Here is a 57,671-nt window from a genome sequence, read left to right as displayed (position 1 = left end):
ATAATTCAATTTTGGTTTGCACAAGCCAGGGCCTATTCAAAGGCGTTCCTGTTCCGAACAACAGCAATCAGTATAATTTTACCAACCTGTCGAAAAACTCGGCCTATCTCGATGCAAAAGGCGCCCTGCTCCCTTACGACAGGTCGGCCATATCGATGGTGACCCTTCAGTCAATCAGCAAGCATAGTTACCTGGCAGGATCATTCAAAGGTTTATTTATTTTCAATGAGAAAGACCTTTCATTTACCCAGGTTGACTTAGGCATACTCAATGTAGCAAAAATCAACTCTCTGGAATACGACCTCAAAGGAAGAATCTGGGTTGGAACTTCTGAGGGAATGGCCATTTTAAACATTGAAGGTGAAATCATCAGCAAAGTTGAAATTCTGAATGATGCCCCTGAATGGAGCATCCCAGGCACAAGCTGGATTGAGAAAGTTTTGTGTGATCATGACGGAAACATCTGGGCAGCAACCAGAGGAGCAGGCGTTGTCTTAATTGATCCTTCAGGCAATTTGTCCGATCATTTTGCCGACCAGTCGTTTGCTTCGCAGGTGGGCGACAACATCATCAACTCAATGCTGATCGACACCAATGGAATCCTCTGGTTGGGTACTGAGAGCCGCGGAGCTGTTACACTCGACCTCTTCAGAAAGAAATTTAATCACCTTGAGATCAACTCTGTGTCGGGTCAAAGCCTCACTACCAATATGGTAACCGCCATTACCGGAAAAAACAACACTGTTTGGGTTGGAACTGCATTCAACGGGCTCGATTATTTGCGCTTTAACCCCGATAATACCATAAGCACCCGTCATTTTAATCAGATTCCCTATGGCGACGGAATGGCATCGAACGAGATCATTTCCCTACTCCTCGACAAGGACGAGACACTCTGGATAGGAACTGCTTCGAACAATTTGGTTTCGTATCGCCCCGAAAGTGGTTTCCAAACCCTCTATACCGGCGGTTTTGCTTTTGCCCTGCATCAGGATCAGGAAGGTGCGATATGGCTGGGAACCTGGGGACAGGGACTAGGACTGCTCGATCAAAACAAAAGCACGATCTCCTTTTATTCCAATCAGCCCGACGATACCCGAACCCTGAGTGGTGACATTATTCTTTCAATTTACGATGATCAGCTTGAAAACCTTTGGGTTGGTACAAAAGGGCGCGGATTAAACGTGGTCCCCCTTGGAATGATCAAAAACGGATACAACAACTTTGTATCGTATGATAAGAATAACGGTCTGCTGCACAACGATGTTTACTGTATCTACGAAGATGCTGAGGGTGTAATGTGGATAGGCACAGGAGGTGGACTCAACCGACTTGATTTACATAGCGATTCAACGCAATGGTCTGAATTATATAAAGGAAGAGCTCGGTTTGAAGCCTTTACTGAAAAGGAAGGACTACCAGCCAATTTGATTTATGGCATACTTGAGGACGTGGAGGGCAACCTGTGGATAAGCACAACAAAGGGGCTTTCGAAGTTTAATAAAAAGAACCGCACTTTTAAAAACTACAACACAAACGACGGATTACAAAGTAATGAATTTCACTCCAATGCTTTTTATGCCAACCAAAACAAGAAAATGTTTTTTGGCGGAGTGAACGGCCTCACCTTCTTCGATCCATCTGAAATTACAGGAAATCAGAATCCTTCGAAGGTGGTAATATCGAGTCTGAAGGTCGCCAACATGGAAGTTTTTCCTCATCAGGAAGTTAAAGGAAAGATAATTCTTGATCAGGACATCTCCAGGGCTGATAAAATCACCCTTTCCCATCGACATAAGGATTTCAGCATCGAATTTTCCGATCTCCATTTCAACCACCTTGATGGAGTAAGTTATGCCTATCGCCTGCTTGGATACAACGACGAATGGCGTTATCTCGAAAACAACGAGCACATTGCCTCCTACACCAACCTGTGGGAAGGCGATTATATTTTTCAGGTAAAATCGACCAATAACGAGGGGATCTGGAATGAAACACCCACCGAACTTGAAATAGAAATGCTTCCTCCTTTCTGGAGAAGCAACTGGTTTTATGCTTTCTATGTATTGATTGTGATTATTGGTCTGTTGTTATTCCGACGTTATACACTGATTGGTGTGGCCGATAAGAACCGCCTGCTTATCGAACACATCGAACGCACCAACCTGATTGAAAATACGGAAGCAAAAATGCGTTTCTTCACCAATATCTCGCACGAAATCAGAACACCCCTTACCCTGATTAGCAACCCGCTGGAAGAAGTAATACGCAACGGAGTGATCGATGAAAAATCGCGCACAAGCCTTCAGCTCGTATCGCGCAATGTAAACCGATTACTTCACTTAACCAACCAGCTTTTGCAACTTCGAAAAATCGACAAGGGCGGAGTTGAACCCGTTTACAGTCAGGTCAATGCCGTTTCATTTTTGAAGGAAATCATCAGCTATTTCCTTCAAAAAGCCTTGAATAAAGAGATTACCCTGAGTTTTAATTGTGAAATTGATCCTGATGAAACAATGTGGATCGACTCGGAAATGATTACCACGGCCATTTACAATCTAATATCAAATGCTTATAAGTTCACTCCATCGAAAGGAAGCATTTCCATTACACTTTCGAAACAGGGGGAGACACTTACGAAAATTGAAAGATTAAAAAGAAAAAAAATAAAAAGCTCCAAACAATGGTTTTGTATCGAGATTTCAGATACTGGTCCGGGCATTGCACCCAACGAAATTCAGAATATCTACCACCGATTCTATCAAAGTAAAACAGCATCCAATAAAGAACAATCGGGATCGGGCATTGGTCTTTCCATCGTAAAAGAATACATCGACTTACATCAGGGACGAATTGAAGCACGAAGTAAGCTGGGCGAAGGAGCTACCTTTTCACTCTTCATTCCTGCCGGTCATAGTCATATAAAAGATAAAAAACTGGCTGAAAATCCGGTTCAGCCCTTGTCGAAGATCTTGTCGATGGAAAAAGAGCCCGAGCAAAATACTCAACCAGCCATTATCGCCGATTACCAGCAGGATCTCCCCAAACTATTGCTGGTTGAAGATGATAAAGATTTGTGCTCCTATCTGGCCGGAAGTTTATCAGATCGCTTCAACGTAATTACAGCCTACGATGGGATGAAAGGTATTGAGAAAGCTTTTGAACTGCTTCCCCAGATCATCATTTCCGATTTGATGATGCCCAACACCGATGGACTGGAACTGTGTGAAACATTGAAAAACAACGAAAAAACGAAACACATACCCATTATTCTGCTCACGGCCAAAGCCGCCGATGAAAACAAGATCGAAGGCTATCAGCGTGGTGCCGATTTGTATGTCAGCAAACCTTTCCAACTCGAAGTATTGCGTTCTCAAATCGATCAGCTGCTAAATAACAGAAAATTGCTTACTGAAATCTTTAGCAAACAAATTTTCCTGAAACCACGCGACATCGAAATCTCTTCGGCCGATGAGAAATTTCTGACGCGCATCAATCAGCTACTCGACGATCACTTGTCGGAATCCGATTTTGATGTTTCTTCCATGGTTGAAAAAATGAATCTCAGCCATTCAACCGTATTAAAGAAAGTAAAAAATCTTACCGGAATGTCGTTGGTCGAATTTGTAAAAATGCATCGTTTGAAACGTGCTGCCCAAATATTGGAGAAGAAGCACTTTCAGATTGCCGAAGTTGCATACATGGTAGGCTTTAGTGATCCAAAATACTTCAGTAAATGTTTCAGTAAGGCCTATGGAAAAACCCCCTCGGAATATGTACAGGAGCACAGGGGGGAATAAGTCTAAACCACTATTTATCGGGCATGAAATTCAGCTGTACAAAGGTGATTTCTACAAGCTGATCGTCGACGGGCAGCTTTAAGACATAACGACCGGGTTTTTCAAAGCGTGGGAAATAAACTTTTCCTTCGATTTTATATCCGGGCTTGAGCGTTGTCTTCCTGATAGTTGCCCTTTCCCATAGTTCACGCTGCTGTTCGAGCGGCGATGCATACGAAACTACCTCGTCATCAGCGGCTGCACCAATTATTATCGGAGCTGCCAGCATCAGGTCGGGATCGGGAGATCGATGGTAATGATGCTGATCATCATCGATTACTGCAACTGCAACCGAGGCAGCAACCAGTGCACCGGCGGCTACAGCCATTCCAACTGCAGCATTCTTCGAGTTTGCTTCGTCTTTCGATAACTGCTTGTCGATGTTTAGCAACATCATTTCAGGATCGATCGCTTTTATGCTTGTTGTCTGTTCATGAGCAAAAGTCACATCTTCGATATAAAAGCCCGAAGGATCGACAAGAAAATCGAGGTTGGAACCATTCACTACCGCCACATCAAAAACCTGATGTTCTTTGGTGGCTTTATCAAATGCCGCTTCCACAATAATACCGGCTACAGTATCTGCAGCATAAGCCTGTCCATAGTTCCAGTTTAAGTGTTCCGATTCAGGATTCATTCGGATAACGGCCATGGGGGTAGCACAGGCCGTCAGTAGCGAAAGTAAAATTACCGGAAGAATAACACGGATTACAGGTACCTTTGTTTTCATATTTATCTTTTTTAGCTGGTGAATTCATTCTACGTTGAATGCTTTAAAATTAATGATCTGGCCGGTCTCCGGATTAATCAATATCAATCAGCACTTCAAATAAGATACGATCGATATGTTCATAGAATACAATGCATAACAAATCTAATGCCACAACAAAAAACTGGAAGTGAATATTTCGCAGCGCTTTATTTTCACAATAGAATAAAAAAAGAAGTTGCACAGGTAGAAAAAAAACGCCCCGGCATCAAATGCAGAGGCGTTTTAGAATTTGGCAGGACTTTAGTCTTTCAGTAATTTCTTGTATTTAATCTTCTTTGGCGTAATATCGCCCAGACGTTTCTTTTTATTCTCTTCGTATTCGGTGAACGAGCCTTCGAAGAATTTCACCTGCGAATCGCCTTCAAAGGCCAAAATGTGCGTTGCAATGCGATCGAGGAACCAACGGTCGTGCGAGATTACCACAGCACATCCTGCAAAGTTTTCAAGTCCCTCTTCGAGTGCACGCAGGGTATTTACGTCGATGTCGTTGGTAGGTTCGTCGAGCAACAGGACATTGGCCCCCGATTTCAACGTAAGCGCCAGGTGCAGTCGGTTACGCTCCCCTCCCGACAGGATACCACATTTTTTCTCCTGATCGGCTCCTCCAAAGTTGAATTTTGAAACATAGGCCCTGGCGTTAATTAAACGTCCGCCAACCATTACTTCATCCTGTCCGCCCGAAATTACCTCATACACGGTTTTCTCGGGATCGATGGCGGTATGGGTCTGGTCGGCATAGCCCAGCTCCACGGTATCACCCACCGAGAAGGTTCCCTTATCGACCTGTTCCATTCCCATTATCATACGAAACAAGGTCGTTTTACCAGCTCCGTTGGGGCCAATAATCCCTACAATTCCGTTGGGTGGAAGTGTAAACTCAAGGTTTTCGAACAACAGTTTTTCACCGAAAGCTTTTGAGACCTGATGTGCTTCGATCACTTTATCGCCTAATCGAGGGCCATTGGGAATAAACAGTTCGAGCTTTTGCTCCCGTTCCTTTACATCCTCATTCATCAGCGATTCATAGGCATTCAAACGCGCCCGCGATTTGGCATGTCGGGCTTTGGGTGCCATACGTACCCACTCCAGTTCCCGTTCAAGTGTTTTGCGTCGTTTCGACATTCCTTTTTCCTCCTGTTCAAGGCGTTTTGTTTTCTGCTCGAGCCATGAAGAATAATTACCTTTCCAAGGGATGCCTTCACCACGATCGAGTTCGAGTATCCATCCCGCAACATTGTCGAGGAAATAGCGGTCGTGCGTAATGGCAATAACAGTCCCCTTGTATTGCTGAAGATGCATTTCGAGCCATTGTACCGATTCGGCATCGAGGTGGTTGGTCGGTTCGTCGAGCAACAATACATCGGGTTGCTGCAAGAGTAAACGACACAAGGCTACCCTCCTGCGCTCTCCACCCGATAACACAGCCACCTTTTCACTTCCATCGGGACATCTCAGTGCATCCATGGCTCTTTCGAGGGTGTTATCGATATTCCATGCATCGGTCTGATCGATTCGCTCCTGCAGTTCTGCCTGTCTGTTCATCAGTTTATCCATCTTTTCGGCATCTTCATACACTTCGGGCAGCTCGTACTTCTTATTGATTTCTTCGTATTCCCTGAGTAGATCCATAATTTCCTGAACCCCTTCCTGAACCGTTTCGAGCACTGTTTTATTATCATCGAGTGCCGGTTCCTGTTCAAGATAGCCCACGCTGTATCCTGGCGAAAAAACCACTTCACCATTGAATGATTTTTCAACTCCGGCGATAATCTTAAGCAAAGTCGATTTTCCCGATCCGTTTAAACCGATAATACCGATTTTTGCACCCAAAAAGAAAGAGAGCGAAATGTCCTTTATTACCTGTTTCTGTGGAGAGTAAGCCTTGCTTACTTTATACATCGAAAATATTATTTTTTGATCGTCACTCATATTTAATTGATTTTTAATCTATAGCATTTTACACTTTCGAGAAATACACTCGGTGCAAAATTATGATTATATTTTATTTTACTTGCACAAGGTATTTACATTTAATACAAATGATCGTACATTTGTTTCTGGGAAAATAGCAGATTATAATTTTTGGATCAATTACAAAGTATGTTAGCAAAAAGGAAAATCCTGGTCGTGGATGATAACGCGGGGAACAGATTACTACTTAAATTTAATCTGGACGGTTATTTCGACATCGACTTTGCGAGTAACGGATATTCGGCGCTTAATAAATTCAAGGAAAATCGTTACGATTTGATTTTGATGGACATTAATATGCCCGAGTTGGACGGATTTGAAACCACCAGGCGGATGCGTCAGCTGGAAGAAGAATCACACACCCCAATATTCGCTATTACATCTAATTTATTTAAGGAACAAAAAGTGCTGTGTATTGAGGCAGGGATGGATGATTTTATTGAGAAACCGATTCATGCCAAAGCACTTGTTGACCGAATAAATCATTTTATCGTTTATTAATCGATTTTGATTCATTTGAACACAAAAAAGGTTGACCCGAGGGCCAACCTTTTTTATGTTATAAAGTCGATACTATTCTTCTTTCTTCTCTTCAGTATCAGCTGTTGGTTCAGTTGCTTCAGTTTTTACTTCTTCGGCAACTTCACTTTTAACTTCCTCTGCAGCTTTCACTTCTTCTTTAAGCTCTTCGGCTACGGCTGCTGCTGGTTTAGCTGCAACTGCGTTTTCGGTGGCTTTCTTTTTACCACCCCGACGACGGCGTGACGAAGCTTTTTTGCTGTCCTTGGTACCCAGCATATTTTCGTTGTAATCGACCAATTCCATCATACACATTTCGGCATTATCACCTAAACGGTTTCCGGTTTTCAGGATACGGGTGTAGCCTCCGGGACGATCCATAATTTTAGGTGAAACTTCGCGGAAAAGTTCCGATACTGCCTCTTTGTTTTGCAGGTAACTAAAAACAACCCTGCGGCTGTGTGTTGTATCCTGCTTCGATTTGGTGATTAAAGGTTCAACATACATACGAAGCGCCTTGGCTTTTGCTACGGTTGTTGTAATCCTTTTATGCAGAATCAGCGAACTGGCCATGTTCGAAAGCATGGCCTTACGATGAGCGCTTTTTCTGCCCAGGTGATTAAATTTCTTGTTATGTCTCATCGTTATTCTATTCCTTGTCTAGTTTATACTTACTGATATCCATCCCAAAATTGAGATTCATTCCTGACAATAGATCATCCAGCTCGGTGAGCGACTTTTTACCAAAGTTACGGAACTTAAGAAGGTCGTTACGGTTGTACTGAACCAGGTCGCCCAGTGTTTCCACATCGGCAGCTTTCAAACAGTTCAGTGCACGTACCGATAAATCCATGTCCACCAGTTTGGTCTTCAGCATCTGACGCATGTGCAGAATTTCCTCATCGAACTCCTCGTTTGCAAACTTCTCGTCCGAATCGAGTGTTATTTTCTCATCGGAGAAGAGCATGAAGTGATAAATCAGGATTTTGGCTGCTTCTTTTAAAGCATCTTTAGGATGAATAGAACCGTCGGTGGTAATCTCGATGATTAACTTCTCGTAGTCGGTTTTTTGTTCAACACGGAAGTTTTCGACGGCATATTTTACATTCTTGATTGGAGTGTAAATCGAATCGATAGGAATGACCCCAAATTCCTCCTCTACAGGTTTGTTTTCTGCAGCAGGAACATAACCACGGCCTTTACCGATGGTAATCTCCATCTGGAACTTAACAGCAGGTTCCATATCGCAAATTACCAACTCAGGGTTAAGCACACTAAAACCGGTCATGAATTTATTGAGGTCGCCGGCAGTGAATTTTTCCTGACCGGTGATGGTTACCGATACTTTTTCGTTCTCAAAATCTTCCACTTCCTTTTTCAGCCTGATTTGCTTCAGGTTGAGGATGATTTCGGTCACATCTTCGATAACCCCTTTAATAGTGGCAAATTCATGCTCAACACCCTCGATTTTGATAGTTGTTATTGCATAACCTTCCAAAGATGATAATAAGATCCGGCGCAATGCATTACCAATGGTAATACCGTAACCAGGTTCGAGTGGGCGAAATTCGAATTTTCCGAATTTTTCGTCCGATTCGAGCATTATCACTTTGTCGGGTTTTTGAAAAGCTAATATTGCCATAGTTTTTTATATATAGTGATTATTTCGAATACAACTCAACAATCAGTTGTTCTTTAATGTTCTCAGGAATTTCTTCTCTCTCTGGTACATTGAGGAATTTGCCTGAAAGCATTGCATCGTCCCACTCGAGCCACGCACTTTTTACGTAACGTTTCGAGGCAAGCGATTCGGTAACCACTTCGAGTGATTTAGATTTCTCACGCACACCAACAACATCGCCGGGGCGTAAGGTATACGAAGGAATGTTACATACCAATCCGTTAACAGTAATGTGACGGTGCGACACCAACTGGCGTGCGGCGGCACGGGTAGGTGCTACTCCTAAACGAAAAACCACATTATCCAAACGTGACTCGAGCAGTTTGAGCAGCACTTCGCCGGTAATCCCTTTTGAACGGGATGCCTTTTCGAAGAGCTTACGGAACTGACGTTCGAGAACACCGTAGGTATATTTGGCTTTTTGCTTTTCTTTCAACTGTACGCCGTATTCTGATACTTTACGACGACGACGTGCCTGTCCGTGGAATCCCGGTGGGTAATTCTTTTTCTCCAACACCTTATCGGGGCCATAGATGGGCTCGCCAAATTTCCTGGCTATTTTTGACTTTGGTCCAATATATCTTGCCATTGTTTACCTTTTAAATGTCAATAAATTATACACGTCTTCTTTTTGCAGGCCTGCATCCATTGTGTGGCAGCGGGGTAACGTCGACAATCTCGGTTACCTGAATACCCATACTGGAGATGGCTCTGATTGCTGATTCGCGACCATTACCCGGGCCTTTGACATATACTTTTACTTTACGTAAACCTAAGTCGTAAGCAGTTTTTGCGCATTCTTCAGCTGCAGTTTGGGCAGCATAAGGGGTATTCTTTTTCGATCCCCTGAATCCTTTTTTACCAGCCGACGACCACGAGATCACCTCGCCGTTATCGTTTGCCAACGAAACAATAATGTTGTTGAACGATGAATGGATGTGAGCTTGACCGGTAGCTTCGACCTTAACGACTCTTTTCTTTGAAGTTCCTGACTTTTTTGCCATAATCTTTCAGCTAATTATTTAGTCGCTTTCTTTTTGTTTGCAACAGTTTTACGTTTTCCTTTACGTGTACGTGCATTATTCTTGGTGCTTTGTCCACGAACAGGTAAGCCAATACGATGACGAATGCCACGGTAGCAACCGATGTCCATCAATCGTTTAATGTTGAGTTGTGTTTCTGAACGTAGTTCACCTTCAACTTTGTATTGGTTTGTAATGATGGTACGGATAGCAGCAAAATTGTCATCATTCCAATCCTGCACTTTCGCATTCACATCAACTCCTGCTTCTTCAAGAATTTTTTTAGCACTACTACGTCCAATTCCATAGATATAGGTCAACGCGACTTCACCGCGTTTGTTATTTGGAATATCTACACCAACTATACGAGCCATAGAGTTTTCAATTAAATAATTTACAAATTAACCCTGACGTTGTTTGAACTTAGGATTTTTCTTATTAATCACATACAAACGTCCTTTTCGACGAACGATTTTACAGTCAGAGCTACGCTTTTTTATTGATACACGTACTTTCATCTTTTTAAATAATTACTTTAATAAGTATTCGACGAATTGCCTCACAACTTCAGAAATGCCCTTTTCAGCGCTTTCTAACAAGACTGATCGTCCGATTATTATTCTTTAAGGTTTCCCTTATTTGACTAAAAACTTTTTTAAAAAGTGCCACAAAAGTAAACAAATTATTGATATAACACCAAAGTTTTCAGTCAATCAAATAATTACTTGTATCTGAATGTTATTCTACCTTTTGTAAGATCGTAAGGTGACATTTCAACTTTGACCTTATCGCCGGGTAAAATTTTTATGTAATGCATCCGCATTTTTCCGGAGATATGTGCGGTGATTACATGTCCATTTTCAAGTTCTACACGAAACATTGCATTTGATAATGCTTCGATGATGGTTCCATCTTGTTCAATTGAAGGCTGTTTTGCCATACATTGTCTGTTTTAAATTTTCCGTTTTGAACGGTTCGTAACACAAATTTAAGCAAGATGCAGATTAAAGTACCAATAACTCAATAAGGCTTTTGTACACTTCACACACCTGAAGGGTCAAGTAGCCGTTTATATTGTTCCAAACAAACCAGATAATGGATGATGCAGTGTTGATAAAATGACTACATCATCCATCAGCCGCTCCGGTTGTCTGTTTTACCTTTTGCAAGCGCATTGGGTAAAATTGGTGATTCAGTATTATTCAGAACGTAACAGGGATGGCTGGTCCACCCACTGAATCTGCTTTAATCAGCGTTGCATTAAATTGCAGATGCTCCACCTGCGCGACCCTTAATACGGCCCGATTTCATCAAACCATCGTAGTGACGCATTAACAGGTGACTTTCGATCTGCTGCAGTGTATCGAGGATTACGCCCACCAGGATAAGCAGTGAGGTTCCTCCAAAGAACTGAGCAAACGATGCATTTACACCAACCAGCATTGCAAAGGCGGGGAGAATGGTTACAATACCGAGGAAGATTGAACCCGGAAGGGTTATTCTTGACATCACGGTATCGAGAAATTCGGCTGTTCGTTTTCCGGGTTTAACACCTGGAATAAAACCACCGTTTTTCTTCATGTCCTCGGCCATTTGAACCGGGTTTACTGTAACTGCAGTATAAAAATAGGTAAAGGCAATTACCATTAAAAACATGGTAAAGTTATACCAGAAACCGGTATAATTTGAGAATGCTGCTGCGAAGCCGCTCATCGACTCACCGCCGAAACCGGCAATGGTCATTGGCACAAACATAATGGCCTGTGCAAAAATGATGGGCATTACGCCTGCTGCATTCACCTTAAGCGGGATGTACTGACGTACTCCGCCATATTGCTTATTACCTACAATTCGTTTTGCATATTGCACCGGGATACGTCGGGTGCCCTGTACCAATAAAATAACCAGCATAAACACTACAAAAAGGATTGCCAGCTCAACGAGCAACAATACCAAACCGCCACCGCTTTGTTCTTCGAGGCGTGAAATGAATTCCTGTAATGCTGCACCGGGTAAATTGGCGATAATACCAATCATAATAATGAGAGATATTCCGTTTCCAATACCGCGGTCGGTTATTTTTTCACCAAGCCATAATACGAACATCGACCCGGCCAGCATAATGATGGTTGAGCTAATGTCGAACAAACGTCCCTGCATTACGAATGCTTCGGGCGTTCCGGCCAGTGTCATGTGTAAGTTGGTAAGGAAGGCAGGTCCCTGGAAAATCAGAATCACCACGGTTAAATAGCGGGTATACTGATTCATGCGGGTACGGCCCGATTCTCCTTCTTTTTGCAGACGTTGAAAATAAGGTACAGCTATTGTGAGCAACTGAATTACAATAGAAGCCGAAATGTAAGGCATAATACCTAGTGCGAACACCGATGCATTTGAGAATGCGCCACCGGAGAACATATCAAGCAGTCCTAACAGTCCGTCCTGGGTTTGAGCTTTAAGCGCTCCTAACTGTGCGGGGTCAAGCCCTGGCAACACCACAAATGAACCCAGACGATAAATAAGAATAAAAAATAAGGTTACTCCTATTCTCGATCTTAGGTCTTCGATCTTATAAATGTTCTTTAAGGTTTCGATTAACTTCTTCATCAGTTAATTTGTTTTTTTCATCAGTTCCGGTTAAGGATTTAGATGATTTCGGTTGTACCTTCTAATTTTTCGATTGCTGCGATAGCACTTTTAGAAAAGGCATGTGCCTTAACATCGAGTTTGGTTTTCAATTCGCCAACACCTAAAATTTTCACTTTATCGTTTTTACCGGCCAGGCCATGTTCCTTCATAAAATCGAAGTCGATGGTGGTAACATTCAATTTGTCGGCCAGATCCTGAAGTGTTTTCAGATTGATCGCTTTGTATTCAACTCTATTAAAGTTTGTAAAACCAAACTTGGGAACTACACGCTGTATAGGCATTTGTCCGCCTTCGAAACCGATTTTTTTGGAATATCCCGATCTCGATTTCTGGCCTTTGTGCCCACGGGTAGCTGTGCCTCCATGGCCAGATCCCTGACCACGGGCAATCCTTTTCTTACTATGTGTAGCCCCTTTTGCGGGTTTCAACTTGCTGAGATCCATTATCTTTAAATTTATAGATGATTAGATTTCTTCAACCTTAACCAAATGTTTCATTTTATTAACCATACCCATAATTTGCGGGTTAGCTTCGTGTTCCACTGAACCGTTCAGCTTTCGTAAGCCAAGGGCTTCGAGTATCAGCTTTTGGCGCTTTGTGGAGCCAATGCTACTTTTTACCAGAGTAATCTTGATTTTAGCCATAATTATCCTTTAAATACTTTATCAAGTGAAACTCCACGGTGTTCAGCCACGGTATAAGCATCGCGCAACTCGAGCAAAGCATTAAAAGTAGCTTTTACAAGGTTGTGAGGGTTTGATGATCCTTTTGATTTGGCAAGGATATCATGTACTCCAACACTTTCGAGTACAGCACGCATTGCACCACCTGCTTTTACACCGGTACCATGAGATGCTGGTTTCAATAACACACGGGCACCGCCAAATTTGGCCAGTTGCTCATGGGGAATTGTTCCGTTAATTACAGGAATTTTTACCAGGTTTTTCTTTGCTGCTTCAACGCCTTTCGAAATGGCGGTGGTTACTTCGCTTGCTTTGCCAAGTCCCCAACCTACAATACCATCTTCGTTGCCTACCACTACGATGGCTGAGAAGCTAAAGGTACGTCCCCCTTTAGTTACTTTGGTAACACGGTTAATCGCCACTAACCGGTCTTTTAATTCCAAATCGCTGGTTCTTACTTTTTTAATATTTCCTGACATAATGCTTAGAATTTAAGGCCACCCTTACGGGCTGCTTCAGCAATAGATTTAACTCTTCCGTGATAAAGGTAACCGTTACGGTCGAACACTACATTTTCGATGTTCACTGCTTTCGCTTTTTCGGCGATGAGTTGCCCCACCAGTGCTGCCTGCTCGGTTTTATTTACCTTGGCTGAAGCAATTTCTTTGTCTAAAGAAGAGGCCGAAGCTAATGTATTACCTGACAGATCATCGATCAACTGAGCATAAATTTGCTTATTGCTACGGAAAACGCTCAGGCGTGGTTGTTCGGCTGTGCCGTTAATCACTTTGCGAATTCTCTTCTTGATTCTGTATCTTCTTGCTTGCTTTGTTAAAGCCATGATTTCAACTATTAAACGTTATTTTGCAGAAGCTGATTTACCAGCTTTACGTCTGATTTGTTCGCCATCGAACTTAATACCTTTTCCTTTGTAAGGTTCTGGTTTACGGAACGATCTGATTTTAGCGGCAACCTGTCCAAGCAATTGCTTGTCGAAACTTTTTAGGGTGACGGTTGGATTGCTTCTTTTATCAGTAACTGCTTCAACTTTAATCTCAGGAGGTAACAGTAAATAAATGTGGTGTGAATATCCTAAAACAAGGTCGAGTAACTGACCATTGTTTTCGGCACGGTAGCCAACACCTACGAGTTCGAGTTTAATTTCGAATCCTTTGGAAACACCTTCAACCATGTTGTTGATCAACGAACGGTACAAACCGTGCATTGCTTTGTGTTTTTTGCTGTCGGTAGGCCGTTTAACCAGAATCTGGTTTTCTTCAACAAGCACATCGATTTCAGGATCCACCTTCTGAGACAGTTCTCCAAGCGAACCTTTAACGGTTACAACGCTATCGTTAATATTAACGCTAACTCCGCCTGGAATCTCAATGGGTAATTTTCCTATCCTTGACATCGTTTTATTCCTCCTTGATTAATATACGTAACATAATACTTCACCGCCAACGGCTAAATCACGTGCTTCTTTGTCAGTGATTACGCCTTTCGATGTAGAAATGATTGCAACACCCAGTCCGTTGAGCACACGTGGAATTGTGGTAGAATCACAATAACGGCGCAGGCCGGGTTTACTAATTCGCTTGAGCGATTTGATTGCCGAAACACCAGTTTCAGGGTGATACTTAAGGGCAATTTTAATGTTACCCTGGTAGTTCACCTCGTCTTCGAATTTATAGTTTAAGATATAGCCTTTTTCCTTAAGGATTTTGGTCATCTCTTTTTTAAGATTCGAGGCAGGAATATCCACGACTTTGTGTCCTGCTTTGATGGCATTCCGCAATCTGGTCAAATAATCTGAGATTGGATCAGTCATTTTTTACAATTTTAAAATTACCAACTTGCTTTTTTAACTCCCGGAATGAGACCAGAGGCTGCCATTTCCCTGAAATTGATACGGCTGATGCCGAATTGCCTCATGTAGCCTTTTGGGCGGCCTGTAAGTTTACAACGGTTGTGTAGTCTTACCGGTGACGCATTTTTAGGCAACTTCTGCAAGCCAATGTAATCGCCTTTAGCTTTAAGTTCTGCCCGTTTTGCAGCATACTTATCGACCAGCTTGGCGCGTTTTACTTCACGGGCTTTCATTGATTCTTTAGCCATATCTGTTTACTTTTTTTCTTTTTTAAACGGCAAACCAAATTCACGCAACAAAGCGAAAGCTTCTTCATCGTTGTCGGCAGTAGTCACAAAAGTGATGTTCATACCTGAGATTTTGCTCACTTTGTCTAAAACAATCTCGGGGAAGATAATCTGCTCGGTGATTCCCAGCGTATAATTTCCACGTCCGTCGAGTTTATTTTCAATCCCGTTGAAGTCGCGGATACGGGGAAGTGAAACCACGATCAGTCGCTCGAGAAATTCATACATTCTCGAACTGCGAAGGGTTACACGAACACCGATTGGCATTTTCTTCCTGAGTTTAAAGTTCGATATATCCTTACGTGACAGGGTTTGAACGGCTTTTTGACCGGCAATATTGGTCATTTCTTCGGTAGCTACCTCGATTAATTTTTTATCGGCAGTAGCGTCTCCGAGTCCCTGATTAAGAACAATCTTTTCGAGCCTGGGCACCTGCATGATGCTTTTGTATCCAAACTCTTTCATGAGTGCGGGTACAACCTGCTCTTTGTATTTCTTTTGTAGTGCGGGTACGAATTCCATTACTTAATCTCCTCTCCTGATTTTTTAGAATAACGAACTAATTTTCCGTCGGCTCCTTCACGGCGACCTACACGGGTAGCTTCACCTGTTTTGGGATCGACCAACATAAGGTTGGAGACGTGGATGGGTGCTTCCTGCTCGATAATACCTCCCTGAGGATTCGCTGCATTTGGCTTGGTGTGTTTTTTCACCATGTTTACTCCTTCCACAATGGCACGGTCGGTTTTACGAATTACTTCTAAAACTTTCCCTTTCTGGCCACGCGAGTTGCCATTAACAACCACAACGTTATCGCCTTTTTTGATATGTAACTTTTTCTGCATTGCTTCTGATTTTCAATTATAACACTTCAGGAGCAAGAGAAACGATCTTCATGTATCCTTCGCGTAATTCACGTGGCACAGGGCCAAAGATACGTGTTCCACGAATTTCTCCTGCATTGTTTAACAGGACAACGGCGTTGTCGTCGAAGCGTATGTAAGAACCATCGGCACGACGTACCTCTTTTTTGGTACGTACTACCACTGCTTTTGAAACGGTGCCTTTTTTAACACCGCCTGATGGCAGAGCGCTTTTAACGGTCACAACAACTAAATCGCCAACTGTTGCATAGCGTTTCTTAGTACCTCCCAGTACACGAATCACCAGTGCTTCTTTGGCGCCACTGTTGTCTGCCACAGTACATCTACTTTCTTGCTGTATCATGGTTACTTAGCTCTTTCAATAATTTCTACCAGTCGCCATCCCTTATTTTTACTTAAAGGACGGGTCTCCATAATTTTAACAGTATCGCCTTCGTTGCATTCGTTCTTTTCGTCATGGGCATAAAATTTCGACGTTTTATTTACGAATTTTCCGTAAATAGGGTGTTTCATTTTACGCTTTTCGGCAACAACGATGGTTTTATCCATTTTGTTGCTAACTACAACACCGATACGTTCTTTCCTGAGGTTTCTTGTATTTTCCATCGTCATTGAATAAAATTACTTGTTCTCAGTTAACTGACGGTTGCGCATTTCGGTTTTTAACCGTGCAATGTTTCTACGGACCTCTTGTAACGTAATCGGGTTATCGAGAGGTGAAACGGCATGATTTAACTTCATGCGCGTGAGTTTTTCCTTCTCCGCATCGATGCGTTCGGCGATCTCTTTTGTTGTTAACTCTTTTATTTCAGAATTTTTCATCAGTTAATATTTTAATGAATCTGATGTTTACAATTATTCGCTAGCTGAAGCTTCAACAAAATCGCGACGGACTACAAATTTAGTAGTCACTGGCAGTTTTTGGGCCGCCAGGCGGAGAGCTTCTTTAGCCGTTTCAAAAGGTACGCCATCGGCTTCGATGATAATGCGACCCGGAGTAACCGGAGCCACAAATGCTTCTGGGGCACCTTTACCTTTACCCATCCTTACCTCTGCAGGTTTTTTGGTAATGGGCTTATCGGGGAAAATGCGGATCCAGATTTGTCCTTGACGCTTCATGTGCCTGGTAACAGCAACACGGGCGGCCTCGATTTGACGTCCAGTGATCCATGACGTTTCGAGTGACTTTATGCCGAAAGAGCCGAATGCAAGTTGATTACCCCTTTGGGCATTCCCCTTCATTTTTCCCTTTTGAACTCTTCTAAACTTTGTTTTCTTTGGTTGTAACATCCTTAATCACATTTAAGGTTTTTTACTTCTTCTTTCTGCGGCCTCCGCGCGGAGCTCCGCTGCCTCGTCCACTTGTGTTGTTGTTTTTAATACCCACATTTGGTGACAGGTCGCGTTTACCATAAACTTCACCTTTGCAGATCCAAACCTTAATACCCACTAAGCCGGTCTTGGTAAGAGCCTCGGCCAATGCGTAGTCTATATCTGCTCTGAGGGTATGCAGTGGAGTACGTCCGTCTTTGTACATTTCGGAGCGGGCCATTTCTGCCCCGTTAAGCCTTCCGGAAACCAGCACCTTGATTCCTTCAGCTCCCATGCGCATGGTTGATGCGATGGCCATTTTGGTTGCACGACGGTAAGCAATCTTGCCCTCCACCTGGCGGGCAATATTGTTCGCTACGATTTGGGCATCCATTTCGGGACGCTTAATTTCGAAGATGTTGATCTGTACTTCTTTCGAAGTAATTTTTTTCAGCTCTTCCTTGAGCTTATCAACTTCCTGTCCACCTTTTCCAATAATAATACCTGGTCGTGATGTGTGAACGGTAATGGTGATAAGCTTAAGGGTACGTTCAATAATGATTTTCGACACGCTGGCTTTCGCCAAACGGGCGTTCAAATATTTACGTAATTTGTAATCTTCAACAAGCTTATCGCCGTAGTCATTCCCACCGAACCAGTTGGAATCCCATCCTCGGATGATTCCTAAGCGATTTGCAATCGGATTAGTTTTCTGTCCCATGTATTACTATTTTATTCGGTTACAGGATTTTTGCTATCCAAATAAATTGTGACATGATTCGAACGCTTACGAATACGGTGAGCGCGCCCCTGAGGAGCTGGCTGGATTCGCTTAAGCATACGTCCCGAATCGACAAATATTTTAGATACTACTAAGTTATTATCTTCTAAACGCTGATCTTCGTTTTTGGCCTGCCAGTTGGCAATTGCTGAGAGCAAAAGCTTTTCAACTTTACGCGATGCCTCCTTCGAAGAAAATTTCAGAACATCAAGCGCGCGGTTCACTTCCATGCCACGGATCATGTCGGCCACCAGTCTCATCTTTCGGGGAGAGGTGGGGCAGTTCCGCAGAATGGCAAAGTACTGCTGCTTTTTTTCTTCTTTGCGCTGATTTGCTGTATTTCTTTTTCTTGCACCCATTGTTTCTACTTAATTAATGATTTTAACAATTCACGCATTATCGTTTGTTTCCTGCGTGTCCCCTGAATGTACGGGTTGGTGCAAATTCACCCAGCTTATGACCTACCATGTTTTCTGTGATATAAACCGGTATGAACTTGTTACCGTTGTGGACTGCAATTGTGTGTCCAACCATATCAGGAGAAATCATTGATGCACGGGACCAGGTTTTCACAACACTTTTTTTACCAGCATCATTCATACTGAGAATTTTATTCTCGAGCTTGTAACTGATAAATGGTCCTTTTTTCAATGAACGACTCATACTACTTACCTTTTACAAATTATTTCTTACGTTTTTCTAATATGTACTTGCTGGAAGCCTTTTTAGGATGACGTGTTTTGTATCCTTTAGCTAACAAGCCTTTGCGTGAGCGTGGATGTCCTCCAGATGAACGTCCTTCACCACCACCCATTGGGTGATCGACAGGGTTCATTGCTACACCACGTACACGTGGGCGACGTCCTAACCAACGTGAGCGACCGGCTTTACCGGAGCGTTCGATGTTGTGTTCGGTGTTTCCAACAGTACCTACAGTTGCTTTGCAGGTTGTGAGTACCATGCGTGATTCTCCTGAAGGTAACTTCAGAATCGCATACTTTCCATCGCGGGAAAGCAGCTGAGCATAAGTTCCGGCGCTTCGAGCCATAACACCACCCTGACCGGGCTTGAGCTCAATATTGTGAACCAATGTACCAAGAGGTATTCTGGCCAGTGGAAGGGCGTTTCCAATTTCAGGTGCTACTTCGGCACCCGACACTACAGTTTGTCCAGCCTGCAGACCGTTGGGAGAAAGGATATAGCGCTTCTCGCCATCGGCATAAACCAACAGTGCAATGCGTGAACTGCGGTTTGGATCGTACTGGATAGACTCAACTGTTGCTTCCACACCGTCTTTATCGCGCTTGAAGTCGATGATACGGTATTTCCGCTTGTGCCCCCCACCTATATACCTCATTGTCATGCGTCCGGAGTTATTACGACCTCCCGACTTCTTAATGGGCTCCAACAATGATTTTTCAGGTGTTGACTCTGTAATCGTATCAAAGGCGCCAATTATTTTGTGCCTTTGACCGGGTGTTACAGGTTTTAATTTACGTACTGCCATATTTTATTAAATATTGCTATAGAAATCTATTGTTTGACCTTCTTCCAAAGTGATAATCGCTTTTTTGAAGGCACTCGTTTTTCCTTTTTGTACACCGCTCTTGGTATAACGGTATTTGGTCTTACCACTGTAAACCATGGTGTTAACCGCGGCCACTTCTACATCGTAAAGTTGCTTAATGACTGCCTTGATCTGACTTTTACTGGCGCGGCGGTCTACAACAAAACCATAACGGTTCAGCTTTTCGGTCTGTCCCGTCATTTTTTCAGTTACCAATGGTCGTATTAAAATGTCCATTTTTCTTCAATTAATTGTTAAACACACCTTCGATTTTCTCGAGCGATCCTTCCAGTAAAACAACAGAAGACGCATTGAGTATGTCGTATGTTGTTAACTCAGAGGCAATTACAACCTTTACCCCCTGTAAATTTCTGGAGGACAAATATATGTTTTTATTTGCTTCTGATAAAACGAACAAGGACTTTTTATCGTTAATTTTCAGATTATTCTGAATATTGGTAAAGTCTTTGGTCTTTGGAGCCTCCAAAGTAAAATCTTCAACAACGATAATTCCGTTTTCTTGTGCTTTATAAGTAAGTGCTGATTTACGGGCCAACTGTTTTACTTTTTTGTTCAGTTTGAATCCGTAATTTTTCGGGCGGGGTCCGAAAACGCGGCCACCTCCACGAAATACCGGCGATTTGATACTGCCTGCACGGGCTGTACCTGTTCCTTTTTGCCGCTTGATTTTGCGGGTACTTCCGGAAACTTCACCACGTTCTTTTGCCTTGTGGGTACCTTGACGCTGATTGGCTAAATATTGTTTTACATCGAGATAAATAGCATGGTCGTTAGGTTCCACACCGAAAATCTGCTCGTTTAAAACGACTGCTTTTCCGGTTTCTTTTCCTTCGATATTTAATACTTTCAATTCCATTACTTCCAAATAATTAAGTATGAACCTTTTGCTCCGGGTACAGAACCTTTTACTACGAGTAAGTTACTTTCAGGTAGCACTTTAAGCACCTGAAGGTTATCAACGGTAACGGTTTTTCCACCATCGCGGCCAGCCATGCGCATTCCTTTGAATACCCTTGAAGGATAGGAAGATGCACCAAGCGAACCGGGTGCACGCAAACGGTTGTGCTGACCGTGTGTAGCATCGTTAACACCACGGAAATTGTGACGTTTTACGACACCTTGAAAACCTTTACCTTTGGTAGTACCGGTAACTGAGACCCAGGGTGATTCTTTAAAAATATCAACCGTGAGGGTGTCACCTAAACTAACTTCTTCTTCGAACAGATCGACTTCTACAACCTGTCTTTTCGGGCTGGTTCCTGCTTTTTTGAAATGGCCGTGTTCTGCTTTGGTAGTGTGTTTCTCCTTTTTATCGTCGAAACCCAACTGTACTGCAGAGTAACCATCGGTTTCCTCGGTTTTCACCTGAGTCACCACACAAGGGCCAGCCTCGATCACAGTGCATGGGATGTTTTTCCCCTCAACACTGAATACGGATGTCATTCCGATTTTTTTTCCAATTAATCCTGGCATTTTTACTCGATTTTAAATGATCAAACTTTAATTTCAACTTCAACGCCGCTTGGTAATTCAAGCTTCATTAAGGCGTCGATCGTTTTAGCTGTTGAGCTGTAAATATCAATCAACCTTTTGTATGAGCTCAGCTGGTATTGATCGCGAGACTTTTTGTTCACAAATGTTGAACGCAATACAGTAAAAACTCTTTTGTGAGTAGGCAGCGGAATAGGGCCGCTAACAACTGCTCCTGTAGCTTTTACAGTCTTCACAATCTTTTCAGCCGATTTGTCAACCAGGTTGTGATCGTAAGATTTCAGCTTAATTCTGATTTTTTGACTCATGATGTTTATATCAAATTATAGTAAATCAACACGTCCTTTTGCTTCGGTCAGTACTTCGGTTGCAATGTTCTTTGGTACTTCCTGATAGTGAGAAAATTCCATCGACGAAGTTGCACGACCTGAAGACAATGTACGCAGTACGGTTACATAACCAAACTGCTCGGCCAGTGGCACTTTTGCTTTCAATACGCGGGCACCGGCTTTCGATTCCATGCCTTCAACCTGTCCACGACGGCGGTTAAGGTCTGAAATAATATCACCCATGTATTCTTCGGGAGTTGTAATTTCGACTTTCATGATTGGCTCAAGCAAAGCGGGTTGCGCTTTGGCCGCTGCATGTTTGAATGCCTGTTTGGCACAAATCTCGAACGAGAGCTGGTCGGAGTCTACTGCGTGGTATGAACCGTCGAGCAGGGTTACTTTCAGTGCTTCGACAGTGTAACCGGCCAGCGGTCCGTTAGCCATAGCTTCTTTGAAACCTTTTTCAACCGATGGAATGTATTCGCGAGGTATGTTACCTCCTTTTACTGCATCGACGAATTCAAGGCCGGTTTTTCCTTCTTCAGCAGCTTCCACCTTCACAATGATGTCGGCAAATTTACCGCGACCACCGGTTTGTTTTTTGAAGGTTTCACGCATTTGGATTGAACCTTTAATGGCTTCCTTGTAGGCAACCTGAGGTTTACCCTGATTACATTCCACCTTGAATTCACGACGCAAACGGTCGATGATAATGTCGAGGTGCAATTCACCCATACCACGGATAACGGTTTGTCCGGTTTCGTGGTCGGTATTTACCTGGAATGTTGGATCTTCCTCGGCCAATTTTGAGAGGCCCATTCCGAGTTTATCAAGGTCTTTTTGTGTTTTGGGCTCAACAGCGATTCCGATTACCGGCTCGGGGAACGACATTGACTCCATAACTATTGGATGCTTTGTATCGCAAAGGGTATCCCCGGTACGAGTATCTTTCAGACCTACCACTGCACAAATATCACCTGCTTCAATCACTTCGCGGGGTTGTTGTTTATTGGAGTGCATCTGATAGATACGCGAAATGCGTTCTTTTTTGCGGGTACGTGGGTTAAGATAGGTACCACCACTTTCGAGTTTACCTGAATAAACGCGAACAAAGGTAAGACGCCCTACATAGGGGTCGGTAGCGATTTTAAATGCCAATGCTGAAGTAGGATCGTCAACATCGGGATTGCGTGTAATCACTTCGTCTTCATCGTCGACACTGCGACCTACGAGCTCGCCTTTATCGAGCGGGCTTGAGAGATAGGCACAAACAGCATCCAACATACGCTGAACACCTTTATTTTTAAATGACGAACCGCAAAGTACCGGAATGATAGTACCTGCAATGGTGGCCTTGCGAACCACGACTTTCAATTCATCGGTTGTGATTGTTTCAGGAGCTTCGAAATAACGTTCCATCAAAGCTTCATCGTGTTCGGCACATGCTTCCACCAGCTTTTCACGCCATTCTTCTGCAAGTTCTTTCAAATTATCAGGAATTTCCTGTACTTCGAACTCGCCGATTTCGGTTACGTTATCGGGCCAAACAATGGCTTTCATCTCGATAAGGTCAACGATACCGGTAAAGGTTTCTTCAGCACCAATCGGTATTTGAAGTGGCATTGGGTTTGCACCCAATTTCTCTTTCATTTCATTAACCACATTGAAGAAGTCGGCACCTGAGCGGTCCATTTTATTTACAAAGCCAATACGTGGCACACCATATTTTTCAGCCTGACGCCATACGGTTTCCGACTGGGCTTCTACACCGCCAACGGCACAGAAAAGGGCTACAGCACCATCGAGAATACGGAGTGAACGCTCCACCTCAACAGTGAAGTCAACGTGTCCGGGAGTATCGATGATATTGATTTTGTACTCTTCATCTTTGTAATTCCACTGCGTTGTAGTTGCAGCCGAGGTAATGGTAATACCACGTTCTTGTTCCTGTTCCATCCAGTCCATGGTTGCTGCACCATCGTGTACTTCACCAATGCGGTGAGTTAAGCCGGTGAAGTACAAAATACGCTCGGTAGTTGTTGTTTTACCGGCGTCAATGTGCGCCATGATTCCGATGTTTCGGGTATATTGTAAATCTCTTTTTGCCATTATTTTTACCAATCTTTAACTAATCAACAATTTTAAATACCAACCAATAGCATTAAAATTAAAAACGGAAATGGGCAAAAGCACGGTTTGCTTCCGCCATACGGTGAATTTCTTCTTTCTTCTTGTAAGCTCCACCTTCTTCATTAAATCCAGCCTGGATTTCAGCAGCGAGTTTTTCGCTCATTGAACGTCCGGCACGTTTGCGTGCAAACAGGATCATATTTTTAATGGAAATGGATAATTTTCTTTCAGCGCGGACTTCCATTGGAACCTGAAAGGTAGCACCACCAACACGGCGGCTTTTCACCTCAACCTGGGGAGTAATGTTTTCGAGTGATTTTTTCCAGATCTCAAGTGGGGAGAGTTCTTCATTCTTCATTTTCTGCTCGAGCAAATCCATGGCACCATAGAAAACGCTGTATGCAGTTGTTTTTTTACCGTCGACCATCAGGTCGTTTACAAAACGCGTAACCAGTACGTCGTTAAATCTGGGATCCGGTAAAATGATCCTCTTCTTTGGTTTTGACTTTCTCATTTCTTAAAGTTTGTGTTATCCAAATCGGCTGCTTAAGTAATCTTCAGTTCATCCGTTAATTGCCGGACTCATTTACTCAACCAAACCACAACTTTAAATAACTTTTCAACAAGATTACTTCTTAGGACGTTTGGTTCCGTATTTTGAACGGCGCTGGGTACGTCCTTCAACACCAGCTGTGTCTAACGCTCCGCGAACAATGTGGTAACGCACACCAGGTAAATCTTTCACACGACCACCACGAACCAATACGATTGAGTGTTCCTGAAGATTGTGTCCTTCACCTGGAATGTAGGCATTTACCTCTTTCAGGTTAGTTAACCTCACCCTGGCAACTTTACGCATTGCCGAGTTTGGTTTTTTTGGAGTGGTGGTATAAACACGCACACAAACTCCCCTACGCTGCGGGCAGGAGTCCAACGCTCTTGATTTACTTTTCTCTTCAATCACGCTTCGTCCTTTTCTAACTAACTGTTGAATTGTAGGCATTATACTTCTGTTAAAATTAAAATTACTAGTGTATTATAATTTTTTGTTTATCAGGATTTTAGCAATTCGAAGTCTTTTCGACAAGTCACTTTACTCCTAAAAACGGTTGGCAAAAGTACTAATTTTCAGCAAGAAAAAAATACCATGCCTTACTTTTTTTAGAAAAAGTTCGAAATATAAGCTGGTTTAACTATTTGTGTATTTATCGGTTGTATGCAATCGACTGCCGGCAGACAGGCAATTCGCATCATCGCTCCCCTTAATCGGGCCTTCAATGTTACAAAAGAAGTATGCCCGGCATCACAACTTTTTACAGAAGTGACCACCGGGCATTGCATATATATAATGAGGAAAACGGGGTTAAATGAATCTTAATTAATTGCCCCAGGCACTGATATCAATATCGAGCGACACGGTTGCCTCAGCATCAACGCTGATGCTGTTAAGAAACGAAAGATAGGCATCGAGCATTGAGCCCCACCAGATTTTTCCATCGGGTCCCTTGGTGTATGCCGACATGTGCACTTCATATTCTCCTTCTTCAAGGTAAGGTAAAGTATAGCTTCCATCGGCATTGACCTTCGCACTGCTTACTGCATTAAAGAACTTCACTTTATGGGCACCATAACCAGCGGTTTCGGCGTTCATATTAAAGCTCCCTTTCTTGTAGGCATAAACATATACCTCGATGCTGTCTTCGTTATAGTTTCCTTTAACTTCTCCTTCGATTGATCCGGTATTGCCTTCATTCACCACCCGTACAGCACTGTTAATTTCAGTTTCGGCAATAAAGCGGTACGTTGCTTCGCCATTTTCGGTCGTGTCGCGAACGACGGATTTGCGCAGATCGAAATCGACCACAAGACTGGATGAAGAATCCTTTTTGACTTCAAAATTCTTGTTGAAAGCAATTTCGACTTCACCGGATGCATCGGCCTGCAAATTGTGCTTTTCACCATCGGTGGTGAGCACATAACAGCCAGGACCACTTCCGTTGGCATCATTTTCGTAATCGAGTACCAACGACAATTCATTGTAGGTACCGGCTTCGAGCTCATCGGCGACAAGCAATGTTGCATTTCCACTGTGGTATGCCGAAATCTCGATGGTTTGCTTTGAGAAGCCCGAAAGTGATTTCCCGTCTACTTTTACATCGGCTACTGTTATAAAGGTACCGGCTATGTTGGCGTCATCCGACGGAGCATCTGTCATTTTTACTTCGAGCCTGCCTTGATTTTCAGTATTGGGATCCTCATCCGAGTTACACTGAACCATCAAGAAAGCTACTAAAAACAAACTCATTAGCATTAAAATGTTTTTCCTTTTCATAATCAATGTGTTTTAATAAATATGGGTTAAAAATATGTTCTCATTTGTGATTGAATTTCTGCTAACAGATCGATGCTGTCAGCCACCTGTTCAGGAGTTTTCCCTAATCCTGGATTTCGATCAAAGCATATTTTGAAATCTTCCAGAACGCTTCAGGATCTTTAATCTCAAGTGCAGCAACCAATCCGTCCTTTACTACAAACTGATAGGAACTGTCGGGATGCTCTGAGATGATCTTTGCTCCGCGTGTATTGAGATCGATATGATCGGTTTTACGTATGTCGACTTCGGTAAAATAGTTCTCATCAAAATCTTCTTTTAAAGCTTTGGTTCGGCCCAGCCATAAGAACCCTCCCTTTTTCTGGATCAGTCCAAATTCTTCAAGTTCCTTTTCGGTCCCCAGGGCTAAAAACCCTTTATTTAACAGCGACTCATTTTGACTGATCAAATCGTCCTTTTGCCGAAGCGAGTCCTGGGCAGAAGCAAGCACTTCTTCAAGCACTACAACTTTTTCATTCATTTCCCTGATTTCGACATCACGGGCTTCGATCGCTTTTTGCAAAGCAAGCAACTCGCGGTTTTGTTCATCGATTGTTTTTGACATGCCTGCAATTTTCGCCTTGAAGCTGTTGATCTGCAATCCGGCCTGCTGGATTTTCTTTTCCAGCGCAGCTATTTGCTGATCGCTCTGATCGAGCATCGCATTCACTTCATTAATGGTCGTTAGGATTGCTTCTTTTTGATCGGTACTGCCTTCTTCGTTCATCAGGGTTAACTGATTTCGCTTCTGCCGGATCAATTCAAGATTATCTTCAATTTCATTAAAAGTAGTCACCATGTCGTTTACCACTGAGTCGCGCTTTTCAACCAGCTCATTCAACACAATATTTTCTGACGACAGGTTTTTTATCTTAACAGTTTTTTCACTGATTACATACCACACTGCTGCGGCCGCAATTATAGCAGTAAGAATTATTGCTGTAAAAATGTAATTGCGTTTTTTGTTCGTCTGTTTCTCCATAACAATTGGTTTTAATTGTTTAATGCATGCAAGCAAGTAAACCAAACATGTGCCAAAAAAACAGAAATGCGCTTTGAGCTTGTCTGTCAGGTTATTAGACAAGATGAATGTAGGATAAGCGCGATCAGAATGAGTGAGCAATTCTCAATTTGATAATTGACCGGATCAATTAACAGTTGCTTCCTGATCGTCTTCTTTGAGCATTCGATAAATAGTAGCCACTCCAATATCGAGTTTTTGTGCTACTATTTTAATATTGTTATCGTATTTGTCGAGATAGGATTTAACGATGCGACGGGTATACTCGCGTAGCGTTAAATCAGCGTTAATCAAGCCGGGAAGCATGTCCTCACCTCCCAGTAAAATATGGTCACCAGTAATTTCTTCGTCGTCGGAAAGGGTGACTGCCAATTCAATGACCGACTTAAGTTCCCTGATATTGCCAGGGAAAGCATACGATTTGAGTTTATCAACAGCATTGCTGTTCAATGATTTATATTCCATTTTATTTTCGCGGCAAAAATCTGCAATAAAATGTTTTGAAAGTAAAATCAGATCGTTGCCCCGCTCGCGCAAAGGCGGCAATTCAATGGGCAGCCCATAAAGGCGATAATATAGGTCTTGTCTGAAGTTTCCCTGTTTGACTTCTTCGGCCAGATTTCTGTTTGTTGCAACAATGATTCGGCAGTTAAACTTAACCGGCTTATTACTTCCCAAACGTACTACCTCGCGCTCCTGCAGCGCTCTAAGCAGCTTCGATTGCATGGCAACATCCATTTCGGCCAGTTCGTCGAGAAAGAGGGTACCATCGTTAGCGGCTTCAAAACTTCCAATTCTTCTGGCGGCAGCCCCTGTAAAGGCACCCTTTTCGTGGCCAAAAAGCTCACTTTCGATCAATTCGTTTGGAATGGCAGCAACATTTACAGCAACAAAAGGCTTGTCGGCGTTTTTCGAATTGTAATGGATCGCTTTGGCCACCAATTCTTTTCCTGTACCTGTTTCGCCGGTAATGGTTACGGTAATGTTGGTTCTGACGGCTTTATCAATCAGGTCGTACACTTTCTGCGTTGCCTTGCTATTGCCAATTATGGTATTCTGGTAATTGTATTTCTTTTTAACCTCCTGTCGTAAAGAGCGAATTTCACGTTTCAGACTTTCACCTTTTCTGATATTACTAATGGTGTTGAGCAAGCGCTCTTTAATGTCCTTCGATTTTACGATGTAGTCGTATGCTCCGTACTTGAGTAATTCAACCACCACTTCAATGTCTTCCTGTTCAGAAATAGCCACCACCTGAGTTTCCTCATTTCGGTTTTTGATTTCTTTTAACAAATCGAGTCCTTTGATATCAGGCAGGCGATAATCGATGGTCACAACATCGGGTTGCTCATTAAGGTGTTGTATGCAGTCGGTTCCATTCGTAAACGAAACCACCTCATAATCGGGATTTAATGACAAGTGGTGAACGAGCAAACGGTTATACCAATCGTTATCTTCAACAACAAATATTTTAAATGGATTTTCGTTCATATCAGGTATAACTCGAATTAGTAATAAAAGTTCGTTATGACAAGCAGAAGCATAAAAATAGCATCATTTTATAGGTATAATGAAATTTTATTCATAAAAAAAGGCTCCGTAATGATAAAAAACTTACCATTCGGAGCCACCGGGAAAACTAGCAAAAAGGAAATTCTTAAAATGGAATGGCTACATACACCTGGAAACTCTGGTTTTTGCCATCGCCTAAAAAAGCTTCGTTAAAAGTATTATTGTCTGCCACTTCCTGTAATCCCTGAAGATAACGAAGGCCCAGCTGCAGACTATTTAATCTGATGCGGGCCCCTAATGAAAAGCCCAGGTCATATTCAGCAAAATCTTCACGATCGATTTCCTGTAAAAATTGCATGGTGTTATTTTCATTCTCAATACGGGTTACATAATCCGATCCGATCAGAAAGCCCCAATAAGGTCCGGCTTCCAGGTCGATCATTCCTAAAACATTGTATACAAGGTGGACCGGTACCTGAATATAATTCAGACGCAAACGGGTCAGTGCATCCACTTCGTTAAAAGAATAATTGCGCTCGGCTCCGTTTTGTGTAAAAAGCAGTTCAGGCTGCAAGCTGAATCCCAATGGCAAGGCAGCATTGAACCAAAGACCTGCATGGTATCCCGCTATTGTTTCCAACTCTTCTTCACTGTCGAATTGCAAGCTGGTAAGATTGAGCCCGCCTTTAACACCATAACTTACCGACTGTGCCGTAACACCCAATGACAACATGACCAAAACCACTGTCATTGCATAAGCATAACTTTTATTGATTCTTTTCATATTCATCCTTTCTTTAATAAGTACTTTAAAACCGGCAGATCGCTAATCGGCCACCAGTAGTAATTCAATTAAAATCCGACAAATAGCAGGTGTATTCCTGTCTTTCTTCAGAAAAGCAAATACCCCGGCTTCCTTGCTGGCAAGCGATAACTCGCGTGTTCGAAATTCAGACATCAACACGACCACCGAATCAGGATTGAATTGTCGGACCTGATGCATAATTTTCAAGCCGTTTAGATTTTCTTCGAGGGAATAATCGACAAACAAAACGATATTGCTGTCGGTAAAGCTTTCTTTGGATAAATCCTGCAGAAATGAATTTCCTCTTACATAAGAATGAATTCCAATTTTTCCCTCCAGCTCTGGAAGATCAAAACGCACCTTTTCGATCTCATAACGCAATAAACGGTTGAAATACTCATCATCATCAACAATCACAATGTTTACAGTATCTTTCTCCTCAAACAAGCGTTGATAAACCATAAACTGCTCGGGCCTGGATATGTTTTGTTTCTGCGTTTTCATGACAGCACCTTTTCAATAGGTGTACCAAAAAAACCAAGGAAGCCCAACAATCATTAAGCTACTGATTTATTGCCAATAACAAAAAAACAACAAATAAGACCTGCTGCGTGTGTTTATCAAATTGATAAGAAGAATTTAAATTTGAGAGTTTCAGTTCTGCAGAACCTGCTCCAACTGTTGATGAATGTCGGCAAGCTGCCTTTCCACTTCATCGATCAGTTGATTCAGTGCTGAAATTTCCTTTTGCCCGCCAAGCGATTTCAGCTCGATGGTTTTAAGCAGATGATATAGTTGCATGGCTTGCAGGTGTTTGCATGGTGCCGCCATTTTATGTGCAGTGTCGGCTAGCAATTGATATTTTTGCTCATGCAGTGCTTCTTTTAAAGCATTTAAATCAGCGCTAGAAGAGCGAATAAAAATCTCAATCATTTCGCGAATAAAACGAACATCACCATCGGCCTGTCGTTCGAGATCGCTTAAATCGAAGGGGCTCAAGCGGTCTGTTTTTGTATTGTGTTGCTCCATATCGATCTGAACAGGAAGCACTTCAGCTATTTTGTTTAACAATTCACTTTCGGTAAAAGGCTTCATCAGTACTCCTTTCATCCCGGCTTCAAAACAGCGGTTTAATTCTTCCCCATCGCTTGTTCCGGTGAAGGCCAAAATTATAAGATCAACTTTCCGGGCAAGGATTTGCCTGGCCGCCTCCATCCCGTTCAGCCCGGGCATTCTCAAATCAAATAGCAACAAATCGTAATCATTTTCCAGGGCCATTGCTACCGCTTCGCTCCCATTTTTGGCGACGGTACATTTCACTTCCCACTTTTTGAAAATTCCTTCCAATAAAAAACGGTTGTATTCTTCGTCGTCGGCAATCAGAACAGTCAGTTTTTTGATTTCATCGGGTATAAAAAGAGAAAGTTCATCACCTGCCTGCTGCAGAAGTTCAGCTGATCCTTCGTGGTAAGGAATCCAAAAACGGACGGTGGTTCCCTGTCCCGGTGTACTTTCCACATTGACCGCTCCGCCCTGAAGTTCGGTAAGACTTTTAACAATGGCCAGGCCCAGACCTGTTCCACCGTATTTCTGAATTCTGTTTGCTTCAACCTGCTGAAATTCTTCAAAAATCAATTCCAGGTTATCCTTTGAGATACCAATACCGGTGTCGCTTACAGCAACACTTAGCTGATAAATGCCGTCGGTATTTAACTGACATTCTACTTCAAGCCTTATACTACCCTTTTCGGTAAACTTAATGGCATTGCTTAGTATATTGATAAGTATTTGTCGCAAACGTACGGGGTCGCCAATCAATGCAGGAGGCAAGGCATTGTTCAGGATCAGTCTCAAATCGATGTTCTTGTTGCGGGCATCGTTTCGATGGATGGCCATTACCTCTTCAAGCACAGCGACAGGCGAAAAATGAAGCTGCTCAATTTTCAGCTTGTCGGCCTGTATCTTAGAAAAATCGAGCGTATCGTTAACCACCGTTTTTAAATGAGCGACCGATTTTAAAAGGTAACTCAGGTATTCCGAACGCCTCTTTTCATCGTAGGTATTCCGAAGCTGGTCGCTCAAGCCATAAATTGCATTTACCGGCGATCGGATTTCGTGACTCACATTGGCAACAAAGCTTTCGCGTGCCCTGGTTAATTTTTCGGCTTCTGTTTTTGCTTTCCTGAGGGCTTGCTGATAAATCCGGCTTTTTTTCAGGTGACTGATAACCATATAAATTACAATAAGCAACAACAAAACAGCAGTTGCCGAAAAGATGGCCAGCCGGCGATAGGTCAGTTTTGCCAGGCGGTCGGCTTCTTCGGTTTTATAAATCAGCTTGTCCTGCTCTCTTTTTTCAATGCTGGCCAAAAGCCGGTATACTTCGCCGGTGATTTGTTTGTTTCGCTCAAGAAGTTTTGATTCAAGCAACTTCATTTCTTCGGTGCGCGATAAAAGTTGGCTTTCGATGTGCTGAATTTCACTTTTTAATTCGTCTTTCTCAATTTGCTTTTCAACTACTTCAAAATGAGCTGTGGTATCCTCTTTGCCAAACAGGCGCTTAAAAAAACTGGCCCGGGGTGCTTCCACCTGTATGGTATCGAGCCGGGGACGTTCGAGTGATTCATAGATGCCACTAAACTGCTCTTTCAGGTCGTCGCGCGAAAGGTTAAGTTCGAGCACTTCGTCCCAAAGCAGCAGTTTATCGGAAATAAACAGGCATGACGAATCGATCAGTGCATCGCGTTCTGCCTGTTTTTCATTGCTGCTGAGCAGCGCTTCGAGTTGCCGCTCTGTTGTTGTTTTTAATTGCTGGTATTCGTTGAAGTTTTGCTGGGCTCCGGTGATAATAAACAGCCTGACCTGATTTTCAATTTCATTTGAATTGGCCACAAGGTCTTTAATCATCAACAACTTATAGTCGGGACGTGCCTCCTGGTGAATCGAATACACAATCTCGGACAAGCTACGGTAAGCCCAATACCCCGATGCGATGACTGTTGATACAATAACCAGCGCAAGTAAAACGATCTTTATTTCAAGTTGATTAATTTTCATCCTGCAGGTATCAAAAAGTGATCAGGTGCAGACATGGAATCTGTCCTCATAAAAGCTTCGAACTGTTGGTTATTTAAGCACAAGCTCCGGTGCGTCAATTTTACTTTACTTCATCAAATAAGTTTTCTCTTCCAAAGCTATTACCTTTTCTTTAATTCTGGTCTGTTTGATGCCGTTTTTTATACTGGCTTGGCGATTCACCGTATTGCTCCTTAAACTGCTTGCTAAAATAACGGCTGTCGTTAAACCCAATTTTGAAGGCGGTTTCATTGACATTGTAGCCGTTTTCGAGCATTTGTGCTGCAATCTTCAGCTTCACTTCACGCATCAGTTCAATGGGGCTTAAACCGGTCAGGCTTTTAATTTTATTGTAAAAAACGGTTCGACTCACACAGGAATATTCAACCAGGGTACTGATTGACAGTTTGGGATCATTGTAGTTTTCTTCTATGTAGGCGACTATGTTGTCAAGAAATTCGCGGTTGCGTGAGTTAATTTTAAGGTCGGTCACTTCAACATTGCCCGTATGCCGGTACTTTGCAAGAATGAGCCTGCGTTGTTCAAGCAGGTTCATTATCATCGAATGCAGCAACTGCATGTTAAATGGTTTCAGCACATAGGCTTCGGCACCTGAATCGATCCCCTGGATCTGATCATCGATGCCTGTTTTGGCCGTCAGTAAAATCACAGGAATGTGGCAGGTATTAAAATCGTCTTTCAGTTGACGGGTCATTTCAATGCCATCGGTCCCGGGCATCATTACATCCGAAATAATCAGATCGGGATGGTATTGCTGAGCCTGCAAAAGACCTTCGCGTCCGTTGGTGGCAGTAAGTATTAAAAAGTCGACCGAAAGGGCATCGCTTATGTATTGTAGTATCTCCAGATTATCTTCTACGATGAGCACTACCTGCTTTTCGCCCTGTGGCTGTTTATTTTGGCCATCGACAACATCGGATGAAACTGCCTGTGATTCGTCGAGCCATGTCTTTGACATCAATGGAAACTCCTGTGGTTCATCAGCAAAGACCACATGCTCTTTTTCTTCAAAGTACTTCTTCCCGCTTTTAAGAACGATGGTAAACTCGCATCCTTTTCCGCTTACATTCTCCACTTTTATTTCACCACCATGCAACCTTACTATTTCATATGAAAGATTCAGGCCAATGCCGGTTCCTGTTTGATTGGCCGTGTTGTTACTCAATATGGTGTAACGATTAAACAATAAGGGAATGTCCTTGCTGCGGATACCAGGTCCGCCATCTGCTATCTTAATATGCACCTCTCCTTTTTCGGTCAGCTCTTCCACCACAACACTGACTGCATGTTCTGCCGGAGTAAATTTGAATGCGTTGGAAAGGATATTAAAAATAACTGAATCGAGGCGATGAGGATCGGCCCACACTTCAATCGCCTGTTGATGATGCCCGAAGGTAAAATCGATTTTTTTATGACGTGCGAGGGGAACAAAACTGTCGTAGATGTTTCGTGTAAATTCAATCACATCGAGTGGCTGTACCTTCAGTACCATCTTTTTGTTCTGCACTTTTCGAAAATCGAGTAACTGATTGAGAAGATGAAGCATCCGCTGACCGTTCTTTTGCATCAATGCCAGGGTCGAACGATATTCAACCGGAAATTTTCTGTCGGCCAGCACATCTTCAATCGGACCAAGTATGAGGGTGAGCGGTGTACGTATTTCGTGCGAAAGGTTGGTGAAGAATTGCAGCTTTAGTTCGTGGACAGCCTTTTCGATTCGAAGCTGATTTCTGTAACTATTGATTCGGATGACCACCCGGCTTACCAGGAAGGTACCCACCACAAATACTACCAGGTACACGATGTAAGCAAAATTGGTTTGCCACCAGGGAGGCATAATGGTAAGAGACAATTGTGATTCGTCGCTGGCCCAGTTGCCATTCCATAAAGCCGATTTAACCCTGAAAATGTAATGACCCGGCTTCAGGTTGGTGTAAGTTGCCTTTCGGGCGTTTCCAACATAATTCCAGTCCTCGTCGAAATTCTCAAGAAAGAAAGCATATTGAGTCTTCGACTGATCGATGAAATTCATGGCCGCAAATTCGATACTAAAACTTGACTGATTGTATTTCAACTCAATTGCGTCGGTATAAGTGATCGATTGCTTTAGCGGCGATTCGGGGGTATGAACGTCAACATCCTTATTAAAAAGCTGAAAATTAGTAAATGCAACCGTTGTTGCAAGGTGCCTGCTCTTAATTTTTAAAGGATCAATAACTTCAAAGCCTTTGGCACTTCCAAAAACCAGTCGTCCATCGCGGGTTGTAAGGCAGGTATTTTCAGAAAAATTATTGGTGGCCATGCTGTTCGATTTGTTGAAATTCTCAAAAGTTTCATTCAACTGATCAAAGCGCGAGAGCCCATTCTCGGTGCTTAGCCAGATATAGCCCTGCTGATCCTGTGTGATACCAAATACATCGTTATTAATCAAACCGTCGATGCTTGAATAATGCTCGAAAACACCTGTCTCGCGCATGCGATTGACTCCACCACCAAAGGTTCCGAACCACAGTTGTTGGTTTACATCTTCGAAGATATGGACGACATCGTTATAGCTTAAGCTATTCGGGTTCTGGGGATCGCGAAAAAAACGTTCAAATGAATAACTTCCCTGTGGCAAATATCCGCTCGTTAATTTATTCAATCCAAAGGTGGTAGCCACCCAAAGGTTGTTTTGATGATCAAAAGCCAAATCTCGTACCATGTCGTTCGACAAGTTTGAATTGAGCGTATTGATTGTTTGGAATTTCAAAGCTTTCAGTTTGTCAGATCTGGTAACCGACAAACCCCCACCATAAGTACCAATCCAGATATTCCCCTGCTCATCTTCCGCCAGGCTGTAAATATCATCGCTACAGAGCGATGTGGTGTCACCAGCGTCATGCCGGTAACGCAAAAAGTTAATTTTACTGTAGTTCGAATACTCACGAATTGGTTTTTCCGACACAGCAATTCCTGCCCCTTTGCTTCCCAGCCACATGTGTCCGTGTTGATCTTCCATCATGGTATAAACATTGTAAACCAGGTCGCCCACTGGTTGAAAAGGGTAAGCTAAAGCCGGTTGAATAAGCTGCAGTTCCTTATTGTAAATTTTAATGCTTCCTCCTTTTGATGCAACCCACAAATTTTCGTTACCATCTTCAAGCACGGCCCTCACCATGTTCTCCATGTCGTCTTCGTAATTACGACTAAACTGTACAGACGTAAATGCGGGATTACGCATAATTACCCTGTTAAGACCTCCCTGCAATCCTGCACCAACCCATAATGTTCCATGTTGATCTTCGGTCATGCACATTACCGTGTTTGAACTGATCGATTTCGGATCGGAAGGATCACTCCGGTAAAAAACGAAGTAATCGTCATCACGCTGATATTGAGCCAGACCTCCTCCATGCACACAAATCCATAACTGTTTATTATTGTCTTCATAAAAATAGGGTCGTTCCTTATCCGATAAATAACGATAATCAGGCGGTGTCAAATCGAAATGTTTGCTTTCGCCAGTGAACTGGTTGACCTGCTTTACCCCAAATTTACCGGTAGTAACCCACAATACCCCTTCAAAATCTTCAAATAGCTTATCGATGCGTTCCTCATCGACTGTTGCCTGCAACCAATGTTTAGCCATTGGTTGATAAATAAATAATCCGGCAGTACCGATCAGCACATTACCTTTTGAGCTTAACTTGAGTAAATCAATCTTGTTGCTGCCAAGCGGGGTATTATCTTTATTCAGGACAAAATAAGAACGGCTGTCGAGGTTGTAAACAACAATGCCACTGTTGCTGGTCGCCAGCCATACTTCGTTATTGAATGCCACAGCCGAGGTAAAATTCATTTCGGGGAAAAAATGACCAAAATAAAAATTACCTTCCCTGTTATTTTCCTTTTTCAAAACGTTCAACCCATTGCGGGTGCCTATGTAAAGGTTACTGTCACGGTCGGCAACAATAAAACGGATGTCGTTATTCGAAACAGCAAATTGACCGCGGCTAAGAAACTGATTGCTCTGGTAAGTATCATTTATAGAATCATACCTTAGCCTGTATACGCCCGAATTGGATGAGCCCAGCCACAACTCTTCAGGTGTATGCTGATAAAAATAGTTGATCCTGCTGTACTTTTCCTCAAGGTTGATCTGATAATTTGGCAGTGTGGAAAACGACTCGGTGCGTGGATTCATGTAGTGGTAGTATCCGTCGTAGGTTTCGAACCACAAAAACTGCTGTTCGTCTTCCCAAATTGAAACGACCCGGTTATTGGTAAAAATCTCTGGTTTTCCGATGGTATTCTGATAAATTTTAAACTGATAACCATCGTAACGGTTTAAACCATTCATGGTTCCGATCCATAAAAAACCCCTGCTATCGCAATGGATGCTGGTGATGGTATTTTGTGACAGGCCGTCGTCGGTATCAAAATATTCAAAACGTTCAATTTCGTCTGCGCTCATGCACAAAGAATGAAGCAATAATAAAAACAACAAAAGGATATGAATACTGAAAATATACTTCACTGAATTATTTGTTAGCATATGCTTCATAAATTTAAAAATCAATGCCGGATGTTTCTTTTTTTTGTCCAAGAAGTAAGTTAAAAATGTTGACGCATTCAGGCTGCTTTTATTACCATAAAATACATCAATACCAACAAACATCAATTGTTTCAAAAATAGATAATTTATCTGGAAATTAACGATATTAAGTCCAATATCGTCAGCTTTATTGACCAAACAAACATCAATTTCACTTCCTGCATCTAAAACATGTTCTGATAAAATACCTATGGTTTTTAAGCAATTTATCATACAACACTCAAGTCACTGATTTCTATTTTTGATCAGCCGTTGATCGAACATTATTTTAAACCCAATCTGAAATCGATGTACAATATGACAAAAACACCAGTGGAAATGATTTACATTTTTCTTAATTTTACCACTGAATTTAAATTTTTAACACACCAGGGGTATCATCTAATCCCGAAGAAAGCAAACAGTCGTTGAGTATTTTTACAACACGAACCTGCTGTTTGATATCGGCAGTCGACACACGAATGAACAGCGGGACAAAGGCATAAAGTACGCCAATAATGGCTTATTAAACAAAAAACCATACTTTTTAAGATAATACATCTACTGCTATGAAGTGTAATAGTTCTTAATTTTGATAATTCTTAATCAAGAGGTGATCTAATTTTTATTTGAATAATCTAACTTTTATATTCAGCAATATGAATTTAAACAAAATTACCAGACTGGTATCCATCACAATTTTCTTAAGTTTTATTGGGATGGTTGCTTTTGCTCAGGAAAAATCAATTACCGGAAAGGTTGCCGATGCCAACGGCGAACCTCTGGTTGGTGTTTCGGTAGTAATACAAGGAACAACAACGGGTACTGTTACCAATTTTGATGGAGAATATTCCCTGTTGGCCGCAGCAGGAAATTCACTCCAATTTTCATTCATCGGTTTTGTAACGCAAACCATTGAGATCGGCAATCAAGCTGAAATCAATGTAGTTATGGAAGAACAGGCGACCGACCTGGATGAAGTTGTTGTAGTTGGTTACGGCACCATGAAAAAATCGGACCTCACCGGCTCGGTTGGATCAATAAGCACCGAATCGCTGGTAGAAAAAGGTTCTCCTTCAGTGCTCGAATCGATGCAGGGATCGGTACCGGGTGTAAATATTACCCAAAGCGGTGGACGTAACCAGGCTGGATTTGATATCCAGATCAGGGGACAATCTTCTATCAATGGCAACGTTACACCTTTGTATGTGGTGGATGGGGTCATCACCGGAGACATCGATTTTTTAAATCCACAGGACATCGAACGCATCGACATTCTTAAAGATGCCTCGTCGACCGCCATCTACGGATCGCGTGCTACTGCCGGTGTGGTGCAGGTTACAACCAAAAGCGGTTCATCGGCCGGTAAGCAGGCCGGTACGAAACCGGTAATCAGCTACGATGCCTATTATGGCATGGCACAAATTGCCCGCATGCCTGACTTCATGGACGGACAGGAATTCTACAACTTCCGTTTTCTGGAATTTATTTCTACTTCTGATGCGGCTTCACAACCAGTTTACCGATTACTCAATACCGATCACCAGCAAGGACTGCTTTTTGATGGTACCAGTAAATATGTGATGAAAGAATCGATCTTATCAGATCAGATATACGACTGGCCATCGATGGTAACTCAAAACAGCACAGAACAAAACCACTACCTTTCGGTTAGCGGCAGCGGCGAAGCAGTAAACTATCATTTTGGTGTTGGCTTAAACCAAAATGAAGGCACTTTTGTAGGAGACAAACAAAACCGTTTCAACCTCAAAGGGAGTATTGACACCGAAATCAATAAGTATTTCTCGGCAGGGATCAATTTTAACCTGAGTCATTCACAAAGCGATTACGGAAGTGATAGCGGAATTGCTGTAGGTTTTAGAATGAACCCTTTTAACCGCCCATACAACAGCGAAGGCGAATACAATGTACGACCTGGTAACTATGAAGCAATGGGTACTGCATCCAACCAGTTTACCGATGCATACAACCCACTGGTTTTCCTCGAAGATGAAAGCAAGGAAAGAAACAACTACCGCGTACTGGGGAATGTGTATCTTGAAGCACGTCCCATCAAAAACCTGACGCTGAAAACAACCTTCTCTCCCAATTATGCTCATTCGAGAACCGGAGAATATACCGGAAGTGCAACCGGCGGAACACCTACAGCCTATTACACTTCGACCGAAAGCTTCGACTGGACATGGGATAACATCATTAACTACAGTCTGACTTCAGGCGATCATTCATTTGGCGCCATGGGACTTTTCAGCATGAACTCATACAACCATGAACGGTTCTATATGGAAACCATCAATCCAACTGTAGGAACAACGTGGTACAATCTGGGCTCAGGCGAAATGCAGGAGTACAGCTCGGCCTACAATGAAAACAGTCTGATTTCGTATGCCCTGCGTGCCAATTATTCGTACAAGGGAAAATACATGCTTACCGCCACTGTACGTACCGACGGTTCGTCCAAGTTCAGCGAAGGCCACCGCTGGGGAACCTTCCCATCGGCTGCTTTGGCATGGCGTGCTTCGGAAGAAGACTTCATGGACATAGACTGGCTTACCAACCTGAAACTGCGCTTAAGCTATGGTGTAACGGGTAACAACTCGGGTATTGGAAATTATGCCACACAAACTACCGGAGCAGGTCCAAATTATTACGCTTTTGGCAATAATGTAGCCAATGGATACTATCCTAGTGGTGTTGTCAACAGCGCCCTTTCATGGGAAACATCGTACGAAACCAACTTTGGCTTCGATTTTGGCCTTTACAAAAACCGGATCAACGGTACTTTCGATATTTATAACAAAGACTCAAAAGATTTGCTGTACATCAGGTCACTCCCACTGGTATCAGGTGGTGGCGAACTCACCGACAACATTGGTAATGTACGCAATCAGGGTGTTGAGATCTCGCTGAACACCATTAACATTCAAACCAGAGATCTTACCTGGGAAACAAAATTTGCTTTTGCTGCCAACAAAAACCGCGTGTTGGAGATTAACGGCACCAGCGATTTTGTAATCGATAACGACGATCCGATCACCAATTCATTATTCACCAATGAGCCGGTAAACAATATCTACGCTTACGGATGGGATGGAATTGTTTCTGACCGGATGATGACTGTTCCCGATAATGAAGCTGCAACAAAAGGTGGTTTTTCTCCGGGCGAACAGGTTATGGAAGCCGATTATTACTATGCTGTTTATGGTTGGAATGAAGGAATGCCAATTATTGAGGACCTGAATAACGATGGAGTAATTGATGCCGATAATGACAAAAAAATATACGGAAGCCAGGATCCTGCATGGACAGGCAATATCAGCACTTCGCTCAGGTATAAGAACTGGGATTTCTCCCTTTCGGTTTACACCAAACAAAACTACGTAGTGTATTCAAACTTCCTGTATGAGTACTACAATTACGCCTACAGAGGCTACCAGCACCTGAACATGAATTACTATATTCCTGCAGGTACCATTGTTGATGTTGATGCGGTTACCGACGACGGAGTATATGTAAATCCTGTTTATCAGGAACAAACACACTATGGTGAATTTCCTTTCCCCAACGGTTCTACCAATAATTATGGTGCCGGATCGCTTTGGCTCGATAAAGGAAACAGCAACCTGGCAAGTATAGTCGATGCTTCGTACTGGAAGGTGAAGTACATTATGCTGGGCTACAATGTACCCAAAGCCACTTTGAATAAAATTGGCGTTCAACGCCTTCGTGTTTATCTGAACATAACCGATCCGTTTGTGTTCACCAACTATAAAGGCTTCGACCCCGAATGGGCCAGCACCGAAAACAGAAACGACGGACCAAGTACCATCACCTATCAGCTTGGAATTAACTTAAAGTTCTAATACGAAAAAGTAAGATTGATATGAAAAATTCCATCATTAAAATAACAGTCCTGATTATTATTGCTTTAGGTGGCTTTACAAGTTGTGAAGACTTTCTGGATGCCGATAATAAATCAAAAGTGACTGCAAGCGAACAATTTTCGAAACCCGAAAATTTTGAGACCCTTGTCAACCAGGCTTACTATGAACTGCGCGGGATATTTGGTTCACCTGCCATATTCAGCAGCGGAACCGATTTGTATGCCGGCGTACGTTCATCGGGCGATCCAACCCTCGAAGGTTATGCATTAACATCAGACAACGAAACAGTTAAATCGTTGTATACCGATTTGTATGGTGTAACCAATGCGGCCAATGCAGTTTTGTATTATGCCGATATTGCAGAAGATTATTCCGAAAAGGAACTGCGCAAGGAAGAAGCACGCTTTATTCGTGCCTATGCCTATTTCATCCTGAGCCAGCAGTTTGGCGGCGTTCCTGTTATTGAAGAATACATCAGTTCGGCCGAAACATCCTATCCGCGCAATACGCTCGAAGAAACCTACACGTTCATCATCGATGAGTTAACTGCACTGTCAAACAGCGCACTTCTTCCTGCAAGCGATAAAACAGGTCGTGCAAGCAAACAGGCTGCCAAAGCCCTGCTCGCAAAAGTTTATCTCGCTGCCGGCTGGGATTTGGGAACTACACTTTCGAATGCCGAAAATGGAAGCTACGCTGTAACAAGCACCGATTATTTTAGCAAGGCAGCTGCTGCCGCTAAGGAAATTGCCGATGCTGTGCCACTGACTTTGTCTTTCGAAGACAAATGGTCACCATTCAACGAGCAAAATGAAGAACTTATCTTTGCCATTCAATGGGACCGCAATTCTTCGCTCGATGTGAATACCGGAGGTCATTCCCATCAGAACACCTTTGGTACTTACCTGGGGGCAGTTACACTTGGCATGAAATACCTTCGCTCCGATTTTAACATCATGCCTAAGGCCTTTTATTTATACGAAGAAGGTGATGAACGCTACCAGGCAACTTTTATGACCACCATTTACAACCACGGCAATGATGCCAACTGGTCAAAAGAAGGATACTGGGCGTATTACAATGCAACAGCCGAACAAAAGGCACAAATGCCTATTGCCTTCCATTATCCCGCATGGTACGAAAGCGATGCAGCCATCGATCAGTATCTGGCTGACAATGCAGACAAATTTGTTCGTAACGATGCAAAAAATGTTTCACAGGTAATTCATACCGCCGAACCCATCCGATGGGTTTTGTACAACGATGCAGGCGAAGTTTCTTCCGACCAGGAAATGGATTACATGAGTGCGCTGTCGAAGGTAGGAACCATACCACCGGTTAAAAAATTCGACGATCCGCAAACCGATATCAGTGCAGCAACAGGAAGTGGAAGTTACCGCGATCTGGTCATTCTGCACGTAAGCGATATTTATCTGGTAGCTGCTGAAGCTTACCTCATGGCAGGCAACGAAGGCGAAGCCCTCAACTACCTGAACAAGGTACGAAGCAGGGCCAAAGCCGACGAACTCACTGCCTTTTCAGCATATCAGCGTTTCGATCCTGAGGAAAATACTTATGTATCTGTTGATCAGGCTATCGATGTAATTCTCGACGAGCGGGCCCGTGAGCTGCTTGGTGAATACAACCGCTGGATGGATTTACGCCGTACCCGCCAGCTGGTGAAATACAATGTACGCTGGAACCCGGTAGTTGCCTCTTCGTCCGCAATGGTCGGTGGTGATGGCAATATCAAATGGTATCGCCCCATTCCGGCCAACGAAATCGGGTTGAACACCGGTATTACATCCGAAGATCAAAACCCGGGATATACTGCCGATACAGCTAAAGAATGATAACCGAACACCTAAAAAAGAAAAAAATGAAATACATTAATATCTTATTCTGCGTCTTGTTAGCCGGTGTTGCTTTAACTTTCTCGTCATGTGAAGATAATTTCGAAGTAACAAGCACCCATACCGATGCCTCAACACAGGTAGGAGGCACTTACACCGGAACATTCAGTTTGGATGACAGAACCTACACCGATGCCGTTGTAACCCTCACAAGAATCGAGGCCGACAGCGTACAGGCAGTCACTGCCAATGTTAAGGTTCCCAGTTTAAAAGGGCTCGATGTAACAGCCAGCCTTAATGCGGGTACTGCCAACGATGAATTTGTTTTCTCGAGCGGTGTTTCAGTCACTTCAAAAATGAGTGGCCGCCTTTCAGATGGTACATTGAATTTAAATGTTCCGCTTAGCCGTTCAGAAACTGTATTAAGTAACGCATCAACCGCTAAAGTGTGGCAATTTACAGGCACCAGGAATTAGCATAAGCAACATTGAACAGGCAATGCAGCAACCTTTTTGCCTGTTCAATGTTTTCAATACCAAAAATGTATAATAAATATTTTAATTATTAACTTTTAAAATTTAAACTCATGAAAAGAAATCTACTTTTTTTGTCCGTATTTTTTTTAGCACTGTCAGTAAGCGCACAGGTAAAATGGAATGCCGCTGATTTAGGCCTCGAGGCTGATGCCGTTGCTTTCAAAGGCATCGAGAACGGTGGCCCTGAAGAAGTTAAATTATCTAATCTCACTTTCATTCCTGAAGGTCAAAGCGACTGGGCGTTTAAAGCAAGCGATGGTGAATTTACCTACAACGAGCAGGTTTACGGGCAAACACAAATCCAGGGAGCAACCAATGGAATGACCGCCTACATGGTTCATGCTAACGGTCCTTCTTCTGTTGCTCATTTCATTCCAGAAGTAAACGGAACCATTGACATTGCTTTTAAATTCGGATACAACAAAACTTTTTGGGTAGCCGAGCTTAGCGAAGCTGATCTTGACGTGGCTGACTTTGGCACCGACATGACTGCTTATGCTTACAACAACAGTGAATTCTGGGGTGGTTACTTCGATCCAACCAATGGCTCGTACTATACTGCCGATGCTCCAAATGATCAACCTGCGGAAGGAACTTATTACACAGGTGTTACCATCAATGTTGAAGCAAACAAGAATTACTATGTATGGTTTGCCGGTTCAAAAATCATGCTCGCAGGTTTTACCTATCATCCTGAAACTACTTCATCAGAATTAATTGAAGCTTCAAAAGCTACAGTTATTTCTACTGAGTATTACAGCATTACCGGCCAAAAGCTGGCTGAACCATCAAAAGGCATCAACATTGTGTTGAAAAAAATGTCGGATGGTACTGTTGAAACTTCAAAAGCTGTTATCTATTAAATTAGGTCTTTCATAATTAAAGAGGTTGCCTTAACAAGGCATCCTCTTTTTATTAATTATAAAATAAAATCTCCCATAAACTGCCTACTGTCAGCAAAAATTAAAAATGATGCATAGTAATCGTTTTATACCAGTTTATGTTTTACGGAGCTTACTTCTTTTGTCAGCTTTTTCCATCCTTCCCAACAGGCCTGTAGCCTTAAAACAGGCACAACAACAATATCAAAACACCCTTGCCGAAGTAAGCAAAAATGAATTATCCACCTTCCGGGAGCAGAGATATTATAATTACTTTCTTTCCCTCACCTCTTTTGAGTATCACCTCGCCCCATACAAAATCAACCTGGCCCGGGCCAACTCAAAGCAAAGCAATGCTGCATTAGAAAAAATGATATAATTCTTAAATATTAAAAGATGAGAAATACCTTTTTATTACTGCTACTCGCTGTTTTATTTGCTTGCAATACAAAAACAAACAATAATGCAGACACTACCGACGCCACCAATCAGAAATGGTCGGTTAAGATGGCCAACTCCATCATGAACCAGTACGACAGTTTGATCAATTATGATGAAAAGATCAAATGGCAATACGATGTTGCCATGCTGGCAATGACCATCGATAAGTTAGGAGAAGTAGATCAAAAGTATTCCGATTACATGAAAACCTATTTCGACTACTTTATTAACGAAGATGGGACTGTAAAAAAATACAAGATAGAAGAATACAATATCGACCGTATCAACCCGGCCAAAAGCCTATTCACCTTGTACAAGCGTACCGGGGAAGAAAAATACCGCAATGCCATCGACCTGTTTGTTAAGCAAATGGAAAGTCACCCAAAAACAGCATCGGGTGGGTACTGGCACAAAAAGATTTACCCCAACCAGATTTGGCTCGACGGCATTTATATGGGCTCACCCTTTTTGGCCCAATATGCCCGCGAATACAACCAGCCCCAATGGTTCGACGTGGTAACGCACCAGGTTTTGCTGGCCTACGAAAAAACTCTCGACAAGGAAACGGGCTTGCTGTACCATGCCTACGACGAGAGCAGGGAGCAACGCTGGAGCGATCCCGAAACCGGTCATTCACCGCATTTCTGGAGCCGCGCCATGGGCTGGTACATTATGGCCATTGTTGACATACTCGACTTTTTACCCGAAGATCACCCCGACCGCGACCAGATGATTACCATTATGAACGATGTGATTGATGCCCTTTTAAAAGTTGCCGATGAAGAAACAGGACTCTGGTACCAGGTACTTGATCAGGGCGATCGCGAAGGAAACTACATCGAGGCATCGGGTTCAACCATGTACACCTATGTGATGGCCAAGGCTGCCAACAAGGGTTACATCGACACGAAATACAAGCAAATTGCCAACGAGAAATTCGATGCCATCATTAAATACCTGATCACCGAAGATACGCAGGGTAACATCATTCTTAACGACGTATGCGGCGGTTGTGGTCTGGGTGGCAATCCCTATCGCGATGGAAGTTTTGAATATTATATTACCGAGAAAGTTGTTGATAACGATACGAAAGGTGTTGCACCATTTATCATGGCCGCACTTGAATTAAACCGATAGAAATTTATGAAGTACACTGCATTTAAGTTTTTCCTGTTATTCTGTATTTCAATTGTACTTATTCCGGCCACAGCACAAGTACCGGCATTCCCGGGTGCTGAAGGAGCCGGAAAGTATACCACCGGGGGTCGCGGCGGCAAAGTGGTCTATGTAAGCAATCTCAACGACGCCGGCCCTGGCAGTCTTCGTTATGCCCTTTCGGAAGTCGATGGCCCCCGCATCATTCTTTTCAGTGTATCGGGAACCATCTTTCTCAAAACGAAAATTGATGTTTCGAAAGGTGATTTTACGATAGCAGGGCAATCGGCTCCCGGCGAGGGCATCTGTATTGCAGGTGACGGGATGGACATCGAAGCAGACAACATCATTATTCAATACCTGAGGTTTCGCCCCGGAAGTATTAATGAGGACGAAACTGACGCGCTGACCGTTAAACGAAGTGACCAGGTAATGATCGATCATTGCAGCATGAGCTGGAGCACCGACGAAACCTGCTCGTGCTACGACAACACCAACTTCACACTTCAGTGGAGCATCATTAGCGAAAGCCTCAACAAGTCGGTTCATCAAAAAGGAGCCCATGGCTATGGTGGAATCTGGGGTGGAAAAACAGCTACCTTTCATCATAACCTGCTGGCCCACCACAAAAGTCGCAATCCACGCCTGCATGGCAGCCGTTACCACAAAGAACCCGAACTCGAAAGAGCCGAAGTGGTAAACAATGTTATTTACAACTGGAAATCGACCTGCATGTATGGTGGCGAAAACGGGAATTACACCATTGCAGGCAATTACTTTAAACCAGGCCCGGCTACCGGAAAAAGTGCATCGGTTCAACTACTCGAACCCTATGAACCTGTCAGCTCTTATTATTTCAACAATAATTACCTTGACCAAAATCCTGAACTGACCAACAACAATTGGGATGCCCTCGATTACGAAGGAAATTTTCCTGCCGAAAAGCAATTAAAAGTTCCACTTTCAATTAGTGACTACACGATCGTTTCGGCCGGACAAGCTTATCTCGAAGTACTCAAATCGGCAGGTGCGTCACTGTACCGCGATGCCGTTGACAAACGCATAATTAAAGAGGTGAAAAAAGGAACTTCAACCTATGGTGAAAATGGCATCATCAATTCGCAGGAAGAAACAGGCGAATGGCCCAAACTGAAATCGAAAAAGGCTCCAGCCGACAGCGATGCCGATGGCATGCCCGATCGATGGGAAAAGAAGAACCAACTCAATCCCAACGATCCTTCCGACGGAAATCATAACACTATTTCGAAACATTACACCAATGTTGAAGTATATTTGCATAGTTTGATAAAACTTTAAAAACCTGGTAATATGAAAACGAAGCAAAGCATTTTGTTTGCATTGGTCAGCTTATTCCTGCTGGCCTGCAACACCGATAAAAATAAGCTAACAGTTGTTGCCCCTTCAGGCATAGCCGGCGAGCGGGTAGTAGAAATCAGCGATCCCGGAAACAATGAAATGCTCCTCTCTGCGCTTAGCGAGCCTTTTATCATAAGGCAAAACGGAAAAGAAATACAGACTCAAATTTACAACGACCCGGTAAGCGGACAGACAAAACTGTTGATTTATCCAAAAATTGAAGAAAAAGTACAATTGGAGTTCGTGGCCGGAGAAGAAGGAAAACAAACTTTTGCCCCGCTTGCTCACGCCGAATTATGGCACAAAACGGGCGGCAGCTTTGTCGACGAGGTATACACCGGCGGAGGTGACTTTGTAGAAGTCAGTTCGCTACGCGTACCCGACGAATGTACCGATCACTCACTCTATATAAAATACGAAGGTCCGGGTTGGGAATCGAACCTGGTTGGATATCGTTTCTACCTCGACTGGCGTAATGCGGTGGATGTATACGGAAAAATAACCGACGACATGATTCTAGATGGTGTAGGTCAGGATGGTTACGAATCGTACCACCACATGCAGGACTGGGGCATGGACGTTTTAAAAGTGGGACCTTCGCTTGGTGTGGGCTCCATCGGATACTGGAATGGGGAAGCAGCCGAAAGAGTCGCCGAAACCGACAGTGTTTACTGTGAAATCATTTCGCCCGAAGGACTTCGTGCTGCCATTCAAACGAATTACTATGGCTGGACAACCCAGGATTTTAAAACCAATGTAAAATCCTTCATCACCATCGATGCCAACAGTCGCATGTCGAAGGAAACACTGGTATTCGATCAGGCGCCTGGCAATGTTTGCACAGGAATTCACATTGATAAGAATGCCGAAAAAATCGAACTCGAAAAAGGCAACTGGGTCTGCCTCGCTACCTGGGGTAAACAGAGTCTGAACGACGATCAGCTGGGACTTTTTGTGCTGGTTGAAAAAGCAACACTGCTTTCGAAGGAGACTGACAAAAACAATCATGTTTTGGTTCTTCAACCCAAAAACAACCAGGCCGAATGGTATTTTGGAGCAGCCTGGGAGCTCGAACCCAATGGCATCACAAGCATTGAAGCATTTAAGGCTTATCTCGAACAACAACTGGAACTGCTCAACAGTCCTGACGAAGTTTTATTGTAAACATAAAAAATCAAATAAAAGACGATTGAATTCCATGAGAATCAATCGTCTTTTACTTTCTATAAACACTGATCAGATGCACCTGAATTTCGTAAAAGCAATTTTATTATTTTTTCTGGCTGGCCTGTTTATTAGCTGCCAGCAGGAAGAACAAACACCCACGCTGTTTATGATTGGCGATTCTACCATGGCCAGCAAGCCCGATCTTACCTTTCCTGAGCGGGGTTGGGGACAGCTTCTTCCTCAGTATTTCGAAGAGGACCTTCTCATCGACAACCATGCAAAGAATGGCCGCAGCACCCGTTCATTCATCTATGAAAGCCGCTGGGATACGGTACACAGTAAGATCCAGGCAGGCGATTTTGTGGTGATCCAGTTTGGCCACAACGATGGGGTTGAAAGCAAGATCGGCCGACATGCAGCACCCGAAGAATACCGCTACAACCTTATTAAGTTCATCAGGGAAACAAGAGCAAAAGGTGCCGAGCCCCTGCTTTGTACGCCCATTGTGCGCCGATTTTTTAATGAGGAAGGTGCTTTTGAAGATACCCACGGCGAATATCCTGCCATCGTCCGCGAAGTGGCCGCCGAACATGAAGTAACACTCATCGACCTGCACCGAAAAAGTGAAGCACTCCTAAGCCGTTTGGGAGTTGAAGCCTCAATACCCTTGTTTCTTCATTTCGAGGCAGCAGTGTACCCACAGGCTCCCGATGGAAAAATCGACAATACCCACTTCTCCGAAAAAGGCGCTCTTACCATGGCCGGTATGTTTGTTGAAGGCTTGAAAGAACAAAATCATCCCCTGGTGAACTATCTAAAATAAACTGCCATGTTCCGCTTTCTTCCCATTTTTGTTTTTCTTTTTTGGACTGCGATGGGTACCCATGGTCAGGATTTTCCACGTGATACATCGTTTACCCTGTATCGCGACTATCACAAACAATTGAAATATTACCCCGACATTGAGCCGGTAAAGTCCCTTGTGCCTGCCAATGTAAAGGCCATGCGCAATCTGGTTTACGCCAGCTATGGTGAACGCAAAATGCACATCGACATTTATCAGCCGGCCGATATAGAAACAAAAAAAGCCGCTGTTCTACTGATTCATGGAGGCGGTTGGGCCTCGGGCGACAAAAGCATGGAAGCGCCCATGGCCATTGAACTGGCACGGCGCGGTTATATTACAGCATGTGTTGAGTACCGGCTTTCGCCCGAAGCGCGCTATCCTGCTGCCGTAATCGATATTAAAACAGCCATCAGGTGGATGAAAAGCGAAGCAGAGCAACTGCTGATCGACACCAGCCAGATGGCCGTCTATGGAACATCGGCCGGAGGACAACTGGCGGCACTGGTTGGGACCAGTCATGGCAGCAAACGTTTTTACGATCCGGCACATTATCCCGGTTTTTCTGATGAGGTACAGGCCATCCTCAACATCGATGGTGTGCTTTGCTTTATTCACCCCGAATCGAGCGAAGGGCTCGACCGGCCCGGGAAACCCTCGGCAGCCACCCGTTGGTTCGGAACAAACAAAAGTGAAAGTAAAACATTATGGGACGAAGCTTCGGCCCTTTACCATGCCGATAAAAATACCCCTCCGGTTTTGTTTATCAACAGTCAGCACCCCCGTTTCCATGCAGGGCGTGATGACATGATCAAAATACTCGATTCGCTGAATATCTACAACGAAGTACATACCCTGCACGATACGCCCCACACTTTCTGGCTTTACCATCCCTGGTTTTTGGAAACAGCACAACTAGTCGATGCTTTTCTTGAAAAGCAATTCAGAAACGAAGAATAAACATCGGTAAAGGCGCTTGCGCAAAGCAACAAAAGCAGGCTGAAGCTGTTATTGTGGTCTATATAAATTGAAAAGGTAATTCCAACAAGCCACAGCATGCGAAATGAACAGAAAAAGAAACGATTAAGCTGGAAGGCCTTCAAAAAAGGTTTACGCATGTACGCCTATCTGAAACCCTACCGCTGGCTTTTTGCCCTGGGTTTGTTCTTTCTGTTTGTCAGCAGCCTCGGAAATATTGCCCTGCCCCGCTTTCTGGGCATTCTGGTCGATTTTGGATCTTCGGGAAAAGACAACACACAAATTAACAGGGTCATGCTTTTGCTGGCAGGCATCCTGGTCATTCAGGCCCTTACCGGTTTTTTACGTACCACCATCTTTGTAAAGGTCACCTCAAAAACCATGGCCGATATTCGCCAGCAGGTTTATGCCCACCTGATAAAGCTTCCCATGACCTTCTTTCTGAAACGCAGGGTTGGAGAACTGAACAGTCGCATCACAGCCGACATTGGAATACTCGAAGAAACGCTCACCTCAACCATTGCCATGTTCCTGCGCAGTGTCATCATCATTCTGGGGGCCCTGGTATTTCTTCTGTTTATCTCAACAAAGCTGACCTTGTTCATGCTGGCTGTAATTCCTGTCATCGTGCTTGCTTCCATTATTTTTGGACGCTTTATCAGGCGTTACTCCAAACGCATGCAGGCCGAAATTGCCGATTCAAATACCATTGTTGAAGAAACGCTGCAAGGCGTTCAGAATGTAAAAGCCTATGCCAATGAATACTTTGAAATTGGACGCTATAAAAAGAAAACCAACGAAATAGCCAAAACCGGAATTATTGGTGGAATTTACCGGGGAGCCTTTTCTGCCTTTATGACTCTGGGAATGACCGGTGCACTGGCCAGCGTAATCTGGCGGGGAACACTGATGATCTCAAGCAGGGAAATGGCTGCCGGCGATTTATTCTCGTTTGTTCTTTACACTGTTTTCATTGCAGGAATGATCAGTACCCTGGCCGAAGTGTATTCCCAACTGCAAAAGGCTGTAGGAGCCACTGAAAACCTTTTTGAAATTCTCGATGAACCAATTGAGACCATCACACCACAACTTGCCATAAGTACCGACCAACTGTTTTCTGGCAATATCGAATTTAAAAACATCAATTTTCACTACCCTACCCGCAGCGATCTGGAGGTGATCAAAAATCTTTCGTTTCGGGTAAAACCAAATCAGATGGTGGCCCTGGTCGGACCAAGCGGGGCAGGAAAATCGACCATTGTCAATTTATTACTTCGCTTTTACCAATCTGTTTCCGGTGAAATCTTATTCGACCAGCGCGAAATTTCTTCCATTCCACTCACCCAACTTCGTCAGCAAATTGCCGTGGTGCCTCAGGATGTTTTTCTGTTTGGCGGAACCATTCGTGAAAACATTGCCTATGGAAAGCAGGGAGCCAGTGAAGAAGAAATCATGGAAGCCGCCAAACAGGCCAATGCCTGGTCTTTCATTGAGGCGATTCCCGAAGGACTGGATTGTATTGTTGGTGAACGGGGTATTCAGCTATCGGGCGGACAACGACAACGCATCGCCATCGCCAGGGCCATGCTGAAAAATCCGCGTATTTTGGTGCTCGACGAAGCCACCTCTTCGCTCGATTCGGAATCGGAGCGACTGGTGCAGGAAGCACTGGAGAAACTAATGAAGGATCGTACTTCCATTGTGATTGCCCATCGTTTGGCAACCATCCGCAAGGCCGATCAGATTTTTGTGATCGATGGAGGTCAGCTCGTTCAGCAGGGAACCCACAACGAGTTAATCGAAGAAGATGAAGGCCTGTATGCCACACTCAGTGAATTACAGTTTGCCGGCTAAGGTGCAAATATTTGTGCTTTGATGAAATCGGCCTGGATTGCTTTAGGGAAAACAGAATGGATCAGGGCATTTTGAAAACGCTTCAACTATCTTTTATTCTTTTCAATAAGTGCCTTTACCGGATAAATCATTCGCTGGATAAGTCTCAGATCATCGGTAATGATCTCGCAATTTCCCGTCAGTTCCTGCTGCATTTCAAGCTGAATCCCATAAGAGGTAAGCAGTTTTTCAGAAAGTGAAATTTCAACAGCATAAGCCTTATTGACCGGAACAGGGGCCACCGATTTAACCTGGCCCGTAAGCATTCCGTATTGCATGTAGGGGTAATTGTTCAGTTTGATATTGACCCTTTGACCAGGTTTTACCTTACCGGCTCCCCGCGTGGGAATGTACGACATTGCCCTGATCAATAAGGGCTTGTCGGGAACAACGGTCATTACCGTTTCACCTTCGCTCACATTCTGGTTTACAGCCCACACCTTATCCATACTCAGCCGACCGTCTATGGGACTGATCAACTGGTACTTCACCTTCCATGTTTCGATGCTGTTGCTTAAAAGTTCGTAGCTTCTGATTATGGCCTGTTTCAGGTTATTCTCCCTTTCGGCAAGTACAATTTTAAGTTCCGAAATCTCCTGTTCCAGCTCGTATATTCCTGCCTGCGTTGAAGCCAACTGCGTTCGTATCGTCTCAAATTGAAGTTGTTGGGCAATCCATTCTTTCTGCATGTTTTCAAAATCGGAAAGGGAAATTACACCACGTTCGTACAGCATCGAATCGCGTGCAAAGCTTTTTTGAGCCAGTTGAAGTTCAGCTTCCATCAGACGGCGCTGTGACCACAACCTGTCGTAAAAAACTCGCTGCATTTCCAAACGCTGAAGTGCAGCTTCAATTTTTTGTTCATGCAGTGGCTGTTCAACAAACTGTCGGTAAGTATTCACCTGCTGGATAAAATCGGCATAAAAAACTTGTATTTCACCCAACTCAAAAGCATTAAAGGTTGCTACATCATAGAAACGCTCCACAGAATGCTGATCAAAGTGACTGCCGAGCAACAAATTAAGTTGCTCTACATCGTCACTATTCGCCGGATTTTCGATGGTGGCCAACACCCTGCCCATTTCAACAGGATCCCCTTCGTTGGCCGCAAGCATTACAATTTTCCCACTGGTACGTGCTTTTAACAAGGCCGGCGGATTGGATGCCGAAACCACCACTTCGGAGCGAATCAAATCGGGATAACGGTACAGATAACTAAAGAAAAGCAGGAATGCAATGGCAGCAAAAATGATGGTGATTCCCCAACGAATGGCCCAGTGCGGCATTCGTTGCAGAATGTCGCGTACCTCGTCGTTTCGTAGTTCTATGTTGCTGCCCTTTTTCATGCTTCTTAGTTACCAAGCTCTAACTGATCTTTTACCAGATGGTAGTATTTCCCTTTTTGTGCGATCAATGCCTCGTGAGTTCCACTTTCCACAATACGTCCATCATCGAGCACAACAATCTGATCGGCCTTTTTAACAGTGCTCAGCCGGTGTGCTATTACCAGAACCGTTCTGCCTTCTGAAAACCGGTTGATATTTTCGATCACGCGGCGTTCGTTTTGTGCATCGAGTGCATTGGTTGCCTCGTCGAAAAAAAGATATTCAGGCTGTTTGTACATGGCCCTGGCAATGAGTAGTCGCTGCTTTTGTCCCTGACTTAAGCCAATCCCGTCCTGTCCTACCCTGGTATTATAACCCAGAGGCAAGCCCTCAATAAACTCGCGAATGCAGGCCAGATCGGCCGCTTCGTACAAGCGCTCCTTGTCAACCACTTCATCGCCTACGGCTATATTACCGGCTATGGAGTCAGAAAACAGGTAACCGTCCTGCATGACAACACCGCATTGATTGCGCCACAGACGGCCTGACAGATTTTTCAGTTTCACATGCCCCACACTGATTTCTCCTTCAACCGGCTCGAAAAAACCAAGTAAAAGCTTCATGAGGGTGGTCTTTCCACTTCCGCTTAAACCAACAATGGCTGTTGTTTTTCCCTGAGGTATATTCAAATTAACCGAATGCAGGACAAAAGGTGAACGAGGCCCTTCGTATTGAAAAGCGACCTTGTGCATCGTGATTGACCGGTCAACGGGAAGCTCTTCTACTTTTCCATACAGCGCTTCCTCCTCATCGGGTTGATCGTGAATTTCGCCAAAACGTTCAAGACTGATACGCGCATCCTGCGCCGATTGTATAAAGCGCAAAAGCTGATCGACCGGGGAAGCCATCTGTCCAATAATGTAGGTAACAGCAAGCATGGCGCCCAGGGTAAGCCGACCTTCAATCACGTCGATGGCTGCAAAAAAAGTGCTTAAAATCGTTACAAGTCTCATAATAAACGCGGCTCCCTGATCCTGCGTCTGACTCAGTGAAAGGCTTTTTAAATTGACCCGAAACAACCGCGCCTGTATACTTTCCCACTCCCAGCGTTTCTGCTTTTCACAATTATTCAGCTTTATTTCCTGGATGCCGTTAATCAGTTCAATCAATTTACTCTGATTCTTGCTGCGCTGTTCAAAGCGAAGGTAATCAAGCTTTCTTCTTTTCTTCATGAAAAGCTTGATCCAAAGCAGATAAAGTAACACTCCAAGCGCAAAAATCAGAAAAATAACCCAGGAATAAATCAGCAATACAACACCGAAAACCAGCAGGTTAAAAACTGAAAACATGACATTGAGCGTCGACGAGGTAAGGAAACGTTCAATTCGTGAATGATCTCCAATCCGCTGAAGCAGGTCGCCGATGAGTTTTGAATTGAAAAAACCGATGGGAAGCCGCATGAGCTTCACCAGGAAATCGGAAATCAATGAGATATTCACCCGGGTACTCAAATGAAGCAAAATCCAGCTTCGGATCAACTCAACCGATGTCATGCTGATAAAGAGCACCAATTGCGCAAGTAAAACAAGGCTAATAAATCCGGTATCGCTGTTATTAATACCAATATCGACTACCGCCTGGGTTAAAAAAGGGATGATGAGAAGAAAAAAGCTGCCGAGCAGGAGACCAAGAAATAGTTGTACCAGGTATTTCCTGTAGGGCTTAATGTATGAAAACAAAAATTGAAATGAGCTGCGATCGGGCTTTTCATCTTCAAAAGAATAAAAATCCGGTGTTGGCTCGAGTAAGAGGCAAAGTCCCATTTCCTGCCCTTGAGCACGCGTTCCGATCCATCCATTAAGAAATTCTTCCTTGCGATAGCATATTTTTCCACGGGCAGGATCGGCCACCCACACTTTGTTTCCGTGCAGCTTATAAACTACCACAAAATGCTTTTGTTCCCAATGCACCACACAGGGCAAGGGCACTTCTTTTTCAAGCTTTTCAAATGGAATACGCACGCCCACATTCCTCAATCCTATTGTGTCGGCTGCATCGCTCATGCCAAGCAGCGAAACTCCTTCGCGACTAATTGAGCTTCGCTCGCGCAGTGTCTGTAGCGAATAACTTCGGCCATAAAAAGCAGCTACCATTCGGATACAGGTAGGTCCGCAATCCATCGCATCGAGCTGATAAAAATGAGGGAACTTAGGCATAAAAGCAATTCTGTCTAAACAAAAATACATTTTATAACGAATATTGAAAATCGTGACGATATAAACAGCACAAATATGGCCTTAAAAAAAGTGATGGAAACAGCGTTTTAACTTCTTGCTTAATTTTTTTTAACACTTCTCCCATTGCACGTCAGCAGTGCATTTCTGAATGTTTTTCACTTATTTTTTTACTTTAATTTGGCAACACTTGATTGTTATCAAATTATTACTAATTTTGGTGTTCGCATACAAAAAACCGTTAGATTCTATACCGTAAAAACCTTTTCAATCACGTATTGAACAACCGAGAATCAACTAAATAAAGAAAATTTAATTCTCCGTTGAATAACCTGATCATCCGGGAATACGTTTCCATTGAAAACAAAAAATTTGACGTATGAAAACTTATAAAACTGAACAGATTAGAAACGTAGCATTAATTGGCAATGCCGGGGCTGGGAAAACCACCCTCGCTGAAGCGATGCTTTTCGAGGGTGGTATTCTGAACCGCCGTGGTGAGGTAACAGCAAAAAACACAGCTTCGGACTACACCGACATTGAACACGACTACGGCAATTCGATTTTTTCATCCCTGCTCTCCACCGAATACAACAACAAAAAAATCAACATCATCGACACTCCGGGAATGAAAGCTTTTGCCGGAGCAGTTACTTCATCACTCAATGTGGTATCGACAGCCCTTTGTGTTGTGAACACAGGTGATGGCATTGGTGCCGGGACCGAAAACGCCATGCGTATTGCCGATAAGAATCACACACCGGTCATCATGGTCATGAACGGGCTCGACCATGAAAATGTCAACTTCGAAAATGTGATTGATGATGCCAAAAGCCGCTTTGGCAAAAGTGTAACCATTGTTCAGTATCCTGTAAATGCCGGTCCTGATTTCAATCAGGTAATCGACGTACTTAAAATGAAAATGTATCAATGGGGAGCCGACGGAGGCGAACCTCAGATTCTCGATATCCCCGCTTCAGAACAGGAACGTGCTGATGAACTACACAATGAACTCGTAGAAAAATCGGCCGAAAACGACGAAGCACTCATGGAACTCTATTTCGATAAAGGCTCTTTATCGGAAGACGAAATGCGCCAGGGCATGCGGCTTGGAATGACTGACCGAAGTCTTTTCCCCGTTTTTTGCACCTGCGCCAAAAAGGACATGGGCATCCGTCGTCTCATGGAGTTCATTACCAACATTGTTCCACCACCAAACGAGGTGCCCATGCGCAAGGAAGCCAAGGGCAAAGAAGTTGTTATGGATCCGGCAGGACCCGCTTCGCTTTTTGTCTTCAAAACCACCATGGAATCGCACATTGGCGAGGTGACCTATTTCAAGGTGATGTCGGGAACAATCACCGAAGGCATGGACCTCATCAACACCAACAAATCGGCCAAGGAACGCCTTTCACAAATCTTCATGGTAGCCGGTAAAAACCGCATCAAAGTAAACGAATTGTGTGCAGGAGACCTTGGAGCCACTGTAAAACTGAAAGAAACCAAGGTAAATCATACCCTCAGCACCAAAGAGGCTGACTACAAATTTGTTCCCATTGAGTTTCCAAAACCACTCACCACAGTGGCTTTTAAAGCGGTCAACGAAACCGATGAGGAAAAAGTGGGTGAAGTACTCCATCGCATGCGCGACGAGGACCCCTCGTACATTGTAAACTATTCGAAGGAACTCAAACAACTTATCGTACAGGCACAGAGTGAATACCACATCAACGTACTGAAATGGTTCTTCGAAAAAGAATACAAAATCGAAGTTCAGGTTCTGCCACCCAGAGTGCCTTATCGTGAAACCATCACCAAAGCAGCTCAGTCGGACTACCGGCACAAAAAACAATCGGGTGGTGCAGGCCAGTTTGGCGAAGTACACATGATTATT

General features: G+C 43.4%; 56 protein-coding genes (2 of these 56 running past the window's edge). 13 read left to right on the top strand and 43 right to left on the bottom strand.

Annotated features, from left to right (window positions below):
* Positions 1-3,800 carry the 3' portion of a hybrid sensor histidine kinase/response regulator transcription factor gene (locus tag FHS86_RS09870; protein ID WP_429412842.1) on the top strand. 421 nt of this gene lie to the left of the window's left edge, so the window shows 3,800 of its 4,221 coding nt (coding positions 422-4,221); the start codon falls outside the window, past its left edge; the stop codon is at positions 3,798-3,800.
* A gap of 10 nt (positions 3,801-3,810) precedes the next feature.
* Here FHS86_RS09870 and FHS86_RS09865 read toward each other — a convergent pair whose 3' ends face one another.
* A complete protein-coding gene (locus FHS86_RS09865) occupies positions 3,811-4,569 on the bottom strand; it encodes a hypothetical protein (protein WP_429412841.1) in 759 nt (252 codons plus the stop codon).
* 282 nt (positions 4,570-4,851) lie between these two features.
* Positions 4,852-6,540, bottom strand: a complete 1,689-nt coding sequence (gene ettA, locus FHS86_RS09860) for an energy-dependent translational throttle protein EttA (RefSeq protein WP_429412840.1) — start codon at positions 6,538-6,540, stop codon at positions 4,852-4,854.
* Positions 6,541-6,693: 153 nt separating this feature from the next.
* Between ettA and FHS86_RS09855 the strand changes: the two genes are divergently transcribed.
* Positions 6,694-7,083, top strand: coding sequence for a response regulator (locus FHS86_RS09855; protein ID WP_429412839.1), 390 nt, complete (start codon positions 6,694-6,696; stop codon positions 7,081-7,083).
* A 72-nt stretch (positions 7,084-7,155) separates the two neighbouring features.
* Here the strand turns inward: FHS86_RS09855 and rplQ are convergent, their stop codons facing one another.
* The 39 genes from rplQ to FHS86_RS09660 all read right to left on the bottom strand — a co-directional run bounded on the left by rplQ (position 7,156) and on the right by FHS86_RS09660 (position 37,068).
* Positions 7,156-7,743: a 50S ribosomal protein L17 gene (gene rplQ / locus FHS86_RS09850; protein ID WP_429412838.1), complete on the bottom strand. Its 588-nt coding sequence runs from the start codon at positions 7,741-7,743 to the stop codon at positions 7,156-7,158.
* Between the two features lie 7 nt (positions 7,744-7,750).
* Complete coding sequence (locus FHS86_RS09845) at positions 7,751-8,743, bottom strand: DNA-directed RNA polymerase subunit alpha (RefSeq protein ID WP_429412837.1); 993 nt, start codon at positions 8,741-8,743, stop codon at positions 7,751-7,753.
* Between the two features lie 19 nt (positions 8,744-8,762).
* Positions 8,763-9,371, bottom strand: coding sequence for a 30S ribosomal protein S4 (rpsD, locus tag FHS86_RS09840; RefSeq protein WP_429412836.1), 609 nt, complete (start codon positions 9,369-9,371; stop codon positions 8,763-8,765).
* 25 nt (positions 9,372-9,396) lie between these two features.
* Entirely contained in the window at positions 9,397-9,786 is a 390-nt protein-coding gene (gene rpsK, locus FHS86_RS09835) for a 30S ribosomal protein S11 (RefSeq protein WP_429412835.1), read from the bottom strand.
* Positions 9,787-9,800: 14 nt separating this feature from the next.
* Positions 9,801-10,178: a 30S ribosomal protein S13 gene (rpsM, locus tag FHS86_RS09830; RefSeq protein WP_429412834.1), complete on the bottom strand. Its 378-nt coding sequence runs from the start codon at positions 10,176-10,178 to the stop codon at positions 9,801-9,803.
* Between the two features lie 27 nt (positions 10,179-10,205).
* Positions 10,206-10,322, bottom strand: coding sequence for a type B 50S ribosomal protein L36 (gene ykgO, locus FHS86_RS09825; RefSeq protein ID WP_137084810.1), 117 nt, complete (start codon positions 10,320-10,322; stop codon positions 10,206-10,208).
* A gap of 203 nt (positions 10,323-10,525) precedes the next feature.
* Entirely contained in the window at positions 10,526-10,744 is a 219-nt protein-coding gene (infA, locus tag FHS86_RS09820; protein WP_429412833.1) for a translation initiation factor IF-1, read from the bottom strand.
* A gap of 320 nt (positions 10,745-11,064) precedes the next feature.
* On the bottom strand, positions 11,065-12,411 hold the full coding sequence (gene secY / locus FHS86_RS09815) for a preprotein translocase subunit SecY (protein WP_429412832.1): 1,347 nt from the start codon (positions 12,409-12,411) through the stop codon (positions 11,065-11,067).
* Between the two features lie 38 nt (positions 12,412-12,449).
* Complete coding sequence (gene rplO, locus FHS86_RS09810) at positions 12,450-12,896, bottom strand: 50S ribosomal protein L15 (RefSeq protein ID WP_429412831.1); 447 nt, start codon at positions 12,894-12,896, stop codon at positions 12,450-12,452.
* A 21-nt stretch (positions 12,897-12,917) separates the two neighbouring features.
* Entirely contained in the window at positions 12,918-13,097 is a 180-nt protein-coding gene (rpmD, locus tag FHS86_RS09805) for a 50S ribosomal protein L30 (RefSeq protein WP_429412830.1), read from the bottom strand.
* 2 nt (positions 13,098-13,099) lie between these two features.
* Positions 13,100-13,615, bottom strand: a complete 516-nt coding sequence (gene rpsE / locus FHS86_RS09800; RefSeq protein WP_429412829.1) for a 30S ribosomal protein S5 — start codon at positions 13,613-13,615, stop codon at positions 13,100-13,102.
* Between the two features lie 5 nt (positions 13,616-13,620).
* Positions 13,621-13,977 carry a 50S ribosomal protein L18 gene (rplR, locus tag FHS86_RS09795; RefSeq protein ID WP_429412828.1) on the bottom strand — a complete coding sequence of 119 codons (357 nt, stop codon included), beginning with the start codon at positions 13,975-13,977 and terminating at the stop codon, positions 13,621-13,623.
* 18 nt (positions 13,978-13,995) lie between these two features.
* Entirely contained in the window at positions 13,996-14,550 is a 555-nt protein-coding gene (gene rplF / locus FHS86_RS09790; RefSeq protein ID WP_429412827.1) for a 50S ribosomal protein L6, read from the bottom strand.
* Between the two features lie 18 nt (positions 14,551-14,568).
* Positions 14,569-14,967, bottom strand: a complete 399-nt coding sequence (gene rpsH / locus FHS86_RS09785; RefSeq protein ID WP_429412826.1) for a 30S ribosomal protein S8 — start codon at positions 14,965-14,967, stop codon at positions 14,569-14,571.
* 17 nt (positions 14,968-14,984) lie between these two features.
* The gene (gene rpsN, locus FHS86_RS09780) at positions 14,985-15,254 is read right to left on the bottom strand and encodes a 30S ribosomal protein S14 (RefSeq protein WP_429412825.1); all 270 of its coding nucleotides are present in this window, start codon (positions 15,252-15,254) and stop codon (positions 14,985-14,987) included.
* A 6-nt stretch (positions 15,255-15,260) separates the two neighbouring features.
* Complete coding sequence (gene rplE / locus FHS86_RS09775; protein ID WP_429412824.1) at positions 15,261-15,815, bottom strand: 50S ribosomal protein L5; 555 nt, start codon at positions 15,813-15,815, stop codon at positions 15,261-15,263.
* The gene (gene rplX, locus FHS86_RS09770; protein ID WP_429412823.1) at positions 15,815-16,138 is read right to left on the bottom strand and encodes a 50S ribosomal protein L24; all 324 of its coding nucleotides are present in this window, start codon (positions 16,136-16,138) and stop codon (positions 15,815-15,817) included. Before rplX ends, rplE begins: the two co-directional genes overlap by 1 nt.
* 16 nt (positions 16,139-16,154) lie before the next feature.
* Complete coding sequence (gene rplN / locus FHS86_RS09765; RefSeq protein ID WP_429412822.1) at positions 16,155-16,520, bottom strand: 50S ribosomal protein L14; 366 nt, start codon at positions 16,518-16,520, stop codon at positions 16,155-16,157.
* A 2-nt stretch (positions 16,521-16,522) separates the two neighbouring features.
* Positions 16,523-16,783, bottom strand: a complete 261-nt coding sequence (gene rpsQ / locus FHS86_RS09760; RefSeq protein WP_429412821.1) for a 30S ribosomal protein S17 — start codon at positions 16,781-16,783, stop codon at positions 16,523-16,525.
* A 15-nt stretch (positions 16,784-16,798) separates the two neighbouring features.
* A complete protein-coding gene (gene rpmC, locus FHS86_RS09755) occupies positions 16,799-16,999 on the bottom strand; it encodes a 50S ribosomal protein L29 (protein ID WP_429412820.1) in 201 nt (66 codons plus the stop codon).
* Between the two features lie 33 nt (positions 17,000-17,032).
* A complete protein-coding gene (gene rplP / locus FHS86_RS09750; RefSeq protein WP_429412819.1) occupies positions 17,033-17,467 on the bottom strand; it encodes a 50S ribosomal protein L16 in 435 nt (144 codons plus the stop codon).
* A gap of 22 nt (positions 17,468-17,489) precedes the next feature.
* Entirely contained in the window at positions 17,490-18,209 is a 720-nt protein-coding gene (gene rpsC, locus FHS86_RS09745) for a 30S ribosomal protein S3 (RefSeq protein WP_429412818.1), read from the bottom strand.
* Between the two features lie 11 nt (positions 18,210-18,220).
* Positions 18,221-18,628: a 50S ribosomal protein L22 gene (gene rplV, locus FHS86_RS09740; RefSeq protein WP_429412817.1), complete on the bottom strand. Its 408-nt coding sequence runs from the start codon at positions 18,626-18,628 to the stop codon at positions 18,221-18,223.
* Between the two features lie 37 nt (positions 18,629-18,665).
* Positions 18,666-18,932: a 30S ribosomal protein S19 gene (gene rpsS / locus FHS86_RS09735; protein WP_429412816.1), complete on the bottom strand. Its 267-nt coding sequence runs from the start codon at positions 18,930-18,932 to the stop codon at positions 18,666-18,668.
* Positions 18,933-18,951: 19 nt separating this feature from the next.
* On the bottom strand, positions 18,952-19,776 hold the full coding sequence (gene rplB, locus FHS86_RS09730; protein ID WP_429412815.1) for a 50S ribosomal protein L2: 825 nt from the start codon (positions 19,774-19,776) through the stop codon (positions 18,952-18,954).
* Between the two features lie 6 nt (positions 19,777-19,782).
* Complete coding sequence (gene rplW, locus FHS86_RS09725; RefSeq protein WP_429412814.1) at positions 19,783-20,073, bottom strand: 50S ribosomal protein L23; 291 nt, start codon at positions 20,071-20,073, stop codon at positions 19,783-19,785.
* Positions 20,074-20,083: 10 nt separating this feature from the next.
* Positions 20,084-20,713, bottom strand: coding sequence for a 50S ribosomal protein L4 (gene rplD, locus FHS86_RS09720; protein WP_429412813.1), 630 nt, complete (start codon positions 20,711-20,713; stop codon positions 20,084-20,086).
* Positions 20,713-21,330: a 50S ribosomal protein L3 gene (rplC, locus tag FHS86_RS09715; protein ID WP_429412812.1), complete on the bottom strand. Its 618-nt coding sequence runs from the start codon at positions 21,328-21,330 to the stop codon at positions 20,713-20,715. Before rplC ends, rplD begins: the two co-directional genes overlap by 1 nt.
* Positions 21,331-21,350: 20 nt before the next feature.
* Entirely contained in the window at positions 21,351-21,656 is a 306-nt protein-coding gene (gene rpsJ, locus FHS86_RS09710) for a 30S ribosomal protein S10 (RefSeq protein ID WP_429412811.1), read from the bottom strand.
* A 15-nt stretch (positions 21,657-21,671) separates the two neighbouring features.
* Positions 21,672-23,786 carry an elongation factor G gene (fusA, locus tag FHS86_RS09705; RefSeq protein ID WP_429412810.1) on the bottom strand — a complete coding sequence of 705 codons (2,115 nt, stop codon included), beginning with the start codon at positions 23,784-23,786 and terminating at the stop codon, positions 21,672-21,674.
* 58 nt (positions 23,787-23,844) lie between these two features.
* Positions 23,845-24,321 (bottom strand): 30S ribosomal protein S7, encoded by a 477-nt coding sequence (gene rpsG, locus FHS86_RS09700; RefSeq protein WP_429412809.1) that lies wholly within the window; start codon positions 24,319-24,321, stop codon positions 23,845-23,847.
* 114 nt (positions 24,322-24,435) lie between these two features.
* Positions 24,436-24,810, bottom strand: a complete 375-nt coding sequence (gene rpsL / locus FHS86_RS09695) for a 30S ribosomal protein S12 (RefSeq protein WP_429412808.1) — start codon at positions 24,808-24,810, stop codon at positions 24,436-24,438.
* Positions 24,811-25,185: 375 nt separating this feature from the next.
* A complete protein-coding gene (locus FHS86_RS09690; protein ID WP_429412807.1) occupies positions 25,186-26,139 on the bottom strand; it encodes a DUF4382 domain-containing protein in 954 nt (317 codons plus the stop codon).
* 103 nt (positions 26,140-26,242) lie between these two features.
* Entirely contained in the window at positions 26,243-27,160 is a 918-nt protein-coding gene (locus FHS86_RS09685) for a Cbp1 family collagen-binding glycoprotein adhesin (RefSeq protein ID WP_429412806.1), read from the bottom strand.
* Positions 27,161-27,325: 165 nt separating this feature from the next.
* A complete protein-coding gene (locus FHS86_RS09680; protein ID WP_429412805.1) occupies positions 27,326-28,690 on the bottom strand; it encodes a sigma-54-dependent transcriptional regulator in 1,365 nt (454 codons plus the stop codon).
* Between the two features lie 166 nt (positions 28,691-28,856).
* A complete protein-coding gene (locus FHS86_RS09675) occupies positions 28,857-29,495 on the bottom strand; it encodes a porin family protein (RefSeq protein ID WP_429412804.1) in 639 nt (212 codons plus the stop codon).
* A gap of 42 nt (positions 29,496-29,537) precedes the next feature.
* Positions 29,538-30,020, bottom strand: a complete 483-nt coding sequence (locus FHS86_RS09670) for a response regulator (protein WP_429412803.1) — start codon at positions 30,018-30,020, stop codon at positions 29,538-29,540.
* Between the two features lie 150 nt (positions 30,021-30,170).
* Complete coding sequence (locus FHS86_RS09665) at positions 30,171-32,573, bottom strand: hybrid sensor histidine kinase/response regulator (RefSeq protein ID WP_429412802.1); 2,403 nt, start codon at positions 32,571-32,573, stop codon at positions 30,171-30,173.
* Between the two features lie 151 nt (positions 32,574-32,724).
* The gene (locus FHS86_RS09660) at positions 32,725-37,068 is read right to left on the bottom strand and encodes a hybrid sensor histidine kinase/response regulator transcription factor (protein WP_429412801.1); all 4,344 of its coding nucleotides are present in this window, start codon (positions 37,066-37,068) and stop codon (positions 32,725-32,727) included.
* A gap of 779 nt (positions 37,069-37,847) precedes the next feature.
* Here FHS86_RS09660 and FHS86_RS09655 point away from each other — a divergent pair.
* From FHS86_RS09655 to FHS86_RS09610, 10 genes are all read left to right on the top strand, one after another.
* Positions 37,848-41,072, top strand: a complete 3,225-nt coding sequence (locus FHS86_RS09655) for a SusC/RagA family TonB-linked outer membrane protein (RefSeq protein WP_429412800.1) — start codon at positions 37,848-37,850, stop codon at positions 41,070-41,072.
* Between the two features lie 20 nt (positions 41,073-41,092).
* The gene (locus tag FHS86_RS09650; protein WP_429412799.1) at positions 41,093-42,946 is read left to right on the top strand and encodes a RagB/SusD family nutrient uptake outer membrane protein; all 1,854 of its coding nucleotides are present in this window, start codon (positions 41,093-41,095) and stop codon (positions 42,944-42,946) included.
* A gap of 26 nt (positions 42,947-42,972) precedes the next feature.
* Complete coding sequence (locus FHS86_RS09645) at positions 42,973-43,422, top strand: hypothetical protein (RefSeq protein ID WP_429412798.1); 450 nt, start codon at positions 42,973-42,975, stop codon at positions 43,420-43,422.
* A 110-nt stretch (positions 43,423-43,532) separates the two neighbouring features.
* Positions 43,533-44,345 carry a hypothetical protein gene (locus FHS86_RS09640; RefSeq protein ID WP_429412797.1) on the top strand — a complete coding sequence of 271 codons (813 nt, stop codon included), beginning with the start codon at positions 43,533-43,535 and terminating at the stop codon, positions 44,343-44,345.
* Between the two features lie 414 nt (positions 44,346-44,759).
* Positions 44,760-45,941, top strand: coding sequence for a glycoside hydrolase family 88/105 protein (locus FHS86_RS09635; protein WP_429412796.1), 1,182 nt, complete (start codon positions 44,760-44,762; stop codon positions 45,939-45,941).
* 6 nt (positions 45,942-45,947) lie between these two features.
* Entirely contained in the window at positions 45,948-47,276 is a 1,329-nt protein-coding gene (locus FHS86_RS09630) for a pectate lyase family protein (protein ID WP_429412795.1), read from the top strand.
* Between the two features lie 12 nt (positions 47,277-47,288).
* The gene (locus FHS86_RS09625) at positions 47,289-48,500 is read left to right on the top strand and encodes a DUF4861 family protein (RefSeq protein ID WP_429412794.1); all 1,212 of its coding nucleotides are present in this window, start codon (positions 47,289-47,291) and stop codon (positions 48,498-48,500) included.
* A 76-nt stretch (positions 48,501-48,576) separates the two neighbouring features.
* Positions 48,577-49,326: a rhamnogalacturonan acetylesterase gene (locus tag FHS86_RS09620; RefSeq protein ID WP_429412793.1), complete on the top strand. Its 750-nt coding sequence runs from the start codon at positions 48,577-48,579 to the stop codon at positions 49,324-49,326.
* 6 nt (positions 49,327-49,332) lie between these two features.
* Positions 49,333-50,307, top strand: coding sequence for an alpha/beta hydrolase fold domain-containing protein (locus FHS86_RS09615; protein ID WP_429412792.1), 975 nt, complete (start codon positions 49,333-49,335; stop codon positions 50,305-50,307).
* Between the two features lie 96 nt (positions 50,308-50,403).
* The gene (locus FHS86_RS09610) at positions 50,404-52,179 is read left to right on the top strand and encodes an ABC transporter ATP-binding protein (RefSeq protein ID WP_429412791.1); all 1,776 of its coding nucleotides are present in this window, start codon (positions 50,404-50,406) and stop codon (positions 52,177-52,179) included.
* A gap of 86 nt (positions 52,180-52,265) precedes the next feature.
* Here FHS86_RS09610 and FHS86_RS09605 read toward each other — a convergent pair whose 3' ends face one another.
* Positions 52,266-53,564, bottom strand: coding sequence for an HlyD family secretion protein (locus FHS86_RS09605; protein ID WP_429412790.1), 1,299 nt, complete (start codon positions 53,562-53,564; stop codon positions 52,266-52,268).
* 5 nt (positions 53,565-53,569) lie between these two features.
* The gene (locus tag FHS86_RS09600) at positions 53,570-55,759 is read right to left on the bottom strand and encodes a peptidase domain-containing ABC transporter (RefSeq protein ID WP_429412789.1); all 2,190 of its coding nucleotides are present in this window, start codon (positions 55,757-55,759) and stop codon (positions 53,570-53,572) included.
* Between the two features lie 397 nt (positions 55,760-56,156).
* Between FHS86_RS09600 and FHS86_RS09595 the strand changes: the two genes are divergently transcribed.
* Positions 56,157-57,671, top strand: partial view of an elongation factor G gene (locus tag FHS86_RS09595; protein ID WP_429412788.1) — the 5' portion only. It continues 642 nt past the right edge of the window; only the first 1,515 of its 2,157 coding nucleotides appear in the window; its start codon is at positions 56,157-56,159; its stop codon lies off the right edge, out of view.

Source organism: Roseimarinus sediminis (assembly GCF_050433125.1).
GTDB lineage: Bacteria > Bacteroidota > Bacteroidia > Bacteroidales > Prolixibacteraceae > Roseimarinus > Roseimarinus sediminis.
The sequence above is the reverse complement of the archived record's forward strand: the minus strand, read 5'-3'. Positions and strand labels throughout refer to the sequence as shown.

Bases quoted from the DNA above. Each gene is read 5' to 3' on its own strand.
- FHS86_RS09655 (WP_429412800.1), top strand. From the start codon at position 37,848: ATGAATTTAAACAAAATTACCAGACTGGTATCCATCACAATTTTCTTA.
- FHS86_RS09865 (WP_429412841.1), bottom strand. From the start codon at position 4,569: ATGAAAACAAAGGTACCTGTAATCCGTGTTATTCTTCCGGTAATTTTA.
- FHS86_RS09845 (WP_429412837.1), bottom strand. From the start codon at position 8,743: ATGGCAATATTAGCTTTTCAAAAACCCGACAAAGTGATAATGCTCGAA.
- FHS86_RS09690 (WP_429412807.1), bottom strand. From the start codon at position 26,139: ATGAAAAGGAAAAACATTTTAATGCTAATGAGTTTGTTTTTAGTAGCT.
- FHS86_RS09680 (WP_429412805.1), bottom strand. From the start codon at position 28,690: ATGAACGAAAATCCATTTAAAATATTTGTTGTTGAAGATAACGATTGG.
- rpsS (WP_429412816.1), bottom strand. From the start codon at position 18,932: ATGAGTCGTTCATTGAAAAAAGGACCATTTATCAGTTACAAGCTCGAG.
- rplR (WP_429412828.1), bottom strand. From the start codon at position 13,977: ATGGCTTTAACAAAGCAAGCAAGAAGATACAGAATCAAGAAGAGAATT.
- ettA (WP_429412840.1), bottom strand. From the start codon at position 6,540: ATGAGTGACGATCAAAAAATAATATTTTCGATGTATAAAGTAAGCAAG.
- rplP (WP_429412819.1), bottom strand. From the start codon at position 17,467: ATGTTACAACCAAAGAAAACAAAGTTTAGAAGAGTTCAAAAGGGAAAA.
- rplB (WP_429412815.1), bottom strand. From the start codon at position 19,776: ATGGCAGTACGTAAATTAAAACCTGTAACACCCGGTCAAAGGCACAAA.
- FHS86_RS09615 (WP_429412792.1), top strand. From the start codon at position 49,333: ATGTTCCGCTTTCTTCCCATTTTTGTTTTTCTTTTTTGGACTGCGATG.
- FHS86_RS09670 (WP_429412803.1), bottom strand. From the start codon at position 30,020: ATGAAAACGCAGAAACAAAACATATCCAGGCCCGAGCAGTTTATGGTT.
- FHS86_RS09635 (WP_429412796.1), top strand. From the start codon at position 44,760: ATGAGAAATACCTTTTTATTACTGCTACTCGCTGTTTTATTTGCTTGC.
- FHS86_RS09600 (WP_429412789.1), bottom strand. From the start codon at position 55,759: ATGCCTAAGTTCCCTCATTTTTATCAGCTCGATGCGATGGATTGCGGA.
- rpmD (WP_429412830.1), bottom strand. From the start codon at position 13,097: ATGGCTAAAATCAAGATTACTCTGGTAAAAAGTAGCATTGGCTCCACA.
- FHS86_RS09640 (WP_429412797.1), top strand. From the start codon at position 43,533: ATGAAAAGAAATCTACTTTTTTTGTCCGTATTTTTTTTAGCACTGTCA.
- rplX (WP_429412823.1), bottom strand. From the start codon at position 16,138: ATGCAGAAAAAGTTACATATCAAAAAAGGCGATAACGTTGTGGTTGTT.
- rpsG (WP_429412809.1), bottom strand. From the start codon at position 24,321: ATGAGAAAGTCAAAACCAAAGAAGAGGATCATTTTACCGGATCCCAGA.
- rpsE (WP_429412829.1), bottom strand. From the start codon at position 13,615: ATGTCAGGAAATATTAAAAAAGTAAGAACCAGCGATTTGGAATTAAAA.
- ykgO (WP_137084810.1), bottom strand. From the start codon at position 10,322: ATGAAAGTACGTGTATCAATAAAAAAGCGTAGCTCTGACTGTAAAATC.
- rplF (WP_429412827.1), bottom strand. From the start codon at position 14,550: ATGTCAAGGATAGGAAAATTACCCATTGAGATTCCAGGCGGAGTTAGC.
- fusA (WP_429412810.1), bottom strand. From the start codon at position 23,786: ATGGCAAAAAGAGATTTACAATATACCCGAAACATCGGAATCATGGCG.
- FHS86_RS09665 (WP_429412802.1), bottom strand. From the start codon at position 32,573: ATGAAAATTAATCAACTTGAAATAAAGATCGTTTTACTTGCGCTGGTT.
- rpsD (WP_429412836.1), bottom strand. From the start codon at position 9,371: ATGGCAAGATATATTGGACCAAAGTCAAAAATAGCCAGGAAATTTGGC.
- FHS86_RS09630 (WP_429412795.1), top strand. From the start codon at position 45,948: ATGAAGTACACTGCATTTAAGTTTTTCCTGTTATTCTGTATTTCAATT.
- rplO (WP_429412831.1), bottom strand. From the start codon at position 12,896: ATGGATCTCAGCAAGTTGAAACCCGCAAAAGGGGCTACACATAGTAAG.
- rplV (WP_429412817.1), bottom strand. From the start codon at position 18,628: ATGGGTGCAAGAAAAAGAAATACAGCAAATCAGCGCAAAGAAGAAAAA.
- rpmC (WP_429412820.1), bottom strand. From the start codon at position 16,999: ATGAAAAATTCTGAAATAAAAGAGTTAACAACAAAAGAGATCGCCGAA.
- FHS86_RS09675 (WP_429412804.1), bottom strand. From the start codon at position 29,495: ATGAAAAGAATCAATAAAAGTTATGCTTATGCAATGACAGTGGTTTTG.
- FHS86_RS09645 (WP_429412798.1), top strand. From the start codon at position 42,973: ATGAAATACATTAATATCTTATTCTGCGTCTTGTTAGCCGGTGTTGCT.
- FHS86_RS09605 (WP_429412790.1), bottom strand. From the start codon at position 53,564: ATGAAAAAGGGCAGCAACATAGAACTACGAAACGACGAGGTACGCGAC.
- FHS86_RS09650 (WP_429412799.1), top strand. From the start codon at position 41,093: ATGAAAAATTCCATCATTAAAATAACAGTCCTGATTATTATTGCTTTA.
- rpsQ (WP_429412821.1), bottom strand. From the start codon at position 16,783: ATGGAAAATACAAGAAACCTCAGGAAAGAACGTATCGGTGTTGTAGTT.
- rpsM (WP_429412834.1), bottom strand. From the start codon at position 10,178: ATGGCTCGTATAGTTGGTGTAGATATTCCAAATAACAAACGCGGTGAA.
- secY (WP_429412832.1), bottom strand. From the start codon at position 12,411: ATGAAGAAGTTAATCGAAACCTTAAAGAACATTTATAAGATCGAAGAC.
- rpsH (WP_429412826.1), bottom strand. From the start codon at position 14,967: ATGACTGATCCAATCTCAGATTATTTGACCAGATTGCGGAATGCCATC.
- rplQ (WP_429412838.1), bottom strand. From the start codon at position 7,743: ATGAGACATAACAAGAAATTTAATCACCTGGGCAGAAAAAGCGCTCAT.
- rpsL (WP_429412808.1), bottom strand. From the start codon at position 24,810: ATGCCTACAATTCAACAGTTAGTTAGAAAAGGACGAAGCGTGATTGAA.
- FHS86_RS09685 (WP_429412806.1), bottom strand. From the start codon at position 27,160: ATGGAGAAACAGACGAACAAAAAACGCAATTACATTTTTACAGCAATA.
- rplW (WP_429412814.1), bottom strand. From the start codon at position 20,073: ATGGACATTTTAATACGACCATTGGTAACTGAAAAAATGACGGGACAG.
- rplD (WP_429412813.1), bottom strand. From the start codon at position 20,713: ATGGAATTGAAAGTATTAAATATCGAAGGAAAAGAAACCGGAAAAGCA.
- FHS86_RS09625 (WP_429412794.1), top strand. From the start codon at position 47,289: ATGAAAACGAAGCAAAGCATTTTGTTTGCATTGGTCAGCTTATTCCTG.
- FHS86_RS09660 (WP_429412801.1), bottom strand. From the start codon at position 37,068: ATGAGCGCAGACGAAATTGAACGTTTTGAATATTTTGATACCGACGAC.
- rpsC (WP_429412818.1), bottom strand. From the start codon at position 18,209: ATGGGACAGAAAACTAATCCGATTGCAAATCGCTTAGGAATCATCCGA.
- FHS86_RS09610 (WP_429412791.1), top strand. From the start codon at position 50,404: ATGCGAAATGAACAGAAAAAGAAACGATTAAGCTGGAAGGCCTTCAAA.
- rpsN (WP_429412825.1), bottom strand. From the start codon at position 15,254: ATGGCTAAAGAATCAATGAAAGCCCGTGAAGTAAAACGCGCCAAGCTG.
- rpsK (WP_429412835.1), bottom strand. From the start codon at position 9,786: ATGGCAAAAAAGTCAGGAACTTCAAAGAAAAGAGTCGTTAAGGTCGAA.
- infA (WP_429412833.1), bottom strand. From the start codon at position 10,744: ATGGCAAAACAGCCTTCAATTGAACAAGATGGAACCATCATCGAAGCA.
- FHS86_RS09620 (WP_429412793.1), top strand. From the start codon at position 48,577: ATGCACCTGAATTTCGTAAAAGCAATTTTATTATTTTTTCTGGCTGGC.
- rpsJ (WP_429412811.1), bottom strand. From the start codon at position 21,656: ATGAGTCAAAAAATCAGAATTAAGCTGAAATCTTACGATCACAACCTG.
- rplN (WP_429412822.1), bottom strand. From the start codon at position 16,520: ATGATACAGCAAGAAAGTAGATGTACTGTGGCAGACAACAGTGGCGCC.
- rplE (WP_429412824.1), bottom strand. From the start codon at position 15,815: ATGGAATTCGTACCCGCACTACAAAAGAAATACAAAGAGCAGGTTGTA.
- rplC (WP_429412812.1), bottom strand. From the start codon at position 21,330: ATGCCAGGATTAATTGGAAAAAAAATCGGAATGACATCCGTATTCAGT.